Source organism: Nocardia sp. NPDC004278 (genome assembly GCF_053602975.1).
Genome location: NZ_JBSGEQ010000028.1, coordinates 55,780 through 105,775 on the forward strand (window position 1 = coordinate 55,780; position 49,996 = coordinate 105,775).

Here is a 49,996-nt window from a genome sequence, read left to right on the forward strand (position 1 = left end):
CGCCCGGCGTCGGCCCCAGCGTGGACGGTTTCGTCAACCCGTTCCGCCTGGACACCACCCGTGGCGCGACCCTTGACGGCGAATGCATCAACGATCCCGACCACACCTGGGCTGGTATGCACCGGGCCTGGAACGGCGGCGCTAATGACCAGTGGATGCCGATGTCCATCGCCAGCGTCGGCCCGGCCAATGCCCCCGCGGCCATGGGCTACTACCTGCCCGAGGATATTCCGATCCACCACGAGCTCGCGGATGCGTTCACCATCTGCGATAACTACCACTGTTCGGTCCTGGGCCCCACCGACCCGAACCGTCTGTACTGGATCAGCGCCACCATCGACCCGGACGGGGTGGCGGGCGGACCGCTGCTGGAAACGCCCACCCTGATCCCGCAGCACGTGTACAGCTGGCGGACCTACCCGGAGAATCTGTCCGAGGCGGGTGTCAGCTGGAAGATCTACAACAACCGCGATGTCGGCCCGCTGTCCTCGGTGATCCTGGACGGCATGCTCGGCTGCTTCACGCAATCGGCGGATCCGAATTCCGAACTGGCGCGGCGTGGTCTGGCACCGGTGTACCCCAACGACTTTCAGGCCGACGTCGCCAACGACACCCTGCCCGCCGTCTCCTGGGTGATCCCGTCGCTGATCAACTGCGAACATCCCGCCCTGCCCGCGGCCTTCGGCGCGTACGGCATCGTGCAGCTGCTCGATATCCTCACCTCCAATCCGAAGGTGTGGGAGAAGACCGCGCTGATCATCAGCTACGACGAGAACGGCGGCTTCTTCGACCATGTCACCCCGCCGACCGCACCGGCGGGTACGCCGGGTGAATTCGTCACCGTGCCGTTGGATCGGGTGAAGTCGTCGAATGGCATCTCGGGTCCGATCGGTCTGGGCTATCGCGTTCCCGGCCTGGTGATTTCGCCCTACAGCCGGGGTGGGCTCGTCGCCTCGGAGACCTTCGACCACACCTCCCAGCTGCGACTGCTGGAAACCCGGTTCGGCGTCGAAGTGCCGAATCTGACGCCATGGCGGCGCAGTGTCACCGGCGATATGACCTCGACCTTCGACTTCGGCACGACACCCAATGCGGCCAAGCCGGTGCTGAGCGATCCGAAGCCGAAGATGGATGCCGCGGTCGCCCAATGCGGGCCGAATGTGGCGCTGGGCACCGCGACCACCGGTGTTCCGTATCCGGTGCCGCCCAACCAGATGCCGACCCAGCAGCCCGGCACGCGACGCAGGCCGAGCGGCATCGTGCGGGGGTAAGCCGCGGGTATTCTTGCCCTGATGTCGGAGTCCGCCGTGGAGTATCCCTCGACCGCCTGGGAGCGCAGGAAGATCGAGGCGATGAGCCGCATCCAGCAGGTGGCGCTGGATCTGTTCGACGAGCACGGGTACCGCAATGTGACGGTGGAGCGTGTCGCGGCGGCGGCCGGTGTATCGCCCAGTTCGGTCTACCGGTATTTCGGCACCAAGGAAATGCTGGTTCTCTACGACGAGGCCGATCCCCGGGTGCTGGATGTGATGCGGACCGCGGGCGGTGGCGAAATCGTCGAGCCCGCCGAGTTGGTGCGGGTCGCGCGGCTGATCGTGCCGGTGCTGATCGAGTCATTGCTGACCCCGGAATCCGAACTCCGGATCCGCAGGCGCCTGCAGTATGTGGTCTCGATTCCGGAGATCCGAGATGGCCAAACCCGCCAGATGCGGGATATGGCAGACCAATTCCGACTGCTGTTCGCCGCGCGGACCGGCCGCAGCTCCGACGATCTGGCCATCGGCATCGCGGCGGCGGCCGGGGTGTGGGGTTGTGTTGCGGCCCTGGACCATTGGGCCGCAACGGGTTTCACCGAGCGTCTCAAGGATGTCTATACCACGGCCATCGGATCGATCGTCGATTCGATCGAGGTCATGTTCCGCTAGTCGCGCTGGCTGCCAGCGCGCGCGGGACCGGACGCTTGCCGAACCACGGCAGCCACCAGTTCCACCGGCCGAACAACTGCATGAACGCGGGCACCAACACCAGCCGGACCAGCACCGCATCGATCGTAATGGCCACGGCCAGTGCGAACCCGATCTGCTTCAGCTCCAGCACATTCGCGGTCAGGAAGCTGGCGAAGACCGCGACCATGATGGCGGCCGCCGCGGTGATCGGCCGCGCGGTGCGCTGCAGCCCATCGGCGACCGCGGCGGTATTGTCGCCGGATTCGTTCCAGTGCTCCTTCATCCGCCGGATCAGGAATACCTCGTAATCCATGGACAGGCCGAACAGCACCGCGAAGACCAGCATCGGCAGATACACCTGCAGGAATCCGGTGCTGTGGAATCCGAGCGCGGATTCGCCGATGCCATGCTGGAATACCGCGACGGTGAGGCCGAGCGCGGCGCCGGTGGCGAGCAGATTCAGCAGAATCGCCTTGAGCGCCAATACGATACTGCGGAACGCGACGATCAGGAATGCCAGCGATACCGTCAGCACGAGTGCGATCACCCATGGGAAGCGGGCGGTGATCCGGTGCGACACATCGGCGAACGATGCGGAAGTTCCGCCGACCCGAACCTCGACACCATCGAGAGCCGCTGCACGAGAACGAATATCGGCGACCACATCGGTGGCCGCAGTCGAATCGAATGCGGCCTTGGGGACCACGACGGCGAGCGCTCTGCCATCCGCCTGCTGCGGCAGCACCGTGGCAATGCGCGGATCACGGGCCAGCTCGGCGACGAATCGGTTGGTGTCGGAACGGGTTTCGTCGCTGAGCGGTCCGCCATCCGGGCCGGTGAGGACCACCTCGATCGGTGCGAGCAGACCGGGCCCGAAGTTCTGCTGGACGAGTTCGGTCGCCTGCCCGGTCGGTCGATCCGCCAGCGAGCTGAGCCCCATATCGACGCCGTAGCGGATGCCGGTGATCGGTGCCGCCGCGGCAAGCAGCAGGCCGACACCGATCGCGCCGAAGAGCACGGGGCGTCCCATTACGGTATGCGCCCACCGGGCCCACGCATTCGATGCCGCCGCGGATCGGACCTCGGCCGGTCGCAGCCGGACCGGCAGCGCACCGCGATTCACCGCCGGACCCAATGTCGCCAGCAATGCGGGCAGCAGGGTGAATGCCGCGATCAGGGTGGCGATGACCGCGACCACCACGCCGGTCGCGACGCCGTTCAGCATCGGCAGTCCGACCACCGACAGCGCGCACAGCGAGATCATCACGATGAATCCCGACGCGAGGATGGTGCGGCCGGTCGTATCGATGGCGGTGCCGACCGCCGCCGCGATGGCCTCGGTGGATTTTCGGTCGCGCACGCCGCGACGGGTCAGCTCCTCGTTGAATCGGCTGACAATGAACATCGCGTAGTCGATCGCGGTGCCGGTCGCGATCATGGTGGCCACCGAGAGCACCAGCGAATCGAAGGTGAGGAAGGTGGTCAGGCCGAATAGCGCCCCGACGGCGACCGCGATGCCCGCCGCGGTGACCGTAATGGGCAGGGTGGCCGCGACCACCGCGCCGAGGGCGAGCACCAGCACCGCGGTCGCCACCGGCAGGCCGATGGCTTCGGCGCGCTGCATATCGGCGGTCTCGATCTCGATGAGGTCGGCCTGTGCTGGCGCGAATCCGGTCATCATGACCTCGACACCGGAACCCGAGGCGGCCGCCAGCTCGGTTTGCAGCTCTCTGGCGATCTCGACGCGTTCGGGTGTCTCGCCGTTCACGCCGACAATGCCGAAGGCGGTATGCCGGTCGGCCGAGATCTGGGCCGCCGCATTGCCTTCGAACGGTCCGATTGCCCCCGCTACCCCCGCGGTAGCGCGGGTTGTGCCGAGTGCCCGATCCAGCACCGCACGGAATTCCGGTGTGTCGACCGTGTGCTGGGCGGAATGGAAGACGATGAGGTCCTGCTCGGTGCCGAAGCGCGCGAAGTGTTCGGCCACAAGGTGATCGACGGCAACCGATTCGGAGCCGGGGACCGAATAGTCGGGGGTACTGAGGCGGTCGTGCAGGGCCGGATAGGCCGATCCGCAGGCAATGACGAACAGCAGCCATGCGCCGAGCACGATGCGCCGATGGCGGGCCATCAGGACTCCCCACCGACCGACGGCGCCCGGTTTCCCTGAGCTGACGGACTCCGCTGAGCCAGGTCCGGTTGCGGTCAGCTGAGCCATCGCCCCTCCAGAACATAGCAACCTGAGAGTCACTCTCAGATATTTTCAGCCATCGTAAGGAGGGGTGCGGAGAAAGTGCAAGTGACTGTCAGGATGATGCGGCTGGTGGCGGCAGCACAAAGTGACCCAGCTCCGATTGGGCTGGGTCACTGGAAGTCTTTGGCCGGATGGGCGGCTGGGCTCAGTTGGCGGTCGCAGGTGCCCAGTACGCCGTCGCCGCAGCGGAGCGTTTTCGCATGGCGGCGAAGCTGTGCCGCGCGGGGCTGATCAGCGCGGTGAACCATGAACGGCGGTGCTCAGCGAGCGCAGCCGCGACGGCGGGGTGCTTGATGCAGTGCATGCCCCCCGCTCTTCCCAGACGGTGGCGACCCGCCTGGTTGATTTTGGTGCCCAATGGTGGTCCTTTGCTTTGCTGGTACTGGCCTGGATCGCCTCGGCGAAGATTAGCCGAACGAAAGTGCTCGGCAGAGTATTTTGCGCAAGTAATTGCCTTGGCGTGTCGGAAAGTTGTCGCTCGCGTCCGCTATTCGATCGGAAATGTTGCGAGATGGTCTCGACGGAGTCACGGATCGGGCAAATGGCGTTTCAGATGGTGGAATGCGCGGCGCGAGTGGGTATTCACCGCGATTGGGTGCGGTTCGCGGGCCAGGGCGTTCGTTCGGTGGGTGCTCGCGGATGCGAGACTGGTCGAATGTTGCGGATCGGCCTCACCGGAGGCATGGGAGCGGGCAAGTCGACGGTGGCGCGGATTCTCGCCGAGCTCGGCGCGGTGATCGTCGACTCCGACGTGATCGCCAGAGAGGTCGTCGAACCGGGTACCGAGGGCCTTGCGGCGTTGGTCGAGGCGTTCGGGCCCGATATCCTCGCCGCCGACGGCACCCTGGACCGCCCCGCGCTGGCGGCCAAGGCATTCGGGAACGACGAGGCGCGCGCGACGCTGAATTCCATTGTCCATCCGTTGGTCGGTAAACGCACCGCGGAATTAATTGCCGCTGCACCGGCGAATGCGATTCTTGTTCAAGATATTCCGCTGTTGGTCGAGAACGGCCTCGTACCGCTGATGAATCTCGTATTGATTGTCGACGTGCCCGCGGAAATTCGTATACGGCGCTTGGTGGAATTCCGGGGCGTTTCCGAATCGGATGCGCGGGCACGTATTTCGGCGCAGGCCACCGATGAACAGCGGCGTGCCGCCGCGGATGTGTTGTTGGACAATAGCGGCGCGCCGGGGGAGATCGAACCGGTGATCCGGCAATTGTGGGCGGAACGGCTGGTGCCGTTCGAGGCCGGTCTGCGCACCGGGACACCGGCGCCGCGGAAAGAGGTGCGCTTGGTACCCGCCGATCCGGAGTGGGCGGCACAGGCGCAGCGGCTCATCGCCCGGCTGTGGGTGGCCTGCGGTCCGGTGGCGTCGCGGATCGATCACATCGGTTCGACCTCGGTGCCCGAATTGCCCGCCAAGGATGTGATCGATCTGCAGATTACCGTCGCGGATATGGCCGCCGCCGACGGACTGCGGGATGCGTTGGGTGCGGCTGGTTTTCCGGTTCGTCCGGATACCACCGGCGATAATCCGAAACCGACGGCGACAGATCCGGCGGGTACCGATACAGCATTGTGGGCCAAGCGATTTCACCAGAGCGCCGATCCGGGGCGGCTGGCCAATGTGCATATTCGAGTCGCGGGCTCACCCGGTCAGGAGTTCGCATTGCTTTTTCGGGACTGGCTGCGCGCCGACGCGGCGGTGCGCGCGGAGTATCTGGAGATCAAGCGCGAGGGTGCGGCCAAGGCCGCCGGGTTGACCGGGGACGCGGCCACGCTGGCCTACCTGGATGTCAAGGAGCCATGGTTCGACGCTGCCTACACTCGGGCCGCGGCCTGGCGGGACAGCGTCGAACACTGATCTGCGCGAAGGCTTTTCGGACGATCAGAACAGTGTGGCCAGTCGGTCCAGGCTCTGCCCCCAGCCCCGCTTGGCGTCGTCCTCGGGACTCAGCGGTCCGGGGGCGAGTAGGTGGAAGGTCATGGTGGTCTTGGCGTCAGCGGTTTCGTCGAAGGTCACCGTGATCACCGATTCGCGCTCGGCGCTGCCGTCGCCGGTCGGATCGCCCCAGGTGAAGACCAGGCGTTCGGGTTCGGTGATCTCCCGGAACACCCCCGCGCTCGGGAAGCTGGTGCCGTCGGCGTCGGCGACCATGGCCGACGCATAGCGGCCGCCGACTCTCGGCTCCACCACGATGCTGTCGCGTGGTGTCGAAAAGCCTTCTGGCCCAGCCCATTCTGCCAGCTGGTCGGGATCGAGCCAGGCCTGGAAGACCAGCTCGCGCGGGGCGTCGAAGACTCGGACGATGGTGAATTCGCGCTCGGCTGTGTTGATGGATCGCTCGCTCATGACAGTGTCGTCTCCTCGTGTTCGGGGTGGGGTGCGCGGCTGTCGGCACCGGTCATCCAATCGGGGGCGCCCTCGGGGAATCTGGTGCGGAAGTCCATCAGGCCGACCCAGTTGGGCCGCACCACGATTCGCTCCATCCGCGGCGCCAGTTCGGTCAGGAAGGTGAGGTAGTCGGCGACCGTATCCGCGCCACCCTTGCGCATGGCGGCCGCGTATTCCGGTGCGAGCCCGTCCATTTCGGATACCTCGGCGCGTCCCCTGATCAGTAATGTCTCGGGCGGTGCGGAATTGGTGTCGATGGTAATGGCGACATCGGGTCTGACCCGCAGCATCTTCGCCTTCTTCGACGGTGCGAAACCGGCCATGACTACCTCGGTGCCGTTCCACCAGAAATTGATCGGCAGCACTCGCGGTGTGCCGTCGGCCGCGGTGCAGGCCAGCCGCGCCGGGATATTCGCCGCCAGTAGCCGCTGGGCCAATTCGGTGTCGAGCAGGCGCACATCGCCCTGGGGCAGCGTTGTGAGATCGGGTGGCTTCGAGGTCATGGGGTGTCCTTTTGCTGTATTCGTCGCAGATGTTCGTCGAGCCGATCGAAACGGGCGTCCCAGAATTTCCGGTACCGGTCCAGCCAATCGGTGGCCGCGCCGAGCGGCGCCGCCTCCAGTCGGCACGGGCGCCATTGCGCGTGCTGGCCACGGGTGATGAGCCCGGCGCGCTCGAGCACCTTCAGGTGTTTCGAGATCGCGGGCAGGCTCATGGCGAACGGTTCCGCGAGTTCGGTGACGCTCGCTTCGCCCTCGGCGAGCCGGGCGAGGATGGCTCGCCTGGTCGGGTCCGCGAGTGCGGCGAAGGTTCGGCTGAGGTCGTCGGCCTTGGAGTTGTCCGTCATGGTCCGGTCGTCCGTCATGGATATATTAAACCAGTTGGCTAATTAACTGATTGGTTAAATAGTGCGCCGACAGGCACCGGCCTGTCAAGGGCTGGCGAGGAATCCGGTCAGTGCCGGGAGGGCTGTGCGGTTACAGCCAGGTCAGGGTGATGTCGAGCGTGTCGAGCCAGCGCTCGAGCGAGTAGCCATTGGCGGCGATGCCGTCGATGGCGATCGATGCGTTGTCGATCGCGGCCGTTGCCTCGGCGAGGGTGATCAGGCCAGCGGCGTGCGCGGCCAGCAATTCGTCGATATCGAGCAGTTCGGTCTCGCGCTCGGAGCGCACCACGATATCGAGGTAGTGGTCCACCGCCTTCCACTTCTTCGGCTCGACCTGGGTGAATTGGCCGATATCGAGGTAGTAGTCCTGATCGCGGCGGTGTGCCGGGTGATAGTGGAAGACCGTCACCCGGATGGAAAGTCCGGGCAGCAGCCACGATTCCATGTAGTGGAACTGTGGATGGTCCGAGGTGCGCGCCATGTACAGGCCCCATGGTTCGGCGCGGTAGCGCTCGACCGGCCGGATGAAGCCCTTCGGGTCCGTGTTGGTCAGTTCCGCGAGGTTGAAGTACTCGACCTTGGGCCTGTGCACGTCCACTGATGGTGCCTGTGTCATGCAAACAGAATCTACCGCCGTTGCGGCCACGTCGAGTGGTATGGCGGCGGCCTGCTCGGCTGCTGGGCTACATCCAGGTCAGTGTGATCTCCTGCGTGGCGAGCCAGGGCTCCACCTCATGGCCGTGCGCCGCCACACCCGCCATCGTCTTGGCCGCTCGGTCGAGGGCGTAGTGCGCATGGGTGGTATCGATCAGACCGGCCGCATGTGCGGTCAGCAACTCGTCGACGCCACGCAGTTGGGCCGCTCGGCCGTGCCGCACCGCGATCTCGAGGTACTGGTCCATGGACTTCCAGCGCTTCGGCTCGATCCGGGTGTACTCGCCGATATGCAGGCAGTAGTCCAGGTCGCGGTGATGCCCCGGCTGGTAGTGCGCGATCGTCACGCGCAACCAGAGTTCGGGCAGCAGCCAGGTCTCCAGGTACTGGATCCGCGGACCGTTGACGGTGCGTGCCACATACAGACCCCACGGTTCGATGTGCACCCGATCTATCGGCCGCACATAACCCTTGGGGTCGGTCATGGTCAGTTCGGCGATATTGAAGTGTTCTATCTGCGGTCTCAGTTGGGTTGTCATCGGGGATCCCGGTGCGGCGGTGGAAGTTGTGGGGTTCGCGGGAGCCAGCCCGCGTAAGTCTCGCGCGACATAACCGGCGATTCCGGTCACAGCGGGCGCGGCGGCAAGCAATGGAATCAGAGCGCTCATGGCCTCATCCTCAGTTCCGACAACCAAACTAGGCTACACCCGGAACCCGCGGTGCGCGCTTGACGAATTTCGTTGCGGCAACGGACATTTAGGACAGGTAACGGCCTGCGCATCGGCGCTGGTCCGTGGCGGTGCGATAGATCGCGCAACGGCTATTCGATCGTGATCCGGAGGTGGTTCGGCTGGTGGATCCGCCGGGCCGCGAATCTGTCGGTGCCTGGGCCTAGGCTGGGGACCATGGCATTCGCAACCGAAATCCCGGCGGAAGGCTACGAGGACCGGGGCACTCCGCTGGCGCATTCGGAATTCCGGCCGGTCGGGGAGATCGAGCGGGCCGATGGGCAGTTCCAGGTTGTCAGCGAACATCGCCCCGCGGGCGATCAGCCCACGGCCATCAATGAACTCGAGCGCCGGATCAAGGCGGGCGAGCGCGATGTGGTGCTGCTCGGTGCTACCGGTACCGGTAAGTCGGCGACCACCGCGTGGCTCATCGAGCGGTTGCAGCGGCCGACGCTGGTAATGGCGCCGAACAAGACCCTCGCCGCGCAGCTGGCCAATGAGTTGCGAGAGATGTTGCCCAACAATGCCGTCGAGTACTTCGTCTCGTACTACGACTATTACCAACCCGAGGCATATATCGCGCAGACCGATACCTATATCGAAAAGGACAGCTCGATCAACGACGATGTCGAGCGGCTGCGGCATTCGGCCACCTCGAGCCTGCTCTCGCGCCGCGATGTCGTTGTGGTGGCCTCGGTGTCGTGCATCTACGGTCTCGGTACGCCGCAGTCGTACCTGGATCGGTCGGTGCAGTTGGAGGTCGGCACCGAGATCGATCGGGACGCGTTCCTGCGGCTGCTCGTCGACGTGCAGTACACCCGCAACGACATGTCCTTCACCCGCGGTTCGTTCCGGGTGCGCGGCGATACCGTCGAGATCATCCCGTCCTATGAGGAACTCGCGGTCCGCATCGAATTCTTCGGCGACGAGATCGAGGCGCTGTACTACCTGCATCCGCTTACCGGCGATGTGGTGCGGCAGGTCGATACCGTGCGGATCTTCCCGGCGACGCACTATGTGGCAGGTCCGGAGCGGATGGAACGCGCCGTCCGCGATATCGAGACCGAACTCGAGCAGCGGCTGGCAGAGCTGGAGCGCCAGGGCAAGCTGTTGGAGGCGCAGCGATTGCGGATGCGCACGCAGTACGACCTGGAGATGATCCGGCAGGTCGGGTTCTGTTCGGGCATCGAGAACTACTCGCGTCATATCGATGGGCGTCCGGCGGGTTCCGCGCCCGCGACATTGCTGGACTATTTTCCGGAGGACTTCCTGCTCGTCATCGACGAGTCGCATGTCACCGTCCCACAGATCGGCGGCATGTACGAGGGTGATATGTCGCGTAAGCGCAATCTGGTCGAGTTCGGGTTCCGGCTGCCCTCGGCCATCGACAATCGACCGCTGACCTGGGAGGAGTTCGCGGAGCGGATCGGGCAGGCGGTCTATCTGTCGGCCACTCCGGGGCCGTACGAACTCGGCCAGGCCGGTGGTGAGGTCGTCGAGCAGGTGATCCGGCCGACGGGGCTGGTCGATCCACAGGTGGTGGTCAAGCCGACCAAGGGGCAGATCGATGATCTGGTCCACGAGATCCGGCTGCGGACCGAACGCGACGAGCGGGTGCTCGTCACCACGCTGACCAAGAAGATGGCCGAGGACCTCACCGACTACCTGCTCGGCCTCGGTGTGCGGGTGCGGTATCTGCACTCGGAAATCGATACGCTGCGCCGGGTCGAGCTGCTGCGGCAGTTGCGACTCGGTGAGTACGACGTGCTCGTCGGCATCAACCTGCTCCGCGAGGGCCTCGACCTGCCCGAGGTGTCATTGGTCGCGATTCTGGACGCGGATAAGGAGGGTTTCCTGCGCAGCAGTACCAGCCTCATCCAGACCATCGGCCGCGCGGCGCGCAATGTCTCCGGTGAAGTGCACATGTACGCGGACAAGGTCACCGACTCGATGCGTCATGCCATCGATGAGACCGAACGCCGCCGGGCCAAGCAGGTCGCCTACAACGAGTCGATGGGCATCGATCCGCAGCCGCTGCGCAAGAAGATCGCCGACATCCTGGATCAGGTGTATCAGGAGGCCGACGACAGCGAGGTGGCCGTCGGCGGATCGGGCCGCAATGTCAGCCGCGGCCGCCGTGCCCAGGGCGAGCCGGGGCGGGCGGTGAGCGCGGGGGTGTACGAGGGGCGCGATATCAAGTCGATGCCGCGTGCCGAATTGGCCGATCTGGTCAAGGAACTCACCGCACAGATGATGAATGCGGCGCGCGAGCTGCAGTTCGAGTTGGCCGGGCGGCTGCGCGATGAGATCGCGGATCTGAAGAAGGAACTGCGCGGAATGGATGCCGCGGGGTTGAGTTGAGCGGCGGCGTCTTTCGACGCCGCCTGACTCGGCGTTGCTCAGCTCTGGGTGGCCATCCATTCGTTGACGCGGCGCTCGGCCTCGTCACGGGAGACGTTCTCGACCTTGGTCAGCACCGCCCAGCGGTGGCCGAAGGGGTCGATCACCACGCCGAAGCGGTCGCCGGTGACAAAGGTCTGCGGCTCCTCCGCACTGCGCGCGCCGTTGTCGATGGCGCGCTTGATGACCGCGTCGACATCGGGGCAGTAGTGCACGATCGAGGTGTGCACCCATTCGCCATTGGGGGCCAGGACATTGTTGTCCGGAATGGGCATGCCCAGTTGCAGGGTCGAGTCGCCGATCTTCAGTTCGGCATGCGCGGGTTGACCGTCGGGAAGATCGTTGCGGCTGATCACCTCGGCCTCGAAGACATTGGTGTAGAACTCGATTGCCTTGTTTCCGTCGGGAACCGCCAGGAAGCAGGTGATGGAGTGATAGCCATCGGCAATGGGGTTCACGGTCTCGGTGTTCGCGGTTTCGCTCATGCCGATAAGCCTGGTCGTTCGCGACGGCGTGGTCTTGTAAGAAAGCGACAGCGGTGATCGGGACCCACGGCGAGCCGGTTTCGGTGCCCGCGCCCGACAATGTGAAGGGCATCTTGCATCCGGACGAGCAGGCCAGGCATCGGTCGCTGGTGCGTCTGTCCGCCGGACCCGAGGTCGGCCGATTCGTCGAGTGGTATTGGTCGGTGCGCTGGGATCTGACCGGCAGACCACCGTATTACGCCGAGGTGCTGCCGTTCCCGTGCGTGAACGTCACCTTCGAACGCACCGAATCCCGAACCGGCGGTTTCGTCAACGGTGTCTGCACGACGAAGTACGTCCGCGAGCTCAGCGGTGTGGGGGAGACCTTCGGCGTACGGTTCCGCGCGGGTGGCTTCGGCGCGTTCACCGGTCTGGATGTCGGTGCCTTCCGGGACGCCGCGGTGCCGCTCACCGAGGTGCTGCCCGAGGCCGAGGACTTGACCGACCGCGTGCTCGCCGAACCTTCGGATACTCAGCGCCGCAGCATCATCGAGGACTTTCTGATCGGCCGACAGGCCGCGGCGGATCCCAACTATCGGCTGGTGCTGCGCATCGTCGCGGCGATGGAACAGGATCTGGATCTGACCCGGGTCGATCAGGTCACTGACCGGTTCGATATCCCGATCCGCACACTGCAACGGACGTTCCGGCGGTATATCGGGGCCGGGCCGAAATGGGTATTGCGCCGATATCGGCTCCAGGACGGCGCCGATCTACTGGCGCGCGGTCGCACGGGAGATCTGGCTGCGCTGGCCACCGAGTTGGGCTATTTTGATCAGGCACATTTCTCGCGTGAGTTCACGGCCGAAGTCGGAATGGCTCCGCTGGAATATGCCAAGAATTCGCTACGCTCCCGCAATGAGGTGACTTCGAAGGTCATTCCGACCAGGATGTAGTTGCAGGACCGATCGCGTTCGACCACCCGAACACGAGGTCGAGAATCGGCCTCCGCATCAGCGAATGAGGAGTTGGCCATGGATGTCTTGGTGTTGATCGGGCGGGTGCTCTTCTCGGTGTTGTTCTTGAGTTCGGCGGCAGGACATTTCACACAGACCGAGGTGATGGCGGACTACGCCAAGAACCGGGGCCTGCCGCTGCCGAGGATCGCCGTACTGGCCTCCGGCGTGATGTTCGCGCTCGGTGGCCTCAGCGTGCTGCTCGGCGTATGGGCGGACCTGGGGTCGCTGCTGCTGGCGATCACGCTGCTTTCGACGACGGTGCTGATGCACCAGTTCTGGAAGGAGTCCGATCCGCAGGCCAAACAGGGCGAGATGATCCATTTCAATAAGGATCTCGCCCTCACCGGTGCTTCGCTGATGCTGTTCGCATTCTTCGCACATGTCGACGAACTCGGATTGACCATTACCGGTCCACTATTCACCGGTCTGTAGATTCGGCGCGGCCGGATTTGTGCCGAGCGTGCCGATACTGTGCGCTTTTTGGCTCGATTGCATTTATCGTGCTGACCGAGCCACAGCATGATAGCTGCGGAATCGGATGGAAGGAGTGCGGCGAGATGAGTGCGCTCCGCGCTGTCCTCGGTCGGGACGGTGTTCCCGCCGGATAGCGGCCATAACTGCGATATGTGATGAATATCCCAGGGGCACAAGAACGTTCGCCGCGGGTTGTGATGGATCACAGCTCGCGGACCCGGAAATTAGATCCGCCCAGGTCGCAAAGGCCGTTCCCGGCATTCGCCGGATGAACCCATGTCGGTAAAGCCGGAACATCCCGAGTGTGATGTGTTGCGATTTCTGCTATTTCCGGCCGGTTTGCCGCTATGGTCGACCCCAGTCGCCGCACGGGTGCCACGACTCCAGAGTGGCACCGAGGCAGGCACCCGACACCACAGTTGGAGGAAAGATGACCGCCTACCGGACCATTGTCGTCGGTACCGATGGCTCGGACTCGTCGTATGTCGCCGTCGATAAGGCCGCGGCGCTGGCCGGGGCCGCGGGTGCGACCCTGGTCGTGGCCTGCGCGTACTACCCGACCGACGATCGTGACGTCGCCGCGGCCGCCGATGTGCTCAAGGATGAGGCCTACCAGGTGCGCGGCTCCGCGCCCACCAATGAGATCTTGCGCACCGCCCGAGACCGCGCGGTCGCGGCGGGGGCCGAGGAGATCGTCGAGCGGGCAATCGTCGGTGAGCCCGTCGAGTCGCTGCTCGGGCTCGTCAAGGAGGTCGAGGCCGATCTGCTGGTCGTCGGTAACCGGGGGCTGAACACCCTGGCCGGACGGCTGCTGGGATCGGTGCCCTCGGATGTGGCGCGCAAGTCGCGTTCGGATGTGCTGATCGTGCACACCGTCAGGTAGGTGAAACCCGCTGCGGCAGCCGCACATCCCCGAGTGGTCGGGGATGTGCGGCTGTTGTTTTCGTGGTCGGAACTCAGTCCAGTGCGCCGAGCACCGGCGGCAGCTCCGCGGTGTGCACCACCGCGAGTCGCTGGGTCGCTCGGGTCAGTGCCACGTAGAGGTCGTTGAGCCCGCGGGGTGATTCGTCGAGAATGCCCTGGGGTTCGACCAGATAGACCGCGTCGAATTCCAGACCCTTGACCTCGTGCACCGTCAGCACCCGGACGGATTCGCCAGCCAGCCCGGTGAAATCCGCGACCAGCGCGTGCGGTGTGATGACCGCGGTGGTGCCGGGTCCGGTCTCGGCCGCGACCAAATCCGCTACCGAGCTGCGCAATTCGCTCGGTTCGACGCCGTGTGCGCGTGGTTTCACGCCCGTCTCGCGCACCGACCGCGGCACGGCCGCACTCGGATCGATCGCGGCGAGCACATCGGCGGCGACCGCCATGATCTCCGCAGGGGTCCGGTAGTTCACGGTCAACTCGGTGCGCTTCCACCGTTGCGCCACATAGGGTTCCAGCATCGCCTGCCAGGACGACGCGCCCGCCGGATCGCCGGTCTGGGCGACATCGCCGACCACCGTGACCCACCGGTTCGGAATGCGGCGCATCACCATCCGCCAGGCCATCTCCGAAAGCTCTTGCGCCTCATCGACGATCACGTGGCCATAGGTCCAATTGCGGTCGCCCGCAGCGCGTTCCGCGGTGGTCTGCCGGTTGCGCACATCCTGACGTTCGGCCAGCTGGCTGGCATCGATCAGGTCGTAGGCCATCAAGATCTCCGGATCGAGTTCGTCCTCGAGATCCTGTGGGGCCGAACCGGTCAGGATGTCGAGCGCGTCCTGGGCCTCGGCCAGCTGGGCCCGCCAGCGGCGGCGGGCGCGTTCGCGTTCCTCGGTGTCGTCGATGCCGAGCAGTTCGGCGAGCTCGTCGAGCAGCGGTGCATCGGGTGCGCTGAACTCACCGTTATCCGAGCGCTCCAGCTCGGCCCGGTCTGTCGGGTCCAGACTGCTCGCGGCGCGGTCGAGTCGCTTCGGATCGGCCAGCAGATCGGCGAGCACGTCCTGTGGTGACAGGATCGGCCACAGTTTGCCGATGGCCGCCTGGATTTCCGGGTCGGCGCGCATTTCGTCCCGGATCTCGGCGAGATCGGTTCGGCTGAGCAGACTTTGGCCCCCGGACAGATCCGCGCCCATGGTCTGGGCCAGCTGTTCGGTGAGTGCGTCGATAACCGAGGAGGCGAAGATCGGGCGGGCCAGATTGTGCGGACGCCGCGATGAGCGCGCCCGGCCGCGGGCCTTGGTGGCGATCTTGCGGTCGAGGGTGACCGGGTAGCCGTCGAAGCTCAGCCGGATCGGTTCGGCGGGTACCTCCTGACGGTCGCGCACCGCCTGTTTGAGCACCTCCAGCATGGCCAGCGAGCCCTTGATCTCCCCGGCGCGCAGCGAATCCTCGCGGGTGGCCTTAACCCCCGGATACAGATCGCCGATGGTGGACAGCAGCACACCGGTCTCACCGAGCGAGGGCAGCACCTGGCCGATGTAGTCGAGGAAGGTCGCGTTGGGACCGATGATCAGCACGCCGCTCTTGGCCAGCTGCTGGCGGTAGGTGTAGAGCAGGTAGGCCGCGCGGTGCAGCGCGACGGCGGTTTTGCCGGTGCCGGGACCGCCCTGGACCACCAGCACACTCTTGTGCTCGGAGCGAATGATCGCGTCCTGCTCGCTCTGGATGGTCTCGACAATGTCGTTCATATGGCCGGTGCGGGCGGCATTGAGTGCCGAGAGCAGCGCGCTCTCGCTGCCGACCCCGCCCTCGCCAGCGGTCACACCTGCGGTGCGGGCGGCCTCGAGGTCCAGGTATTCGTCGTTGATGGCGGTGACCCGCCGATTGCGGGATCGGATATGCCGACGCCGGACCACCCCGTCCGGGGCGGCGGTCGTCGCGAGATAGAACGGACGGGCAAGGGGCGCACGCCAATCCAGCAGCAGCGTCTCGTAGTCGTCCTTCTCGTCGAGGATGCCGAGGCGGCCGATATAGCGGTACTCGGCATCCGAGTCGCCGTCGAGGTCGATGCGGCCGAAACACAGACCGTGTTCGGCGGCGTCGTATTTGGCCAGATCCTCGGAGTAGAGCTGGCTGAACGATTCGCGTTCGGTGCGGGCCTGCGGGGTGCCACCGGTTTCCAGCAAGACGGTGCGCAGTCTATTCGTGGCGTATTCGCGCATACCGTCGAGTCGTTCATAGAGCACCGACAGATATGTCTGCTCCTGGTCGATCTCGCGGTTCCGCTCGGGTGCGCCGTCGGGTACGGCACGGTCCTGAGTGAGACGGTCGGGCAAACTGAACTCCTTGTCACCGCGATGAGCCGGGTGCACACGCAGACTACGTTGCCCGCGAACGCTCGGAAAACAGAGTTGTCGAGTCTACTGCTGGTTCGGCGTGCTCGCTGTAACCGCAGGTAGAGGGTTCGTGAGTGGGTTGTCCGGGACCGGGGTGAAGTGTTGGACGACGGGGAACGGATCGTAGAAGTGGTGCAGCAACTGCTTCCAGCGCTGGTATCCCGCGGACTCGCGGAAACCATCAACATGATCGGCCAGTCGCTCCCATCCCACCAGCAGTAAGTAGGTGTCGGGCGCCTCGACGCAGCGCGACAGCGATAGCGACCGGAAGCCGGGCATACTCGCGATGATCGGCCTGGCCTCGGCGAACGCTGCCTCGAAGGCCGCCGACTGTTCGGGGTGCACGGGGAGCAGGGCGTGTTCGATGATCATGAAAACCTTCAGGAAGCGTGGGTGTTATTGGGTCTGCGGCCCAGTGGATCGGTGCCTTCCCGGCGTCCGGTCGGCTTGGCCCGGTACATCGCCAGATCGGCGTCGTGCAATACCGCCTCGGGTGTGCGGTTGTCGCCCTCCTCGAGTTCGGTGACGCCGATCGAGGCGTTCACCTCGATCCGGTGCCCGCGGGCGATGATCGGTTCTGCCATGGTCGAGCGCAGCCGCCGCACCAGGGAGTCGATATCGACGCGCCGGGTCCGTCCGGCGAGCAGCACCAGGAATTCGTCGCCGCCGAGCCGTCCGACCAGATCGGTGCCGCGCAACGCACGCTGCAGCCGCTGGGCCACGATCTGCAATACGGTGTCGCCGATCGCGTGGCCGAGGGTGTCGTTGATCGCCTTGAAGCCGTCCAGGTCGATGAACAGCACCGTCGAAACCGGCAGATCCGCGCTGCTGGCCAGCGCATTGGCGAGCTGGGACAGGATCAGCGAACGGTTGGCGAGTCCGGTCAGCGAGTCGTGGGTGGCCTGATACTCCAGTTGCCTTCGGCTGGCCCGGAATTCGGTGATGTCGGCGAATGACGACACTGCGGGCGAATCCGGATCGCCCGGATTGAGCAGGCGCGAGCTGCCCGAGAGCCAGCGGCGCTGTCCGTCCTGACGGTCGACGCCGAAGATATAGCCGGTGATCGTCTCGCCGGTCGCCAGGGTCCGCGCGACGGGATGCTTGCTCGGCGGCAGTGGCTGGGCATTGGCGTCGAGCAGCACCAGCGGCAGTTCGTCGATGGTGGCGCCGATGAGTTCGCGGCGGTCGTCGGTGCCGAAGATGCGCGCGGCCGCGGGATTGGCCGATTCGATGCGGCCGTCCCGATCGATCACCACCACGCCCTCCTCCAACTGCGAGACGACGGTGGTGAAATGCTGTTCGGCCCGGCGTTGTGCGGCCTCGGCGGCGCGCTGCGCGGTGAGATCGTGGATGACCACCTGATAGGCGAGATGGTCGTGCCATGCGGTGAGCACCGACACCGTCTCGACCGGGACGGTATCGCCGTCGACCCGGACCAGCTCCATTTCGGTGGGTTCGGAGGCGGCGCCCGCGAAGGTCAGGTCACTGGTGCCGGCCAGCATGCCGGGCACCGAATCGGGGTGGATGAAGCGGGTCAGCGGCTGGCCGATCACCTGGTCGGAGCTCTCGGCGGCCAGCATGCGCACGGTGGCCTGGTTGGCGTAGACGATGGTGCCGCGCTCGTGTACCACGATCCCGTCCGGGGTGTGCTCGACCAGGGATCGGTAGCGCTGCGCAAGCTGTTCGGCCTCGATACCGACGTCGGCCGCCTTGTCCTGATCCACTCGAACCCCCGATCGTCGACCCGGTTATGGCCATTGGAACATGGGATTATTCTGGTCTCGACGTCTACAAGATCACATCGTCCACGCTATTGCTTCGATCACAGTTCGGGCACTTCATCGGGCACTATCCGATGATCATTACAAAGCCCGGATCTGCGCACATTCCCGAGCCGAACGTCCGTCGGCCCGGGGAGGTCGGTGAAGGAACGATGCCATGCCGGGCACCAACTCGAAGCGCGAAGAGCACCGTCACGATCATATGACGATCGCCGGAATCGGTGCCGTGACCGGGTACGGCTGGGGTCTGGAGACCCTGTGGCACGGGTTGCCTATTCGATCAAACCGCTGACCGGCCACTGCCAGGGCGCGGCGGCCGGTGTCGAGGTGGCCGCCGCGGCACTGGGCTACGACCGGGGTATCGTGCCCGCCGCACCCATCGTCGCGACCGGGTACGAGCGGCTGCTGGACGGTCCGACGCCGTTCGCGGGCGGGATCACGGTGAAGCTGTCGCTCGGTATGGGCGGGAACAATTCGATGGTGGTGCTCGGTCCGGTCGACTGAGTCCGGCCGATGCTCACGGCAGCGGGACCGACCAGCACAGCTTCGTCCCGGGCATGGCGTCCGGTTCGTGCATACCCGCCACCGCCGGTTCGATGGTGAAGTGACCGTCCGACTTCTCGGCCCGCTGCTCCAGATTCCGCAATCCGCTGCGGATCACGTGATTCGGGATGCCCCAGCCGTCATCGGTGACCACGATGGTCAGGTCGTCGGCCACGCTGATCTCCACCGTGACGTTCGCCGCGCCGGAATGCCGCACCGCATTGCTCACCGCCTCGCGCACCACCGCCTCCGCGTGATCGGCCAGTTCGGCCTCCAGCACCGACAGCGGACCGGTCACCTGCACGGTGGCCCGCAGTGGCGCGTCGGCGCTCTGCTGGCGCACCGCGTCCTCGATCCGCTGCTGTAGCCGGATGCTGCTGCCATTGCCGCCGTGCAGATCGAAGATCGAGGTCCGGATCTCCTGGACCACCTCCTGCAGATCACTGATGACCGTCGAAAGATGCTGGCGCACTTCGGGAACCTCGGCCCGCGGCAGCACGCCCTGCAGTCTCAGTCCGATCGCGAACAGCCGCTGTATCACATGGTCGTGCAGGTCGCGGGCGATGCGGTCGCGGTCGGCGAGGATATCGAGTTCACGCATCCGGCGCTGGGTTTCGGCCAGCTGCATGGCGAGTGCGGCCTGGTCGGTGAAGGCGTTGGTCAGCTCGACCAGTTCATCGGTATAGGGCGGCGACCCGATCGGCCGCACGGTGACCAGCGTGCCGAGGGTGGCGTCGGGAGTGCACAGCGGCAGGATCAGCGCGGGCCCGATATCGTCGAGCGGCACGCCGAGATCGATCAGCGCGGCATCATCGAAGCGCAGCGGTGTGCGGCGGGTGAAGGCCTCGCTGAGTGCGGTGCCCTCGGCGTCCACGGTCAGCCCGTCGAATCCGCTGCCCGGACCGGACCATTGGGTAATGACCAGTTCGGATACCGCCGCGAGCTGCGGTTGCGGGGCCGCGGTGCTGGCGAGGAACGATTGGTGTGATCCGGTCAGCAGGCGCGCGTGATCGACCACATGCGCGAGCACCAGATCGGGTTCGCTGCCCGCGAGGAATTCGGTGGCGATATCGCGGGTGGCCTCGATCCAGGCCTGTCTGGTGCGCGCCGATTCATAGAGCCTGGCATTGTCGACCGCGATACCGGCGGCGGCCGCCAAAGCCTGCACGAGCACATCGTCGTCCTCGGTGAAGGGCTGGCCATTGGCCTTCTCGGTCAGGTAGAGGCTGCCGAAGACTTCGTCGCGGATGCGCACGGGCACACCGAGAAAGGTGTGCATCGGCGGGTGGTGTGCCGGAAAGCCCACTGATGCCGGATGTTTCGACAGTTCGTCGAGGCGCAGCGGCTTGGGCTGGGAGAACACCTCGCCGAGTACGCCGTGTCCGGCGGGGAGCCGCCCGATGGCTTCCCTGGTCTTATCGTCGATGCCCTCATCGAGGAACTGCGTGACCTGCTGTTCGTGGCCGCGCACGGCCAGCGCGCCATAGCGGGCGTCGACCAGGCTGGTCGCGGTATGCACGATGGCGCGCAGGGTTTCGTCGAGATCGAGGCCCGAGGTGACAGTCAGCATCGCCTCGACCAGGCCGTCCATCCGGTCGCGTGAATCGATGATCAGCTCGACGCGTTCCTTGACCTCCGACAGGAGCTCCCGGAGCCGCAGTTGCGAGAGCGTGTCGCGTACCGAATAGGGGCCGCTACCCAACTCTTCGGTCATGTCGGCATCCTGTTCTGGTGTGTGCGCAACAGCGCCTAGGCCAGTCTAGTTGGCCGATCGGGGACTTTCGGCCCTGTTCGCGACGTCGTAGCAGTGATGGCATGGTCGCACCGGGAATAGAAAGTAGGGTTGTCCTATGAATTCACCGTTGCGTTCGTCGGAGGTGTGGGCAACCGCCGCCGATCCTGAACTGGCCGTGACCACCCGGGGCGCGGTGCCGCCCGCGGATGTGACCAGGGCTGTGCGGGGGATCGGTCGCGTGCTGCGCCGACATCACCTCGACGCGGCGGCACGGGTGCGGGTGACCGCACCGGTGGATGCGGACGAACCGACGTTGGTACAGGCCAACATTCGCATACACGACACCCCGACCCGGGTGCAGGTCACCGGGCCGCGCGGCTTCGCGGTGACCTTCGCCGTCGAACGGCTGGACCGCCAGATCGCCCGGCTGGCGACCAAGCAGTCACGCGAGTGGCCCGATCCGGCGCGTCCGCCCCTGGCCCGGGTCACCGACCCGCGCCCGATCGTGCGGAGGAAGCACTGTGCGTTGCTGACCGGTACGCCCGCCGAGGCGACCGCGGTGTTGGATGCGATGGATTACGACGCATACCTTTTCATCGATGCCGAGACCGGCGAGGATGCCGTGGTGTCCTGGGCTGATTCACTGGGCATCCAGATGGCCAGGCAGCGCACCACTATCGCGCCGGAGGCTCCGACGAATAGGCCGCTGACGGTGAATTCGCTCCCGGTGATCATGGCTACCGAGCCAGCGCCGACGCTACTGGAAGAGGCGGCGGTGACCAGGCTGTGCCGCAATGGCCTACCGTTCCTGTTCTTCACCGACGCCGATACCGGTCGGGGCAGGCTGCTGTACCGCCGCTTCGACGGGGATCTCACGATCGTCGTTCCCGTCGGTTAACCCTCCCGCAGTTTGGAGGCCAGCACCGCGGCCTGGGTACGCCGTTCCATGCCGAGTTTGGCGAGCAAGCGGGATACGTAATTCTTGACGGTCTTCTCCGCCAAGAACATTCGCGCAGCGATCTGCCGATTGGTCAATCCCTCGCCGAGCAATGCGAGCAGTCGGCGTTCTTGTTCGGTGAGTCCGGCAAGTGGTCCGTCGTTTTCGGTGCTGCTGCGCAGCCGCGCTTTGAGCGCGATTGCCGCGCGGTTATCCAAGAGCGAACGACCGGCGCCGACCTCCTTGATGGCGGCCGCCAATTCCATGCCCTTGATGTTCTTCACGACATAGCCGCTCGCGCCCGCCAGGATCGCGTCCAGCATGGCGTGCTCGTCGGTGTAGGACGTCAAAATGAGACAATGCAAACCGTCGATTTCGGCGAGCAGATCGCGGCACAGTTCGATGCCGTTCCCATCGGGTAGTCGGACGTCCAGTACGGCCACATCGGGTTGCAGCGCGTGAATGCCCGTCATGGCGGTGGCGACGTCGCCCGCCTGGCCGATCACCGTGAGTTCCGGATCGCTCTCCAGCAGGTCGACGAGGCCGCGTCGGACGATCTCGTGGTCGTCGACGAGGAACACAGTGATCACGCGACCTCCCATGTGCTGCAGGGGATCTCGCGCCCCTGATCGTCTCACTCCGACAAGGTATCTCGTCGCGGCGCACACCGGTATGCCGGAGCCGACAATTTCGAGTAAATGCCGACTCGAATTTACCAGCGCGAGTTACGGAACTCCGGTAGAAACCGACCGCGCGAAAGGCTTTGTATGAATCAGGGTTCCAGGTATGCTATGGCCGAAAGTCATTCATAGAGGTCTTTGGCAGCGTGGCCTGGAGGGCCCCATGCACAGTTATCTCGAACAATGACATATTCAGCGCAGCTCGATTTCGGCAATATTTTCGGTCCGCCGGAGAGCTGTCCCGATTGTGGTTCGGACGCCATCGGCACCTTGGACGACCTTCGGGATACCCTGTTCGGCTGCCGAACGTGCGGCGTGCAATGGCGGCTGGCGCACGGTCGGACCATTCTGGAGATCCCGGCTTTCGATGCGCAGCCGATGCCCGAAGAATGGACTTGCCCATGAGAATCGGACTGATCGTGCCACCGTGAGTGCCGGTACCGCCGCTCGCGTACGGCGGCACCGAAGCGGTGGTCGGCAAACTCGTGTCGGGTCCGTCCATCGGATAAACGCGGAGCAGGGCGTGCACCGTGCGGTCCAGTTGCCGGGCTCGCGCGTCGAAAACTGGTGATGATCACCGAGATCCGCGAATCCGGGGAGTGCCGCTATTACACTGAGCGGGTGCGTCCACTGAGGGGCCCCGACGATCCGGAACCGCGCGGTGAGCGCTCGAGCCGGGCCATGCTGCCCACGCCGGTCGCTTGACGGGCCCGTGGGGTGAGGGTGTCGATCCGGGCGCGCCGCGGGCGGTCGCCGGGGTGACCCTGGTCGAGGGATCGACGTTCTGCATCAGTGAGGACGGCGGTGTCATCAGCCCGAATCGTCCCGAGGGACTGTTCGTTCGCGATACCAGGGTGCTGTCGCGATGGCGGCTGACCGTCGACGGGTTGCCGCCGCAGCCGCTCACGGTCCAGCATGCAGAGCCCTACAGTGCGACGCTGCTGGCCAGAACGCCGCCGCGGCCGGGGCGCGCCGACAGCACCGCGCTGGTGAGCGTCGCTCGGCATGTCGGCGACGGTATGCGCGAGGACCTGACAGTGCGCAATCTTTCCGGTGCGGCCATCAGCTGTGTGGTCGCGCTGGAGCTCGACGCCGATTTCGCGGATCTGTTCGAGGTGAAGGAGGGGCGGGTCGGCGACACCGTTGTGGTCACCAAGAGCAAGGCGATGGCGGGCTCGCTCGAGATCAGCCGGACCGATCTGGCCTTGGCGGTGACGGTGACCGCCGCGGGGGCGACCGCGACCGATCGCGAATTGCGGTGGGAGGTGGATCTGCCGGGCCGCGGTGATTGGTCGGCGTGCATTCAGTACCAGCCGACGCTGGGATCGCCCGTGACGCCGCGGCACGTGTGCGGGAAGCCGGTGTCGCACAGCGCGCCAGCGCGGCGGATGCGGGAATGGTACGAGAACTCGCCGCTGGTCCGGACCGGGGACGAGACGTTGGCCGCGGTATTGCGCCGCGCCGTGGTCGATCTCGGTGCGCTGCGCATCTTCGACCCGGGGCATCCGGAGCGGGCGGTGGTCGCCGCCGGTGCGCCGTGGTTCATGGCGCTGTTCGGGCGGGACTCGCTGCTCACTTCCTGGATGGTGTTGCCGCTGGATCGGAGGTTGGCCGTCGGCACCTTGCAGAGCCTGGCCGGCTTGCAGGGCAGTGAGATTCGCGAGGTGACCGAGGAACAGCCGGGCCGGATTCCGCACGAGGTGCGATTCGGGCGGGCGGCGACGCTGCTGCTCGGCGGTGACACCGTGTACTACGGAACCGCCGACGCCACACCATTGTTCGTGATGTTGCTGGGTGAGCTGCATCGATGGGGACTCGATGCCGAAACCCGGGACGAGCTGCTGCCGCATGCGGATCGGGCACTGGACTGGATCGAGCGCTTCGGTGATGTGGACGGTGACGGATTCGTCGAATACGAGCGCGCGGCCCAGCACGGGCTGGCGAATCAGGGCTGGAAGGACTCCTGGGACGGGGTGAATTTCGCCGACGGCCGATTGCCCGAGGCGCCGATCGCGCTGGCCGAAGTGCAGGGGTATGTGTACGCCGCGTATCTGGCGCGGGCGGCGCTGGCAGTCGATATGGGCGATCACGCGATCGCGGATCGGTTCCGTACCAAGGCGGCCGCGCTGAAGGCCGCCTTCAATACCGCGTTCTGGCTGCCCGAGCAGGGTTGGTTCGCCATCGGTCTGGATCGGGACAAGCGGCCGATCGACGCGCTGACCTCCAATATCGGGCACTGCCTGTGGACCGGGATCATCGATGAGGACAAGGCGGGCCGGGTCGCGGACCATCTGCTGTCGCCGCAGATGTTCAGCGGGTTCGGGATCCGCACACTGGCCACCGATATGGGCGCTTACAACCCGGTCAGCTATCACAACGGCTCGGTGTGGCCGCACGACAATGCGATCTGCGCCGCCGGGCTGATGCGCTACGGCTACACCGAACACGCCAACCGCGTGATCGACGGGGTGCTCGAGGCGTCGACCCGATTCGGCTATCGACTGCCCGAGCTGTTCAGCGGATTCGACCGCGCGGAATTCGACGCGCCGGTGCCGTATCCGACCTCCTGCTCACCGCAGGCGTGGGCGTCCGCGGCGCCGCTGCTGTTCATGCGGAGCATGTTGCGGCTCGAACCCGGCGGCGGGTCGGCCTCGGTCGCGCCCGCGGTGCCGGACCGGTATCTGCCGCTGCGGGTGAGCGGGGTGCGGGTGGGCGCGGATGTGCTCACGGTCACCGTGGACAATGAGGGGTGGCAGCTCAGCGGGTTGTCAGGAAAGTTGCGTCGATCGGATACTTGACCTGGGCGGATGCCCGGTGTGCGCGGCGCGCGGGGAAACTTGTCGGTGGGTCGGCCTAGCATGGCGCTGGGGGTATCACGTCTGTTGGACCGACACGATCGAGAAGGGACCACCTGGTGGCGGAACGCCTCACTGTGCGCGGAGCTCGGGAGCACAACCTCAAGGGGATCGACCTCGATCTGCCCCGCGACAGTCTCATCGTGTTCACCGGTCTATCCGGTTCGGGCAAGTCCAGCCTTGCCTTCGACACGATCTTCGCCGAGGGACAGCGCCGCTATGTCGAATCGCTATCGGCCTACGCCCGCCAGTTCCTCGGGCAGATGGACAAGCCGGATGTCGACTTCATCGAGGGCCTCTCGCCCGCGGTCTCGATCGATCAGAAGTCGACCAATCGCAACCCCCGCTCCACCGTCGGCACCATCACCGAGGTCTACGACTACCTCCGTCTGCTCTACGCCCGCGCCGGTACCCCGCACTGCCCGGTCTGCGGTGAGCTCATCGCCAAGCAGACCCCGCAGCAGATCGTGGACCAGGTGCTCGCCATGGAGGAGGGCATCAAATTCCAGGTGCTCGCGCCGGTGGTGCGCACGCGCAAGGGTGAATTCGTCGATCTGTTCGATCAGCTGAACTCCCAAGGGTATTCGCGAGTCCGGGTCGACGGCGTGGTGTATCCGCTGACCGATCCGCCGAAGCTGAAGAAGCAGGAGAAGCACGACGTCGAGGTCGTGGTGGACCGGCTCCAGGTGAAGCCGAGTTCCAAACAGCGCCTGACCGATTCGATCGAGACCGCGCTGCGGCTGGCCGATGGCATCGTGGTACTGGACTTCGTCGACCGCGACGAGCATGCGCACGATCGTGAACGCCGCTTCTCCGAACGGCTGGCCTGCCCCAATGGGCACCCCCTCGATATCGAGGATCTCGAACCGCGCTCGTTCTCGTTCAACTCGCCCTATGGTGCATGCCCCGACTGCACGGGTCTGGGTATCCGCAAAGAGGTCGACCCGGATCTGGTGGTGCCGGATCCCGAGCTGAGCCTGGCCGATGGCGCGATCGCACCGTGGTCGCGCGGGCAGACCGCCGAATATTTCACCAGGCTGCTGTCGGGTCTGGCCGAATCCATTGGCTTCTCCATGGATACGCCGTGGCAGGATCTGCCGCCGAAGGCGCGCAAGGCGGTGCTGGAGGGCAGCTCCGATCAGGTGCACGTCTCCTATACCAACCGGTACGGACGGAAGCGTTCGTATTATGCCGATTTCGAGGGTGTGATGCCGTTCCTGCAGCGGCGCATGGAGAACACCGAATCCGAGCAGATGAAAGAGCATTACGACGGGTATATGCGTGATGTGCCGTGCCCGGTCTGCAATGGGGCTCGGCTGCGGCCCGAGATTCTGGCCGTCACCATCGCGTCGGGCGGTGAGCACAAGTCCATTGCCGATGTGAGCGACCTGTCGATCGGTGATTGCTCGGCATTCCTGAACGCGCTGACCCTGGGGGAGCGGGAGACCGCCATCGCCGGGCAGGTGCTCAAGGAAGTGCAGGCGCGGCTCGGGTTCCTGTTGGATGTCGGGCTGGAGTATTTGAGCCTGTCGCGGGCGGCGGCGACGCTGTCCGGTGGTGAGGCGCAGCGCATCCGGTTGGCGACCCAGATCGGATCCGGACTGGTCGGGGTGCTGTATGTGCTGGACGAACCGTCGATCGGTCTGCATCAGCGCGATAACCGTCGGCTCATCGAAACCCTCACTCGGCTGCGGAATCTCGGCAATACGCTGATCGTGGTCGAACACGATGAGGACACCATCCGGGCCTCGGACTGGGTGGTCGATATCGGTCCGCTGGCCGGTGAGCACGGCGGTCAGGTGGTGCACAGCGGTCCATATCAGGAACTGCTGACCGATGCGAATTCGCTCACCGGCGCTTATCTTTCGGGCCGCGAGCGGATCGAGGTGCCGATGGTGCGGCGGCCGGTCAGCAAGAAGCGGCAGCTCACCGTCGTCGGGGCGAATGAGCACAACCTGCGCGGAATCGATGTGAGCTTCCCGCTCGGCGTGCTCACCGCGGTCACCGGTGTTTCGGGTTCGGGTAAGTCCACACTGGTCAACGACATCTTGGCGACCGTGCTGGCGAACAAGCTCAACGGTGCACGGCAGGTGCCGGGTCGGCATATGCGGATCAATGGACTCGATCATCTGGACAAGCTGGTGCAGGTGGATCAGTCCCCGATCGGTCGCACGCCGCGCTCGAATCCGGCCACCTACACCGGTGTTTTCGATAAGATCCGCACCCTGTTCGCCGCGACCACCGAGGCCAAGGTGCGCGGCTACCAGCCCGGCCGGTTCTCGTTCAATGTCAAGGGCGGCCGCTGCGAAGCATGTTCGGGCGACGGCACTTTGAAGATCGAGATGAACTTCCTGCCCGATGTGTATGTGCCGTGCGAGGTGTGCCACGGCGCCCGGTACAACCGGGAAACCCTGGAGGTGCACTACAAGGGCAAGACCATCGCCGAGGTGCTGGATATGTCGATCGAGGAGGCGGCGGAATTCTTCGAGCCGGTCACCTCGATCCACCGGTACCTCAAGACGCTGGTCGACGTCGGTTTGGGCTATGTCCGCCTGGGCCAGAGCGCACCGACGCTTTCCGGTGGTGAAGCGCAGCGCGTGAAATTGGCGGCCGAACTGCAGAAGCGCTCGACCGGCCGAACCGTCTACATCCTCGACGAGCCGACCACCGGCCTGCACTTCGAGGACATCCGAAAGCTGCTGCTGGTCATCAATGGACTGGTTGACAAGGGCAATACGGTCATCGTCATCGAGCACAACCTGGACGTCATCAAGACCTCGGACTGGGTGATCGATATGGGCCCCGAGGGCGGCTCCGGCGGTGGCACGGTCGTGGCCGAGGGTGCCCCGGAAGATGTTGCGGTGGTTGGCGGCAGCTACACCGGTCAGTTCCTGAAGGAGGTCTTGGCGCTACCCGCCGCGACCGCGCCGAAGGCGCCCGCCAAAAAGGCGGCGAAGAAGGCTCCGGCGAAGAAGGCCGTTGCCAAAGCGGCGGCGAACAACTCCTCGACCGCGAAGGCAGCAGCGACCAAGATCCCCGCACCCAACGCCGCCGCCGCAAAGCGCGCCTCCCGAAAGGCCGCTGCTCTGCGCTGATCTCGGGCCGCGCGCCCCTTGTCGCGCCTACACGCTCTACGGGGTGTGACGGTGCGGCAAGGGGTGTGTCGATACGCCGGTGCCGCGATCCTTGTGACAACTCAGATTCATGACGTGCGCCACAAGCAGGCCGCTCGCCGCGCAATCACCTGATCCTTGATCTGGTTGCAATCTGCCATCGGGTGACCTACCGTCGGTTCTACCGATTGCAAAATGCAAGCAGATTGCGAGGGGCTACGCATGGTCGACACTGAGCCGCAGGTAGCAGATGGAAAAGTGTTGTGGCACTTCACGATGTCGCTGGACGGTTTCGTGGCGGGGCCGAACCATTCGATGGATTGGATGACCGGATTCTCGATCCGTCCAGGGCTGATCGGGGAGTACGTCGATACCACTGGTGCCGTGCTCGCGGGTCGGGACGGTTGGGACGCCGGGGGCGAAAGCCGCCCGTATGGCGGCGCCTGGCACGGACCGGTCTTCGTGCTGACCCATCACCCCGAGGACGCGACACCCGCCGACGGAGTCACCTTCCTGACCTGTGACCCCGCCGAGGCGGTGCGGATCGGGCTGGCGGCGGCGGGCGGCAAGAACCTCGAAGTGTTCTCGCCAACCATTGGCCGTCAGCTCCTCGAACTGGGACTGATCGACGAGATCGACCTCCACATTGCACCGATCCTGCTCGGCGAGGGCATCCGGCTGTACGACAACCCGGTCGGTGCGCCGATCCGCCTCCGTCAAGTCGGTGCGGGCGATCCTGTCTCGGTCGTCAACGTCCGATACCGACCGAGCACAACCTGATGCCTCAGCGGTTCGCGACCGTATGGATCAGCTCGGCGAGCTCCTTGTATTTGGACCACATCGGCCAATGTCCGGTGGGTAGATCGAGGTATTCGGCATCCATCTTGGCCAACTCGGCGAACATCGGTTCCTGGCCCGCGTCGCGGAGCTTTTTGACCAGATCGGCGGTGATGCTGTTGCAGATCACCGTGGTCGGGATGACAAGGCGCGCAGGTGAATCGCTGAGCCGCAGGGGAGCGGCGGCGACCCCGGTGGGTTCGGAGACGGCGCGCTCGCGGAAGCGGGTCAGGGACGCCTCGTCCAGTCCGGTGAGGCTATTGCCCTCGGCCTCCAACCGGCCCCAATCCGGCAGTGCGAGTTCGCGAATCGATTCGTCCAGGGCCGAATTGAGAATGAAACCATTGGGGAGCGGAGCGGCGTCGACATAGATGCCGCGGCTGAAGCGTTCCGGGGCGATATCGGTCGCGAGATAGGCGGCCGCCGCGCCGCCGGAGTGCGCGACGACCACCACTGCTTCATCTGGGGCAATGGCGTCGAGAATGGCCTGCGCCTGTATTTCCAGGGTGGCGTCGAGCCGGTCGTGATCGTCCGGATCGAGTCCGGGCAGGGTCAGCGCCAGCACATCGTCACCCCGGCCGCGCAGATCATCCGCGACGTCGTCCCATGCCCACGCGCCGAGCCAGAATCCGGGAATCAGAAGTATCCGTGCCATCGCGTGAGCATCGCATGCCGAACCTCCGAAAACACAATTCCCCAGCAATTCGGCTGGTTGTCGAGATGTCCACGCGTACAACGCCTTTCATTGTTCATGAGGTGAACCGAATCGGCCGGGCGAGATCGTTCCGTGATAAGTGCGACCGTGAACCTCGGGGCTTGCCCCGCGCCGCAACCCCGCTTCGGTCGCAGCCCACCCAGGGACGATGCGGACATCGCTGCGTCCAGTCTGCGGCGCTGCGGAATCAGTCCGGTATCAAGAGGGCATGGGCGCGCCGAACCAGCGCGTCAGTGCACTCACGAGCCGATCGGCATCGGGTTGTCCGGCCGTGCTGGCAGCCCACGCGATGTACCCGTCCGGTCGAATGAGCAGCGCGTCGGCGGGGGCGTCGGGGCTGGTCGCGACTACCGTATCGACGCGATCGCGCCAGGGCTCGGCGAGTTCGGCGAAGCCGGTGTCGTCCGCGAGGACGAGCAGCGCCGGTCGTGCGCCGTGCAGGAGGTCGGCGACGCGCGCCGCTCGGCCTTCGATTTCGATGGACAGTTCGGGGACCAGATATCCGGCCAGCGGATGCGGGTCGCCGATGTCGTAGTGGACATCGGATCCGGCGAGCAGGTTTGCGATATGGGCGGTGGTGGCCGGGATTTCGAGTAGTTCGGTGAAGAGTTTGCGCATGGCGGTGACCTGCGGGCCGGGGGCCATCAGGGCGAGTTGTGACAGCGAGTGCATCATGACGCGCTCGCCGACCGGATAGCGCTCGGACTGGTAGGTATCGAGCAATCCCGTTGGCGCCCAGCCGTTCACGTGTGCGGCAAGCTTCCAGCCGAGATTGGCCGCGTCCTGCAATCCCAGATTGAGGCCGGGGCCGCCCATGGCGGAGTGCACATGCGCGGCATCGCCGACGAGGAAAACGGAGCCGTCGCGATAGCGTTCGGCCTGGCGGGTGTTCTGGCCGGTGATCCGGCGCAGCGCATGCGGGCCCGGACCGTGCGGCGGTCGGATCGGCACGTCGACACCGAGTACCCGCCGCACGCTCTCGCGCAGCTCAGCCACCGTCATCGGCACCTCCTCCGGTACGGGTTCGGTATCGAATTCGATGGTGGCCACGATCGGTCGGCCGGGTTCGAGCTCGGCGAAGACGAAGCCGCCGTGCTCGAAGCGATTGTGTCCGAACGGAAGCCGCCCGAAGCCGGGAATCTCGACGCCGCGGTCGGCGGTGCGCAGCTCTTCGGGCAGGCTGACATGCGCCATCCGAGTGGTCGAGCCCTCGAATGTGCTTCCGGGAAAATCGATTCCAGCGCGCTTGCGGACCACGCTCTTGCCGCCGTCCGCCCCGATCAAGAAGGTGGTGTCGATCTCGTAGTCGCCGTCGGGACCGGTCACCGACACCGTCACGCGATCATCGTGCCGTACCAGCTCGGTCAGCTCATGCCCCCACCGGATCTCCACGCCCAGTTCCAGTGCCCGTTTTTCCAACAGGCGCACCAACTTCGGCTGCGGGAGCATCAGCATATACATCGGATTTTCGCGCAGTTGCGCGAACGACATCGGAATGCCGCTGAACCCATAGCCCGGCAGCGCACGAGGCATGCCGGGCGCGCCGCCGAATTCGTGATAGAGACCGCGCATATCGAGCAGCCGAATCACCTGGCCGACAAGGCCGTTCGCTTTCGGCTCGGCGCTCGGTTCGTCGAGTTTTTCCAGTACGATCGGATGAACTCCGGCAAGTGCGAGTTCGCATGCGAGCATGAGACCGTTCGGTCCGGCGCCGGAAATGATGACGTTGACAGAGTTTTCGGGCATGGCGAATCGACCCCTTTATTTCATTGTGTGATTTGTGGAGATTCAGTCGGTCGTGGGCGCCGGAAGTCCGGCGGCCACATCATCGATGGCCTGCCGCAGGAGTGCGGTGATCAGCACCGGCGGATCCGCGTGGACATAGGTTTCGGTCGCGGCCTGATGGACGGCGCCGAGCGCCCCGGCGACCAGGCGTGGGTACAGGTCGCGCACCGGATCGGTGCCGGTGCGTTCGGCGATCGCCTCGACCCAGTCGTCGAATACGCCCTTGGACAACGCGACTCGCGTCTCCGGAGCGTCCAGCAGTTCGCGGATCACCGCGAGTTGTTCCGGCCGCGGCGGTGCGAGTTCGGCGCCATCGGCCTCCAGCGGTTCGACGATGGCCGTGCGGATCGAGATCCACAGCGGTTCATCGGCCGGCCGCCCGCGGAGTATGGCGAGGCTGCGCCTGACCCGCTCGACCTGCCGGTAGACCAGCGCCTCATGCTTGCCGGTGAAGTAGTTGTTGAAGGTCCGCACGGATACGCCCGCGCGGGCGGCGATGTCGTCCCTGGTGATATTCCCGAGGCCGCGGGCGAACGCCAGCTCCAGCGCGGCATCGCTCAGCGCCAGGCGCGTATCGCGTTTCTTGCGTTCACGAAGACCGAGCTGTTCGTCCGACATGACACAAGCTTAGCCAGAATCTTGCCCGCCGGGCAAGATTTCCCGGCGGGCAATTTTTTCGGGATCAGTAGACCGGACCGGTGTACTTCTCGCCCGGCCCCTTGCCGGGCTCGTCGGGATGCGCCGAGGCCTCGCGGAAGGCGAGTTGCAGCGACTTCAGACCGTCACGGTATGGACCGGCGTGCGGCCCGAAGTATTCGATCGACGAGGTGATCAGTCCGGCGAGTGCGGTGATCAGGCGACGCGCCTCGTCCAGATCGCGGCGCGGGCTGTTGTCCGGATCCTCGTCGGCGAGTCCGAGCTTCTCCGCTGCCGCGCTCATCAACATCATCGCGGCGCGGCTGATGATCTCGACCGCCGGGATATCGGCCAGCTCGCGGACCTCGGTCGCGTCGGATACTGCCTCGTCACTCATGTGCACGAGGATGGCATCGTGGTGAGCGGGCGCGCTCGGCGGGGCGGGGCGATTCGGCGATAGCGAGCGGGAATGTTAGACTTTCCGCTGACGACCGCCCCGGGCTTGCTCGGGGCTGATAAGTGGAGCCCGACTCCCACCGTTGCCGACGAGCAATCGTACTGGTTAAACGGTCCGGTCTCCGCCCTTCCGGGGGCGGTTTTCTTGTGCGGAGGATCCTCGTTGGGATCGTCACGGACAAGGTTGACGCGAGCATGCTCGTGGTCGAAGGCCGGTCGACTCGGGCCCCGAGGCGGAATACCGCACCGGGGCTTTTGTGTTGAAAAGGGGTTGCAGTTATTGCGTGCGGTCGTCGGACGACACCGCTTGACCTAGGAGGCCCCATCAGCACTGAGACCCGCATCAACGATCGCATCCGCGTTCCCGAGGTCCGACTCATCGGACCGGGTGGTGAACAGGTTGGGATCGTGCGTGTTGAAGATGCACTACGCGTCGCCCTCGAGGCGGACCTCGACCTGGTCGAGGTTGCGCCGGATGCCCGTCCACCGGTCTGCAAGATCATGGACTACGGCAAGTTCAAGTACGAGACGGCGCAGAAGGCGCGCGAGTCTCGCAAGAACCAGGTGCAGACCGTGATCAAGGAGCAGAAGCTCCGTCCCAAGATCGACGACCACGACTACGAGACCAAGAAGCGCAACGTTGTTCGCTTCCTCGAGGCGGGTTCCAAGGTCAAGGTGACGATCATGTTCCGCGGTCGTGAGCAGTCGCGCCCCGAGCTGGGCTTCCGGCTGCTGCAGCGTCTGGCCTCCGACGTCGCCGAGTTGGGTTTCGTCGAGACCTCCGCCAAGCAGGACGGTCGCAATATGACCATGGTCCTCGCGCCCCACAAGGGTGCGAAGACGCGGGTGAAGGCGCAGGAGGATTCGCGGGCACCGCGTCCTGCCGCCACCGAGGCTCCGGCCGCTCCCGCACCGGCTGCGGACGCGCCGGCAGCCGAGCAGGCCGCCTCGGCCGACCCGCAGTAATACCGATCAGAAACCGGTGGTCCGCGAGGACCACCGGTACGAGACAGATAGAGGAATCCATGCCGAAGATGAAGAGCCACAGCGGCGCCTCGAAGCGATTCAAGGTTTCGGGCCGTGGCAAGCTGCTGCGTCAGCAGGCGAACCGTCGCCACCTGCTCGAGCACAAGTCCACCCGCCGGACTCGTCGTCTGGACGGCACGGAGTCCGTCGCGTCTGTTGACGTCCCTCGCGTCAAGCGCCTGCTCGGTCTCTGAGATCGCAAGCGACCGTCGATAGGTCGCTCGAAGGCAAGCACCCGCGCGACCGGGACTCCGGACGCCGACCACCGACCAATTTTCGGGGCGCTACGCACGCGCCCCCTAGATCTAAAAAGGACTGACCCATGGCACGCGTCAAAAGGGCCGTCAACGCTCAGAAGAAGCGTCGTTCCGTTCTCGAGGCCTCCAAGGGCTACCGTGGCCAGCGCTCGCGGCTGTACCGCAAGGCCAAGGAACAGCAGCTGCACTCGCTCACCTACGCCTACCGGGACCGCCGGGCGCGCAAGGGTGACTTCCGCAAGCTGTGGATTGCCCGTATCAACGCTGCGGCGCGCATCAACGACATCACCTACAACCGCTTCATCCAGGGCCTGAAGGCCGCCGGTGTCGAGGTGGACCGCAAGATCCTCGCCGAGCTTGCCGTTTCCGACGCCGAGGCGTTCGCCGGTCTGGTCGCCGTCGCCAAGGCCGCGCTCCCGCAGGACGTCAACGCCCCGGCTGCCTGATTCGCCGCTGCGTGACGACACAGCATTCGGAACGACCCGTGGACGCGCTCTCGGAGCGCAATCCGCGGGTCGTTTCCGCTGTCAAGCTCCATCGTTCCGTTGCCCGCCGCAAGACCGGGCTGTTCCTCGCCGAGGGCGCGAATTCGGTTGCGGCGGCGTTGGATACGGGGCGGGTGCGGGAGCTGTTCTATTCGGCCGGTGCCGCGGTGCGCGAGCACGAACTGGTTGCCTCGGCCGTCGGTATGGGGGTGCGGACCACACTGGTGAGCGACCGGGCGGCGCAGCATCTCGGTGAAACCGTCACTGCGCCGGGGCTTGTCGCGGTGTGCGACCAGGTCGACGTTCCGCTGACGGACGTACTGGCCGAGCGGCCGACGCTACTCGCCATCCCGGTGGAGATCGCCGAACCCGGCAATGCGGGCACCCTTATTCGAGTCGCCGACGCGGTGGGCGCGAATGGCGTTGTGCTGGCGGGAGATACGGTCGATCCGCACAATGGCAAATGCGTGCGTGCCAGTGCGGGCAGCCTGTTCCATGTACCGATCGCGCGGCACCGCGATATCGGCGAAGTGCTCGATGCCGTTGCGGCAGTGGGCATTACGGTGCTCGCCACGGCCGCCAATGGTGAGGTCGGTCTGGACGAGGCCGATGAATTGCTGGCCGGTCCGGTGGCCTGGCTGTTCGGCAATGAGGCGCACGGCTTGGATCCGTCGGTCGCCACCCGGGCCGACCATCGGGTACGTATCCCGATCCACGGCCGCGCCGAGAGTCTCAACCTCGCCGCCGCAGCCGCTATCTGCCTGTACGCGAGTGCGCGGGTTCAGCATACGAAATAGGCGGGGCGCGAACTCCCCTGATTCTCGCCGGTTCGACTAGCGGTCCACACCAAGATACCCGACGAACCCGTCAGGACCCACCACAACGGACTACCCACCAACCACTACTGCCTACTCATACCCGACAGCGCGGCATGAATACGCTACGTGGGATTGAGGCAAAAGGGTCAGTCGCGGACCTGGCGAGGCTTACCTGTCCAGGGATCGCCATACCTCTCGTAAGGGTTCCCGAGTTCGGAGGCCCTTCGTTCGCCCTGTTCAATGAGATCGGCTCGGAACACCTCATTGGAGCCGATTTCGTCATCAGAGATGTCCAAATATCCGCGGACGCCATTGTAGCCGTGAGCAATTCGCCCAATCGACTCGTTGATAGAGGCATCCCATGGCTCCCACGACCGGCCCCCGCCCGGGAAGGCTCCGAATCGTATGTACCCCTTGGATGCAAGTTCCCGAATCGTCTCCAAGACCGTTTCCCGCGAATAGTTTTCGGGGGTTATGGCCGCCACCATTCCGTCGAAGGTGCCGATTGGTGCCCAATCGTCGGTCAGCTCATAAAGGAGGAAATGTTCGAGTTTCTCGTTCGTCATTTCGGAAGGTGCACCTTTACTGGCGTGGGGTTCCCAGGATACTTGATGTCGAGCGTAACTCCACCTGACTTGCTACCATCCCTCATCCTGATCTCGGTCCCGTCGGGGAGTCGACTGCCTTTACCCGGGTACGTACCGACATCCATTGACTCCCCATTTTTCGTCAGGTCATTGTAGAGCTGACGGATTTCGTCGTCTGTTGCCATTTGCCGATGTGGCTCAGTTTTCCCGGGTTGTGTACGCGAGTTGACGAGGGACTCGACGTCGGAGGCGCTTTTCGGCCCAGCCGCACTGGTTGCGCCACCATCATTCCCTGGGGCATCCGGCACATCATCGTCGATAAGGGCCTTCATGGCGATGATGGCGGCAAGCTTGGTGATGGTGGAAGTGAGGTCGGGGACTTTGCCGAAGGCATCGATGACGCCGACGGTGACACTGACGGCCAGGGTGACCTTAAGGATCTGGAACAGCCGTTTGCTTGTATAGAGGCCGCGGATAGTGGCGATGGTGTCACTGACCGCAACACCGACGCCGCCGCCAGCGACAACGAGACTGCCGCCGAAGCTGAATATGGCCCCCACAATCGCACCGGTGACCAGCAGCCCAACAGCCCATGCGAAGGTGCTCATCGCCGACTTGATGCCTTCGCCTACCTCGACCGTCGAGCTGTGGTAGTCCGCGACAGGGGTGGCGACGTTGAGTGACGCAGAGGCAAGCAGATCGGCGCTGGACTTGAGTGTGCCGAAGTGTTCCTGGATCATCGCGCGGTTCTCGGCGGCGTCCATGTTCTCGAACAAGGCTGAGATCGCGGTGATCTTGGCCGGTGCACCGGTAATAGTGGCGTGGTTGGCGAAGGTTTTCCAGGTGTCGGCTGCTTTGGAGAGCTTGTCTACGTCACCGTTGGGAAGTTTTTCGAAGGTGCCCACAATCTTCGAGGTGAGCTCGTTGAAGAACTCCTCGACGCCACCGTTGTGCTTTACCCCGTCACCATTGTCGTGGACGGAAGTCGGAATGGTGACTTTGTATTCGGAGACCTGTTGGATGGTCGGGCGCTGAGGGCTGGCGTTGTCAGCCTTCCCATATTTGTATCCATTGGCGTAGAGCACGTTGCCGAAGTTGGTGAGTGCGTCGGCCACGTGCGTACACGTCTGCATCGTGTCACGTGCGTAGCGGTCGTACGCTTCACCCCATTGTTTGCAGCCCGGGGCGTCGCCGGCCATGCCAGCGCATTCACCTTTGACTGCGTCGTGTACCGGCTTGTCCGCTCGGCGTAGCTCGGAGGCGAGGTCGTGGCACTGCTTGGCGGCGTCGTAGTAGGTCTGCCAATTGATGTGCACTGCTCATGCCCCTCGGAGCATCTTCAGGTTGTCTTGGACCGCGGTGGTGTAGCCCGTGTGCGCCTTGCGCGCCGCGTCGCTCATGTCACGAACACCTTCGGCGAATTCACGTGCGCCGGTGACCCATTCACGGTGGGCATCGTTGTAGGCCGCTGCGGCCACGCTTTCCCAGCCAGTTCCGGCGAGACCGGCGACCTTTTCATCGATCTCGTCGAGATTGTCGGAGATGAATCCGGCCAACCCAGACAGTCGGGCCACGATTTCGTCGAGGTGGTCGAGATCGACCGTGAATTCTGTGCTCATGGTAGATCCAAGCTGGAGGTGTTGGTCAAAGCGGATGCGTTGCTCGCGTCTTGGGCTTCATATGTCTCGGCGGTGACGCCAAGTTTCTCCGCCAACTCCGACAACGCGGAGATTATCTGACCGCCGCCGTCGTGGACCTCGGTCCAGCCCTCGGCGAATTTCGACGCCAGGTTGCCCGTCCAGGAGCCGTTGGCAACAGCATCGACGTCCTTGGCTGCGGAATCCAATGCGGTGCGCAGAGTCTCAGCCAGCTCGTAGACGTACTTGCCGACCTCGCGAACCTTCTCAGGTACGACCGACAGGCTCTGGTTTGCGGTTGGCGTCCCCCCATCGCTCATGCCGACGAATGCTACCTAGCCTGCGCTTGCATTGTCGAACCGTCCGAGTCCGACCCACCGGGTCGGTCGGCGCCCCCGGGCGGAGCGGGTCGGTTGGACGTACGGCGCGTTCACCTCGGGCGTACGGCGAGCGCGGTCATGAACCATTAAGGCGGGAGCAGTCGATGCCCCACTGCATCCCGCCAGGAGTAGGCGCGGGCTGATTTGCCCATTCGCGGACCGTGTCCGCGAACCGTTCGGCCACCTGTATCAGACCCTCAGTCTGACAACAGATCCCCAAACCGAAAGACCGTCTACAGCGGTGCACCAGCCATGCGACAAGAAGGGCCTCGAACCCGTCCTCGGCGGTTGTACGGCGGCCGAGGATGTTGGTCTGGTCCTCGATGTCGCACGGGGCGGGACTGCTGCGCGGATAGGTGACAACCGAGTTGGCTTGCCCTTCGGGTGAGCTGGAGGCTGTCGCTGTGCCCAAGCCGTACCCTCGTGAGTTCCGCGACACAATGAATCACCCACCACACCAGCATTATTCGACGATCGTGAACACCCCAGAAGGCTCCTGTTCCAGCCGGCCACGCGCCACCAGGCGTTTCACCTTCCCTGCAACGACTCGACCTTCGACCGATCGATACCCGGCTCGGCGGCGACCTGCCCGCAACCCGCCACCGGACTCGGCGAGCACCGCCAGGATCTCGGCGTAATCCTCATGCAGCGTCGACGCTTTCATCCCCGCTGCCTACTGCGGCACCAGCACCAATCCGATCGGCGATCCATCCGGAATCGGCTGCGACGCAATCATTCCCATTCTACCGGCCGAAACTTCGCCCACCGCAGGCGGTGTCGGTTCGGCGGTTCCGGCGCGGATCGCGCTCATCGTTTCCTGCGTGATCGCCAGTCGCGACAAGCGGTGCTATTCAGCTGTTCGGTCAGCTCCGCGATCTGGCGACGCAGCTGCTCGACCTGTTCAGCAGCGGCCGCCTCACGCCGGTCCAGCTCCTCACGCCACGACATCATCGCCCACCTCGCATTGACGATAAACTCTTGGCAACCACCACAACAGTGGCCCAAGCGTTTTCGCAGGTCAGCCGACCTAGGTCGCTAAACGATCAGTTTGGCTCACAGGCACCAAGACACGCACAGGGGGTGCCGCAGATCGTTCGCAGTCGGGACGGTTGCCACGCGCTGTCGCACGAGATATCGGCGAAGTTGCGCTGAGCAGGCATTTTGTGTGAAGGTGCTTCGGTGTAGAGCGGCCGGCGCACGGCCGAGAGGGGAGGTCCGATGTCGGAGACTTTCAAAGTCGACCCAGCCGCAGTGGACGCGTTCGCCGCGGCTTTGAAGACGCTGGCCGAGGCCAATGCGAATGTCGCGACCTATCTGGACAAGTGGCTCGTCTTGGACGACACCGTGTGGGGCGACGGCGGGCTCATCCGGATCGGGCTGAGCGCCGTTGCCGAGGCGCACAACAAGCTGAAGCCCAATTACGCCACCCTCGGCACCCTCTCCGAGGCTGCGGCGACCGAATTGACCAAAGTCGCACAGGTTTACCGGACCACCGACCACGCGCGCGCCGACGAGTTGGACCGCACGTACCCCACAGGCAGCAATTGATGACCAAGACGCCGTCAGAGCACTTGGCGGAACCTTCGCTCGAGGACCCGCTCAACGACAGTTTCGAGTTCCTCATCACCTCGAACGCCATTTCGCCAACGTACTGGGCTTGTAAGTGGTGCGAAAACGTCCTCGGGACAGACCCGCTGAAGTGGCTCACCACCAAGATCTCCGGTGATTGGGAGGCCCTGCAGAGGGCGGGCAAGGCGGTGGAAAACCTGGCTTCCTACAGCGCGAGCTTCTCCGAATCGGTCAAGTCCGCCGCGACGACTGTCGACGCGACGTGGGACGGTAACGCTGCGACCAGCGCCCAAGCGTATTTCACGGAGCTCTCGACAGCCATTTCCGCTCAGGTCGAGCCATTGAAGGAGATGGCGACCGAGATCAACCGCTTCGCGTCGACGGCGTACCACCTCTCCACCGCCATGAGTAATGCCTTGCAGACCTTGCTGGACTGGGGCGCCATGGCGGTGATCGAGTGGGCCGCGGCCGAGGCCTCCGCGCTTACCGGCGTCGGAATTTTCGCAACGGCGGCCCTGGTCGCCGCCGCCACTGCGACCACGGCGAAAGTGATTGCGGAATGGGGCCTGCTGGTCGAGAAGTTCAACGCCGCGTATGTCGCACTCGAGGCTATCGCCGGGGTCGGTTTCGGCGTGGTCGCGGTGGTCGAGTCCGCCGATATGCCGAGCCTGCCCACAGCCACCTACGACCACCCTGGAGCCTGAATGAACGCGCCCGAGCCGATTCATGATCTGGCCCACGGCGATCTCGGGGCATCGCGCCAACTGTCCCGGGCGATTCGGGTGCTGATGGATACCGCCACCGATCCGCAATTGAAGGAGCAGCTGCGCGGTGTCCTCGAAGGCAAGGGCAGCGCACGCGAATTGATGCACAGCGAGGCATTCAATCGGGTGCTCGATCGCACGTTGCCCGCCGCCATGCAGCAGTTCGCGGACATGCCGGAGGAGGAACGGCAGCGGCTGGCCGCCCAGGGCGAAGCCGAGTTGGTGCGACTCCGGTCTGAACCATCGGAGGACCAGCGGCCGCCGGACCGGCCGATGCCCCCTCCCGCGGATCGGCCGGCGCCCGCCGGGAACGCCGTCATCCCGGGCACCCGCAAGCCCAACCGCGATCGCATCGTAACCCCGACTGATGACGACGACGAGGACGACGAATACTTCCGGGACCGCCAGCAGCGCGGATGGCTGCAGTGACCAGGGCGCGGGTGGTCTTCGACACTGAGATCAACCCGGAGTGGACGCCGACTCTCGCGACGGCACCGACGGAACTCGTTCTCACCGAGCCGATGCCGGGGTTGTGCAGCGAGCACGGTTGCACCGCCAGTGAGATCCGTTCCTTCGCAGTCAATTCCAGTGGCCCACTATCGGAGTTGCCGACACTGCGAGCCATGTTGCGCTCCATGAAACCCGGGCGGCGGGACCCCGTCCTAGCGCGCGTCCGCTTCGACTGCCCGGCCTGCGAGTTCTGTCTCCTCGAGGTCCGGCGCTTTCGTCGAATCGCGCTGGTGGCACTGCTGGCGATACCGCTGACAATCGCGGCTGTCCTCATCGCACGGGCGCTCGAACTCGAACCGCTCTATTTGCCGTTGGCTTTCGTGAGCGTGCCCGGATGCATGCCGATCGCGTTGCTGGTGGCGATGCTGTCCTGGAGTCGTTCCCGCTATTTCGCCGATGTTTGGATGAACGAAACAGCCGACCAGCTGATCGTTTCCGCGCACCCGGATTTCGTGGCCGCGGTCGAGCACGATCGGGCGGGGAATCGCTGAACCCCCCCACTGGAGCCCACCACAATAGGGCCCAAGCCTTTTCGTAGCTCCGCCCACCGGAGCCACTAACGATCAGTTTGTTCACAGCACTTAGTGAGGACGGATCGAGAATTCTGCTAGCGTTCGGTACGCGATCTCGAGAGAATAATCGCAGTGTTGGATCGATAATCTGGCAAGTTCTGTGCGGTGCCGGAGATGTCGGAGCGGAGGTATCCGATGGCGGTGGGTTTCATCGGGTGAGTGCCGATCGGGGGACGTCGAGCATGGCCTGGCTGGTCGGTGTCGTCGTGTAGGCGTGGCCACAGGTCGACTGTTCCCAGACCTCGCCTTTGCTATTCAATTGCATGCCGCTTGCGCTTGGGCTTACGCCGCGGCTCCCGCACCGGCCAGCACGCCGCCCACACCAACACCGCCAACGGCACACCAGCCGCCAGCACCAGCCCGGCCGTGCTCCACCCTGCCTCCCACACGGGAACGCGGTCCACCGAGCGAAAGACATTCGCGGAGAAACAGTTTCGACGTCCGCGACACACGTCACCGCATGCAACATCAGCACATCCAAATGCAGCGGCGACGGCATGATCACCGCATCCACATCCGCACCCCGAACCTGGTCGACCAGCGGCACCAGTGTGATGTCCGGCGGCCATACGAGCGCGTAGCCGAGCCGGTGCGCCAGCCGCCGCACCTGCGCCGCATCCCATTCCGGATTTCCGGTGACCACCAGGTCTATCCAACCCAGCGCGGTCGGACGCGGCCTCATCGCTGCCTTGCATCGCGGAATGCGGCTGTCGATGTGAGCCGCGCGGCGAGTGCCGCGGCATCCGCACCGGGGTCGGTCAGTCCATCCAGGACATCCAGCAAGGTTTGCATGTCGGGGCCGGGCGCTGCCGGTGGGTTGGGATCAACGAAATAGCGACAGCCCAGTCGCTCGGCGTGACAACGAGTCTCGGACACGTGCTCCGGCACATTGGTCCGTTCGAGGCGGACGGCTTTCGGCCTTCTCTCGTCAGCATCGGCGGATGTGGGTCGCCACGGCGTGTGCTGCTGGCAGATGTCCATGTCCGGGCTCATTCCGTGTTGTTCCTCCTGATCGCGTATTGGTAAGCACCCGCCGCCGAGGAGCTGTCGCCACCGACAGGGCGGTTTGGCTTTGGTTGTCCGGTTTCGAAGATCTGTTGTCAGGCAGAGGGTCTGGTGCAGGTCGGGCAGTCGGCGGGCGAATCGGTGGGGTGCGGATGTCCCGTCTCGATCAGGCGTGTCCAACAGCCGCGCAACATCTCACACGTCGCTACCGTGCAGTCGGCGTGTAGCTCGCGGGAGATCTCCCGATGTATCTGCGCCGGTGTCATCGCCTGACTCGGATACCGGTGCTCGATGGGATGTCTATCTGCGATTCACGGAACTTATTCCCGCACTTCCAGAATGCCTTTCATGACCATTCCAAAATGCACGCCAACGACTAGTGAGGCTACGTAATGACCGGTTCGGCTGTACCGCGTCGAATGTTGGGCCGTCAGTTGAAGAGGCTCCGAGAGGAGTCTGGTGTCTCGCCTACAGCAGCGGCCAGGGCCATCGAGGTGTCGCCCCAGACGCTGTGGCGGATGGAGTCGGGCCAGCGCGGGCCGAAACTAAAGGAGCTGTACATCGGTGTCTTGTGCAAGATGTACGGCGCCACTGAAGAAGAGAGTACGGCGCTGGCCGGTCTCGTCGCGGAGACGAAGAAGCCGGGCTGGTGGCACAGCTACGGCGATGCGGTTCCGGCTCACTTCGACCTGTTCATCGGGTTGGAGGAGGCTGCGAAGCGGTTGACGACGTTCCAACTGACCCTTGTCCCCGGTCTGCTGCAGACACCGGACTATCGGCGGGCGCTCGCCTGGATCGAGTTCCCTGGCCAGGCTGCGGCGGCCCTGGAGACACTAATCGAAGTGCACAGTCGACGGCAGTCGAGGTTGCGGAACAGTGCGCGAGACTTCGAGTTCCGGGTGCTCCTCAGTGAATCGGTGCTACACCATCAGGTGGGCGGTCCAGCCGTGATGGCGGAACAACTCCGGCATCTTGCCGACGCCGGCCGGCGGCCGAACGTGTCGATCCGAGTGCTCCCTCAGCAGGTCGGAAGCCACCGGGGGCTGATCACGGGATCATTTGTGTTCATGGAATTTCCCGTGCATCCCACATCTCGGCTGACCGAGCCTCCCGTGGTGTATGTGCAGGGCTACACAGGGGCTCTTTACTTGGACCAAGAAGCGGAAATCGCGCAGTACCGAACTGCAGTCGCGCAGATCCGGCAGGTAGCGTTGGATGAAGACATGAGCAGGGAACTGCTACTGAAAGTTGCAAGGGAGAACCAAGCGTGAGCATCGACCTGTCCGGCGCAGCATGGTTCAAGAGCAGCAGGTCAGCCAGCCAGGACACATGCGTGGAAATCGCACACCTCAACGGTGGCATGGTCGGGGTGCGGGACTCGAAGAACCCCACGGGCCCAGCTCTTGTATTCAGTCCCGCTGAGTGGGATGTATTCACGGCGGGTTTGCAGAGCAGGAGGCTCGAGCTGTCCTGAGTGGCGTGCATGTGAAATCATAGGAACCCCAGGTGTGCTGGGGTTCTCCCGTTCCCAGAGCTCCACGCCCGCACGTCGACGACGGTAGGTGGACGTGCATCGGTTCGGCTGCCGCTGGCGCCATTCGCAACAACCTCGGCGTCGCACTCTGCGCCCCAAGCTCTCCTACCTCGCTCTCCTACCTCGCTCTATGCGCTGCGCCCAAGGCGTATCGGATAGGATTCGCGTCATGAGTGATGGGGGGACACCAGCCTCTGGCCAGAACCTCGCGGTGGTGCCCGAGAAGGTGCGCGAGGTGGGCAAGTACGTCTACGAGGTGGCCGAGGCACTGCGATCGGCACTGGACTCTGCGGCCAAGGACGTCGCTTCGCTGACCGATGGCAGCTGGACCGGCGACGCGGCCAACGAATTCTCCGAGGGTTGGACCGAGGTCCGCGATGGCGGCGCCACGATCATGACCGCTCTGACCGGCATGGCGGAGAAGCTGGGTGTCACCGCCGACACATACCAGGCCCAAGATGGAAGCAACGCCTCGGTATTGAACACTTCGAGTTTGGATCTGCCGTGAGCTCTCGGTTTTCGGTCGATCTGGACCATCTCGATGAGATCGTGGTCCGTCTGTCAGGACTCGCCGGGTTCATCGGAGAGCATCTCGATGGGATCGACGACCGGGTCGCCGCCTTGACCGGCAGTGGGTGGGAAGGCGTTGCCGCCCAGGCGTATGCCGATGCCCACGCTCAATGGGTTACTGGGGCAAGGGAATTCGTCGAGGGTGTGAAGGATGTCAGCGACGCGGCCAAGGCGGCCCACGCGCGCTACAGCACCGCCCACGACACGAATTACACAATGTTCTCCCAGGGATAACGACGCATGGGTGTACTGGTTATCGACTGGCAGACCTACTACGACGCCGGCAAGAAATGCCACGCCCTGGCCACCGACCTGCGTGCCGCCGACAAGCCGGTCCACGATGCGGTCAAAGGTGAATGCGCGGGCATGGCCGGTAACACCGCGGGCTGCGAACAATGGGGCAAGACCTACGACCGCGTCGCCCAGGAAACGATGCAGACCTGCACGAACCTGGCCGACGCCCTCACCAACTTCGGCAACATGCTCTACGCCGCCGGGCACAACTGGGCACTGTCCAATAACTCCAACCCGATGCCCGACCGGCCCACCGTGACGGCGATGTCGGAGTACAAGGTGACCATCCCGACTTCGGCCGGCGACAACGGCGACGGTGTCACCGAGGGAAAGGGCAGCATCCCCGGCTTCTACGACGCCCTGGTCGGAAAGATCCAGGACGAATTCGGAAGCAAGCTGCCCAACGGCAACAAAGACAAGCTCGCCAAGGCCGCATCGACATGGAAAACGTTCGCCGAACACAAAACCATCACCGATGCCGCGTCCAGGATCACCGAGATCACCAACCTATTCAGCGACATCCAGGACAAGAAGGGCCTCGAACCCCTCCTCGGCCACCTCACCACCCTCAATAGCGGCGCCACCCAACTCGCCGCCGCCTCCCTCAACCTCGCCACACCCGTCGCGGAATACAGCACCGCCACCTCCGAAACCCGCGACAAATTCCGGGACGCGGTCACCAACGCCCTGATAGCAGCCGGAACCACCGTCTTCATCGGCGTCGCCGCCTCCTGGATCACCGCCGCCCTCAGCGACGTCGCCGCCGGCGTCGGCGTCGTAGCGATCGCCGGCAACACCGCCAGAGTGCTCAAAAGCACCTACGACACCAGCAAACTCATCAAAATAATCGGCACTGCGGCGGCAGTCGCCGGAACCGCGGCGTTCACGGTCACCGCGTTCGACAAGGTCCCCAGCCTCACCGATATCGCCATCAAACTCGGCGCCATCATCGCCATGAAGGTTTATATCGATGATGAAGACAAATTCGAGAACTTGCCGCCGGCTCCGGGCAACCCGGCTCCGGGTATGACTGATGAAGTTGAAAAGTACATCCTTGGGAAACATGTCAAAGGCGCGCCCAACTATAATCCTACAAAGGGCACCTGGCCTGACACGATTACCGGCGAGGCGCTCGACGAGCTGGCCGAGGCAGCCGAAAACTCACCGGCACGGGGACCGAACCACGACGGCAATTTTGAACGCGAGGTTGACGCCGGTAAAGTCATCGGCAGCGTGTCAGAGCAGTTGGGTGGTCACGCCACCAGTCGATACAAGATCATTACCGACCGATTCGGCGGAATTATTACCATGTATCCGATCCCGTAGATACTAGGAGTTGAATTGGGAATCGACATAATTATTCAAAATCAAGTCCACGAACGGATTGGCTTGGTATATGGGGACGCGGAAGATACGCTTGTCAAGTATCGCGGGAATGCTCCGGCAGGCTCAATACTTCGGGGTCTTCACGCGCACGCGGACACAATGTTCAACACAACGCAGCTGGCTATCCTCTTGGACGAATTAGCAAATCTGTCGCCGAGCAATGACAAAGAAGCAGAGATGCTCGTCGTATTGCGCGATGCCGCCGAAACCGCTATCCGTAGGAATGGGTATCTTTGGTTCAGTGGGGACTGAAGTCGTGAACGTTTTCCGCCATTGCTGAAGCCGGTCCTGCGCGCAGCGCGCGGCGGCGAATTTGCGCATCCGGGTGCCCGGCATCGTGGCCCTTGCGAACGGTACCTTCGCGGCCACCGCGGGTTCCCCACAGCGATCATCTGCCGCGATTTGGTAGCGAACAGACGAAATGCGATCTTGCGTAGGTGGCCTGTACAGCTCGGCGCGGAGTTCCTTGCCGGTAACGGTCCGGCTGTGCAGATCGAAATCGCAGTCGCGCCTTTCGACCTGCTCGACGGAGCCGACCAACCAACTTGCCCGAGCCGACTGTGGACACGCTGAGGTGATGGTCAACCGAGCGCAGACCGTCGGCTGGGACAATCGCGCCGACCTGTTCCGGGTGGTGCTCAACGCATTCGGCCAGACCCGCCTCACCGAGAACGCGACGGTGGCTCTCGAACGAGTCGAGCCATTGGCCCGATCATGACTGCACGGACAACTGTATAAGCAGACTGATCGAAACGCCCGGCGTTGATCTCCGCAGAGAAGTGCCACGGTCTCGATGCGGTCGGGAGTGAATTGCGCTGGAATGCAACAACACTCGCCACCGCTCGGGCTTGGGAGCAGGCTGCTCGGCGACTCACCCATCGGCCCGGGCCGATCTGCGGCAATATGCGCAATTGGTAAGCGCTGCGGCAAGGGAACCGGAAACGAGAACGCGATGCGGTTCTCGCAGCGACGGCTCGAGACCGTGTGCGCAACTTATGAGCGGGTACTCGACACCGAACCGTGGGCGTGGCGGGTGCAGCAGGAGGTCCTCGCGGCGGAGCGTCCCGAAGTGCGGAATGGGTTGCGCGGCAGTGTTAGTCGCCGTTGACGCGGAGGTCTTCGAGGAGGTCTTCGGCCCATTGGACTTGGACGCAGTCGGGGCCGGTGACGCCCATGGCGGTCATAACGCTCAGCAGCATGCCGGTGCCGAGGAAGTGGCGTATCTCTTCGACTGATGCGTCGGTGAGCTCTTGGATCACGCGGTAGATGCCGCCGAAGCGCTCGCGGACGGCGGGGCCGATGGCGGGGTCGCAGGAGGCGGCGAAGGACTGCAGGAGCACCAGGAGTGGTTCGCGTTCGTTGAGGAACGTTTTGTAGCCGGTGCCCAGTGCGCGCATCTTCTCCTCCGCCGTCGAGTCGGGTGTGATGCCCTCGGCGGCGGCCGCGCGGAAGACGTCCTCGATGTGGTCGCAGACTCGGTTCGATGCGGCCAGGAACAGTTGCTGTTTGGTGCCGAACAGGCGGATGACATACGGCTGCGAGACGCCAGCGCGCCGCGCGATCTCATCGGTTTTGGTTGCGGCGTAACCGGATTCGGCAAAGGCAGCGATGGCCGCGCGCAGTACGTCCTCGCTGCGTTCGGTGGCGGTCATTCGGGTTCGGGCTGCGCTCGCCATCGGGCTCCACTTCGTCGGTCGGCCGCTTGCCTTGACATGTTATCAGTCGATGCATACTCTTCGAATTCGTTAGTTATCAGTCGATTACAACAAAGGCTGGAACATGTCTCTCGAAACCTCCGCCCCGCCGGTCCTGGTCGAACAGCGCATGGGCGGACGCCGATTCGCCGCCGTACTCGCCGCCGTCGGCCTGCCGATGTTCATGGTCACGCTGGACAACCTGGTGGTGACCAATGCACTACCGGTGATCCGCAGCGAACTCGGCGCATCGCTGGCCGACCTGCAGTGGTTCGTCAACGCCTACACGCTCTCGTTCGCATCGCTGCTGCTCACCGCCACCTCCATCGGCGACCGGCTCGGCCGCCGCCGGGTCTTCCTGTCCGGTATCGCGCTGTTCACCCTGGCCTCGGCCGCCTGCGCGGTGGCCACCGAACCGTGGATGCTGATCGCCGCCAGGGCGGTGCAGGGATTCGGTGCCGCCGCGGTGATGCCGCTATCGCTGACGCTGTTGTCATCGGCGGTGCCCGAGCGGATGCGCAGCGCCGCCATCGGCATCTGGGGCGGTATCTCCGGACTCGGCGTCGCGCTCGGCCCGCTGATCGGCGGCGCGGTGGTCGAGGGGCTGAGCTGGCAGTGGATCTTCTGGATCAATGTGCCGATCGGCCTGCTGGTGCTGCCGTTCGCGGCGCGGGTGCTCACCGAATCGCACGGCCGGGCCAAGCGGCTGGATCCGCTGGGGCTGGTGTTGTCCGCGGGCGGAGTGCTGGCGGTGGTGTGGGGCGTGATCCACGGTGCCGATGACGGCTGGACCTCGACCGGTGTGCTGTCCACGCTGATCGGCGGAATGGTGTTGCTCGGCCTGCTGATCGTGTGGGAGCTGCGTACGACCGATCCGATGCTGCCGCTGCGGCTGTTCCGCTCCCGCGCCTTCCGGGTGAGCAATACGACCGGCTTCACCTTCTCGGTCGGTGTCTTCGGCTCGATCTTCCTGCTGGCGCAGTACTTCCAGGTCGTCCAGGGCTATGGGCCACTGCAGTCCGGCATCCGCACCATGCCGTGGACGATGGCGCCGATGCTGGTCGCTCCGCTCGCCGGTCTGGTCGTGGACCGCGTCGGCGCACGGACGCTGCTGACGGCCGGTCAGGCGCTGCTGGCGGTGGCGCTGGGCTGGATGGCGGCCATCACCTCGGTCGATGCGAGCTACGGCGCTTTCGTCGGGCCGTTCCTACTCGGCGGCATCGGCATGGGCCTGACATTCGCGCCCGGCTCCACGGTCGTGATGGCCAGCGCGAGTCCGGAGGATCGAGCCATGGCCTCGGGCACCAACAGCACCATCCGCGAGGTTGGAGTCGCCATGGGTGTCGCGATACTGGCATCGGTCTTCGCCTCCCATGGCTCCTACACCAACCCACAGAGCTTCGTCGACGGCCTGATCCCGGCCGTATGGGTCGGCGCCGCAATCGTCGCGGCAGGCGCAGTGCTCTCCCGTCTGCTGCCCAGCCGCATCGAATCCCCGCACTGATCCGCTGATCGAGACCGTGCGCCCGCCCCGGGCTGAACGCCTGGGGCGGGCGGACTTGTGTCTGTGGTTACCCCCCGTGGTGTGGACGTTGCCTTGCGCTGATCGGTGACGCGGGCTGACTGCGGGCGCATTTACGTGTGGCCCTCATTGCGGTGCGGGTGTGCCGCTGCTTGCGTGATCGGCGCCGCGTGCTCATCGGCGCCGCGGGCTCGCCTCGGGCTGCTGGTGGCGGGCAGGTGGACATCGGTGATGGTGTGTGTGGCAGGTTGACCCGCCAAGCGATGTTCGACGCCGTGTGTTGATCAACTGCTGACCGAGCCTCTGGACCCGGCGTGGACCGATCCCCTGTGGCGGGCGCATTTGCGTGTGGCCGTCATCGCGGTACGGCCGCACCTCGGCGACCCTGCGCGGCAATTCGCGCGCACGGGTCGGTGTTGCGGGTCGCCTCAGGCCGCTGGCGGCGGTGCACTTCCATATCGGCGCGCGGGTAGTTCAGCCGCCCGCGCTGATTGACGCCGCGAGTTGATCATTCGCTGATCGAGTCCGTGCGTCCGCCCCGGGCCGATCGCCGGGGGGCGGGCGCATTTGCCTGAGGTCGTCCCTCGCGGTGCAGGCGTACCGCTGCCGGCGCGATCGTCGCCGCGTGCTGATCGTCGCCGCGTGCTGATCGTCGCGGCGTGCTGATCGTCGCGGCGTGCTGATCGTCGCGGCGTGCTGATCGTCGCGGCGTGCTGATCGTCGCGGCGTGCTGATCGTCGCGGCGTGCTGATCGTCGCGGCGTGCTGATC

52 protein-coding genes (1 of these 52 cut by a window edge) are annotated in these 49,996 nt (G+C 64.8%); 27 read left to right on the forward strand and 25 right to left on the reverse strand.

Annotated elements, in window-relative coordinates:
- Together ACWEO2_RS32860 and ACWEO2_RS32865 are read left to right on the forward strand one after the other, a co-directional pair.
- Positions 1 to 1,271: the 3' portion of a phospholipase C gene (locus ACWEO2_RS32860; RefSeq protein WP_452408887.1), read on the forward strand. 274 nt of this gene lie to the left of the window's left edge; the window shows 1,271 of its 1,545 coding nt (coding positions 275–1,545); the start codon falls outside the window, past its left edge; the stop codon is at positions 1,269 to 1,271.
- Positions 1,272 to 1,292: 21 nt separating this feature from the next.
- Positions 1,293 to 1,925, forward strand: a complete 633-nt coding sequence (locus ACWEO2_RS32865; protein WP_452408888.1) for a TetR/AcrR family transcriptional regulator — start codon at positions 1,293 to 1,295, stop codon at positions 1,923 to 1,925.
- On the opposite strand, the gene ACWEO2_RS32870 is transcribed toward ACWEO2_RS32865, so the two are convergent.
- Both ACWEO2_RS32870 and ACWEO2_RS32875 read right to left on the reverse strand, forming a co-directional pair.
- Positions 1,912 to 4,077 carry an MMPL family transporter gene (locus ACWEO2_RS32870; protein WP_452408889.1) on the reverse strand — a complete coding sequence of 722 codons (2,166 nt, stop codon included), beginning with the start codon at positions 4,075 to 4,077 and terminating at the stop codon, positions 1,912 to 1,914. The genes ACWEO2_RS32865 and ACWEO2_RS32870 overlap by 14 nt on opposite strands.
- 268 nt (positions 4,078 to 4,345) lie before the next feature.
- Positions 4,346 to 4,504: a hypothetical protein gene (locus tag ACWEO2_RS32875; RefSeq protein ID WP_452408890.1), complete on the reverse strand. Its 159-nt coding sequence runs from the start codon at positions 4,502 to 4,504 to the stop codon at positions 4,346 to 4,348.
- Positions 4,505 to 4,855: 351 nt separating this feature from the next.
- Between ACWEO2_RS32875 and coaE the strand changes: the two genes are divergently transcribed.
- On the forward strand, positions 4,856 to 6,067 hold the full coding sequence (gene coaE / locus ACWEO2_RS32880) for a dephospho-CoA kinase (RefSeq protein ID WP_452408891.1): 1,212 nt from the start codon (positions 4,856 to 4,858) through the stop codon (positions 6,065 to 6,067).
- A 24-nt stretch (positions 6,068 to 6,091) separates the two neighbouring features.
- Here coaE and ACWEO2_RS32885 read toward each other — a convergent pair whose 3' ends face one another.
- The 5 genes from ACWEO2_RS32885 to ACWEO2_RS32905 all read right to left on the reverse strand — a co-directional run bounded on the left by ACWEO2_RS32885 (position 6,092) and on the right by ACWEO2_RS32905 (position 8,806).
- On the reverse strand, positions 6,092 to 6,556 hold the full coding sequence (locus ACWEO2_RS32885) for an SRPBCC family protein (protein ID WP_452408892.1): 465 nt from the start codon (positions 6,554 to 6,556) through the stop codon (positions 6,092 to 6,094).
- Positions 6,553 to 7,101 (reverse strand): pyridoxamine 5'-phosphate oxidase family protein, encoded by a 549-nt coding sequence (locus ACWEO2_RS32890; RefSeq protein ID WP_452408893.1) that lies wholly within the window; start codon positions 7,099 to 7,101, stop codon positions 6,553 to 6,555. Before ACWEO2_RS32890 ends, ACWEO2_RS32885 begins: the two co-directional genes overlap by 4 nt.
- Complete coding sequence (locus tag ACWEO2_RS32895) at positions 7,098 to 7,463, reverse strand: ArsR/SmtB family transcription factor (RefSeq protein WP_452408894.1); 366 nt, start codon at positions 7,461 to 7,463, stop codon at positions 7,098 to 7,100. The genes ACWEO2_RS32890 and ACWEO2_RS32895 overlap by 4 nt, the downstream gene beginning before the upstream one ends.
- Before the next feature lie 112 nt (positions 7,464 to 7,575).
- Positions 7,576 to 8,100 carry a DUF402 domain-containing protein gene (locus ACWEO2_RS32900; protein WP_355188076.1) on the reverse strand — a complete coding sequence of 175 codons (525 nt, stop codon included), beginning with the start codon at positions 8,098 to 8,100 and terminating at the stop codon, positions 7,576 to 7,578.
- A gap of 67 nt (positions 8,101 to 8,167) precedes the next feature.
- A complete protein-coding gene (locus ACWEO2_RS32905) occupies positions 8,168 to 8,806 on the reverse strand; it encodes a DUF402 domain-containing protein (protein ID WP_452408895.1) in 639 nt (212 codons plus the stop codon).
- A gap of 237 nt (positions 8,807 to 9,043) precedes the next feature.
- On the opposite strand from ACWEO2_RS32905, the gene uvrB reads away from it, so the two are divergent.
- Positions 9,044 to 11,227 (forward strand): excinuclease ABC subunit UvrB, encoded by a 2,184-nt coding sequence (gene uvrB / locus ACWEO2_RS32910; RefSeq protein ID WP_452408896.1) that lies wholly within the window; start codon positions 9,044 to 9,046, stop codon positions 11,225 to 11,227.
- A 38-nt stretch (positions 11,228 to 11,265) separates the two neighbouring features.
- Here uvrB and ACWEO2_RS32915 read toward each other — a convergent pair whose 3' ends face one another.
- Positions 11,266 to 11,751, reverse strand: coding sequence for a VOC family protein (locus ACWEO2_RS32915; RefSeq protein ID WP_452408897.1), 486 nt, complete (start codon positions 11,749 to 11,751; stop codon positions 11,266 to 11,268).
- Between the two features lie 53 nt (positions 11,752 to 11,804).
- Between ACWEO2_RS32915 and ACWEO2_RS32920 the strand changes: the two genes are divergently transcribed.
- The 3 genes from ACWEO2_RS32920 to ACWEO2_RS32930 all read left to right on the forward strand — a co-directional run bounded on the left by ACWEO2_RS32920 (position 11,805) and on the right by ACWEO2_RS32930 (position 14,106).
- Positions 11,805 to 12,686, forward strand: coding sequence for an AraC family transcriptional regulator (locus ACWEO2_RS32920; protein WP_452408898.1), 882 nt, complete (start codon positions 11,805 to 11,807; stop codon positions 12,684 to 12,686).
- Between the two features lie 78 nt (positions 12,687 to 12,764).
- Positions 12,765 to 13,181: a DoxX family protein gene (locus ACWEO2_RS32925; RefSeq protein ID WP_354957705.1), complete on the forward strand. Its 417-nt coding sequence runs from the start codon at positions 12,765 to 12,767 to the stop codon at positions 13,179 to 13,181.
- Positions 13,182 to 13,653: 472 nt separating this feature from the next.
- Positions 13,654 to 14,106 (forward strand): universal stress protein, encoded by a 453-nt coding sequence (locus tag ACWEO2_RS32930; protein ID WP_354957706.1) that lies wholly within the window; start codon positions 13,654 to 13,656, stop codon positions 14,104 to 14,106.
- A 73-nt stretch (positions 14,107 to 14,179) separates the two neighbouring features.
- On the opposite strand, the gene ACWEO2_RS32935 is transcribed toward ACWEO2_RS32930, so the two are convergent.
- The 3 genes from ACWEO2_RS32935 to ACWEO2_RS32945 all read right to left on the reverse strand — a co-directional run bounded on the left by ACWEO2_RS32935 (position 14,180) and on the right by ACWEO2_RS32945 (position 18,267).
- Positions 14,180 to 16,483, reverse strand: coding sequence for a HelD family protein (locus ACWEO2_RS32935; RefSeq protein WP_452408899.1), 2,304 nt, complete (start codon positions 16,481 to 16,483; stop codon positions 14,180 to 14,182).
- Positions 16,484 to 16,567: 84 nt separating this feature from the next.
- Positions 16,568 to 16,915, reverse strand: a complete 348-nt coding sequence (locus ACWEO2_RS32940) for an antibiotic biosynthesis monooxygenase family protein (RefSeq protein WP_452408900.1) — start codon at positions 16,913 to 16,915, stop codon at positions 16,568 to 16,570.
- 8 nt (positions 16,916 to 16,923) lie between these two features.
- Complete coding sequence (locus ACWEO2_RS32945) at positions 16,924 to 18,267, reverse strand: diguanylate cyclase domain-containing protein (protein ID WP_452408901.1); 1,344 nt, start codon at positions 18,265 to 18,267, stop codon at positions 16,924 to 16,926.
- A 315-nt stretch (positions 18,268 to 18,582) separates the two neighbouring features.
- Here ACWEO2_RS32945 and ACWEO2_RS32950 point away from each other — a divergent pair, with 315 nt between their 5' ends.
- Entirely contained in the window at positions 18,583 to 18,828 is a 246-nt protein-coding gene (locus ACWEO2_RS32950; protein ID WP_452408902.1) for a hypothetical protein, read from the forward strand.
- A gap of 13 nt (positions 18,829 to 18,841) precedes the next feature.
- On the opposite strand, the gene ACWEO2_RS32955 is transcribed toward ACWEO2_RS32950, so the two are convergent.
- Positions 18,842 to 20,581 carry a sensor histidine kinase gene (locus ACWEO2_RS32955; RefSeq protein ID WP_452408903.1) on the reverse strand — a complete coding sequence of 580 codons (1,740 nt, stop codon included), beginning with the start codon at positions 20,579 to 20,581 and terminating at the stop codon, positions 18,842 to 18,844.
- 136 nt (positions 20,582 to 20,717) lie between these two features.
- Here ACWEO2_RS32955 and ACWEO2_RS32960 point away from each other — a divergent pair, with 136 nt between their 5' ends.
- Positions 20,718 to 21,500, forward strand: coding sequence for a sigma 54 modulation/S30EA ribosomal C-terminal domain-containing protein (locus tag ACWEO2_RS32960; protein WP_452408904.1), 783 nt, complete (start codon positions 20,718 to 20,720; stop codon positions 21,498 to 21,500).
- Here the strand turns inward: ACWEO2_RS32960 and ACWEO2_RS32965 are convergent.
- Positions 21,497 to 22,129 carry a response regulator transcription factor gene (locus ACWEO2_RS32965; protein WP_354960387.1) on the reverse strand — a complete coding sequence of 211 codons (633 nt, stop codon included), beginning with the start codon at positions 22,127 to 22,129 and terminating at the stop codon, positions 21,497 to 21,499. The two genes, ACWEO2_RS32960 and ACWEO2_RS32965, sit on opposite strands and share 4 nt — an antisense overlap.
- A 791-nt stretch (positions 22,130 to 22,920) precedes the next feature.
- On the opposite strand from ACWEO2_RS32965, the gene ACWEO2_RS32970 reads away from it, so the two are divergent.
- The 3 genes from ACWEO2_RS32970 to ACWEO2_RS32980 all read left to right on the forward strand — a co-directional run bounded on the left by ACWEO2_RS32970 (position 22,921) and on the right by ACWEO2_RS32980 (position 28,967).
- Positions 22,921 to 25,017: an amylo-alpha-1,6-glucosidase gene (locus tag ACWEO2_RS32970; RefSeq protein ID WP_452408905.1), complete on the forward strand. Its 2,097-nt coding sequence runs from the start codon at positions 22,921 to 22,923 to the stop codon at positions 25,015 to 25,017.
- 116 nt (positions 25,018 to 25,133) lie between these two features.
- Complete coding sequence (uvrA, locus tag ACWEO2_RS32975) at positions 25,134 to 28,169, forward strand: excinuclease ABC subunit UvrA (RefSeq protein WP_452408906.1); 3,036 nt, start codon at positions 25,134 to 25,136, stop codon at positions 28,167 to 28,169.
- A gap of 240 nt (positions 28,170 to 28,409) precedes the next feature.
- Positions 28,410 to 28,967, forward strand: coding sequence for a dihydrofolate reductase family protein (locus ACWEO2_RS32980; RefSeq protein ID WP_452408907.1), 558 nt, complete (start codon positions 28,410 to 28,412; stop codon positions 28,965 to 28,967).
- A gap of 4 nt (positions 28,968 to 28,971) precedes the next feature.
- Here the strand turns inward: ACWEO2_RS32980 and ACWEO2_RS32985 are convergent, their stop codons facing one another.
- The 4 genes from ACWEO2_RS32985 to ACWEO2_RS33000 form a co-directional block, all read right to left on the reverse strand.
- A complete protein-coding gene (locus ACWEO2_RS32985) occupies positions 28,972 to 29,679 on the reverse strand; it encodes an alpha/beta fold hydrolase (RefSeq protein WP_452408908.1) in 708 nt (235 codons plus the stop codon).
- A gap of 258 nt (positions 29,680 to 29,937) precedes the next feature.
- Entirely contained in the window at positions 29,938 to 31,485 is a 1,548-nt protein-coding gene (locus ACWEO2_RS32990; RefSeq protein ID WP_452408909.1) for an FAD-dependent monooxygenase, read from the reverse strand.
- Between the two features lie 42 nt (positions 31,486 to 31,527).
- Complete coding sequence (locus ACWEO2_RS32995; RefSeq protein WP_354960379.1) at positions 31,528 to 32,142, reverse strand: TetR/AcrR family transcriptional regulator; 615 nt, start codon at positions 32,140 to 32,142, stop codon at positions 31,528 to 31,530.
- Between the two features lie 64 nt (positions 32,143 to 32,206).
- Positions 32,207 to 32,557 (reverse strand): DUF1844 domain-containing protein, encoded by a 351-nt coding sequence (locus ACWEO2_RS33000; RefSeq protein WP_355188037.1) that lies wholly within the window; start codon positions 32,555 to 32,557, stop codon positions 32,207 to 32,209.
- 338 nt (positions 32,558 to 32,895) lie between these two features.
- Here ACWEO2_RS33000 and infC point away from each other — a divergent pair, with 338 nt between their 5' ends.
- The 4 genes from infC to ACWEO2_RS33020 all read left to right on the forward strand — a co-directional run bounded on the left by infC (position 32,896) and on the right by ACWEO2_RS33020 (position 35,181).
- Entirely contained in the window at positions 32,896 to 33,582 is a 687-nt protein-coding gene (gene infC / locus ACWEO2_RS33005) for a translation initiation factor IF-3 (protein WP_354960394.1), read from the forward strand.
- A 59-nt stretch (positions 33,583 to 33,641) separates the two neighbouring features.
- Positions 33,642 to 33,836: a 50S ribosomal protein L35 gene (gene rpmI, locus ACWEO2_RS33010; RefSeq protein ID WP_328411703.1), complete on the forward strand. Its 195-nt coding sequence runs from the start codon at positions 33,642 to 33,644 to the stop codon at positions 33,834 to 33,836.
- Positions 33,837 to 33,964: 128 nt separating this feature from the next.
- Positions 33,965 to 34,345: a 50S ribosomal protein L20 gene (gene rplT / locus ACWEO2_RS33015; protein WP_354960377.1), complete on the forward strand. Its 381-nt coding sequence runs from the start codon at positions 33,965 to 33,967 to the stop codon at positions 34,343 to 34,345.
- A gap of 38 nt (positions 34,346 to 34,383) precedes the next feature.
- Positions 34,384 to 35,181, forward strand: a complete 798-nt coding sequence (locus tag ACWEO2_RS33020; RefSeq protein ID WP_452408910.1) for a TrmH family RNA methyltransferase — start codon at positions 34,384 to 34,386, stop codon at positions 35,179 to 35,181.
- A 167-nt stretch (positions 35,182 to 35,348) separates the two neighbouring features.
- Here the strand turns inward: ACWEO2_RS33020 and ACWEO2_RS33025 are convergent, their stop codons facing one another.
- The 5 genes from ACWEO2_RS33025 to ACWEO2_RS33045 form a co-directional block, all read right to left on the reverse strand.
- Entirely contained in the window at positions 35,349 to 35,768 is a 420-nt protein-coding gene (locus ACWEO2_RS33025) for a hypothetical protein (RefSeq protein ID WP_452408911.1), read from the reverse strand.
- Positions 35,765 to 37,105: a hypothetical protein gene (locus tag ACWEO2_RS33030; RefSeq protein WP_452408912.1), complete on the reverse strand. Its 1,341-nt coding sequence runs from the start codon at positions 37,103 to 37,105 to the stop codon at positions 35,765 to 35,767. Before ACWEO2_RS33030 ends, ACWEO2_RS33025 begins: the two co-directional genes overlap by 4 nt.
- Before the next feature lie 3 nt (positions 37,106 to 37,108).
- Positions 37,109 to 37,408: a WXG100 family type VII secretion target gene (locus ACWEO2_RS33035; RefSeq protein ID WP_452408913.1), complete on the reverse strand. Its 300-nt coding sequence runs from the start codon at positions 37,406 to 37,408 to the stop codon at positions 37,109 to 37,111.
- A complete protein-coding gene (locus ACWEO2_RS33040; protein WP_452408914.1) occupies positions 37,405 to 37,746 on the reverse strand; it encodes an ESX-1 secretion-associated protein in 342 nt (113 codons plus the stop codon). The genes ACWEO2_RS33035 and ACWEO2_RS33040 overlap by 4 nt, the downstream gene beginning before the upstream one ends.
- A gap of 523 nt (positions 37,747 to 38,269) precedes the next feature.
- A complete protein-coding gene (locus ACWEO2_RS33045; protein WP_452408915.1) occupies positions 38,270 to 38,470 on the reverse strand; it encodes a hypothetical protein in 201 nt (66 codons plus the stop codon).
- A gap of 554 nt (positions 38,471 to 39,024) precedes the next feature.
- Between ACWEO2_RS33045 and ACWEO2_RS33050 the strand changes: the two genes are divergently transcribed.
- From ACWEO2_RS33050 to ACWEO2_RS33065, 4 genes are read left to right on the forward strand one after another with little or no spacing between them, the layout of a single operon-like run.
- Entirely contained in the window at positions 39,025 to 39,354 is a 330-nt protein-coding gene (locus tag ACWEO2_RS33050; protein ID WP_452408916.1) for a type VII secretion target, read from the forward strand.
- On the forward strand, positions 39,354 to 40,079 hold the full coding sequence (locus ACWEO2_RS33055) for a WXG100 family type VII secretion target (RefSeq protein WP_452408917.1): 726 nt from the start codon (positions 39,354 to 39,356) through the stop codon (positions 40,077 to 40,079). Before ACWEO2_RS33050 ends, ACWEO2_RS33055 begins: the two co-directional genes overlap by 1 nt.
- Entirely contained in the window at positions 40,080 to 40,568 is a 489-nt protein-coding gene (locus ACWEO2_RS33060; RefSeq protein WP_452408918.1) for a hypothetical protein, read from the forward strand. It begins immediately after the preceding gene.
- Positions 40,556 to 41,140, forward strand: a complete 585-nt coding sequence (locus tag ACWEO2_RS33065) for a hypothetical protein (protein ID WP_452408919.1) — start codon at positions 40,556 to 40,558, stop codon at positions 41,138 to 41,140. The genes ACWEO2_RS33060 and ACWEO2_RS33065 overlap by 13 nt, the downstream gene beginning before the upstream one ends.
- A gap of 229 nt (positions 41,141 to 41,369) precedes the next feature.
- Here the strand turns inward: ACWEO2_RS33065 and ACWEO2_RS33070 are convergent, their stop codons facing one another.
- A complete protein-coding gene (locus ACWEO2_RS33070) occupies positions 41,370 to 41,903 on the reverse strand; it encodes a hypothetical protein (RefSeq protein ID WP_452408920.1) in 534 nt (177 codons plus the stop codon).
- Between the two features lie 742 nt (positions 41,904 to 42,645).
- Between ACWEO2_RS33070 and ACWEO2_RS33075 the strand changes: the two genes are divergently transcribed.
- The 5 genes from ACWEO2_RS33075 to ACWEO2_RS33095 all read left to right on the forward strand — a co-directional run bounded on the left by ACWEO2_RS33075 (position 42,646) and on the right by ACWEO2_RS33095 (position 45,950).
- The gene (locus tag ACWEO2_RS33075; RefSeq protein ID WP_452408944.1) at positions 42,646 to 43,497 is read left to right on the forward strand and encodes a helix-turn-helix domain-containing protein; all 852 of its coding nucleotides are present in this window, start codon (positions 42,646 to 42,648) and stop codon (positions 43,495 to 43,497) included.
- On the forward strand, positions 43,494 to 43,700 hold the full coding sequence (locus ACWEO2_RS33080) for a DUF397 domain-containing protein (protein WP_452408921.1): 207 nt from the start codon (positions 43,494 to 43,496) through the stop codon (positions 43,698 to 43,700). The genes ACWEO2_RS33075 and ACWEO2_RS33080 overlap by 4 nt, the downstream gene beginning before the upstream one ends.
- Before the next feature lie 229 nt (positions 43,701 to 43,929).
- A complete protein-coding gene (locus ACWEO2_RS33085) occupies positions 43,930 to 44,268 on the forward strand; it encodes a WXG100 family type VII secretion target (protein WP_452408922.1) in 339 nt (112 codons plus the stop codon).
- A complete protein-coding gene (locus tag ACWEO2_RS33090) occupies positions 44,265 to 44,564 on the forward strand; it encodes a WXG100 family type VII secretion target (RefSeq protein ID WP_452408923.1) in 300 nt (99 codons plus the stop codon). Before ACWEO2_RS33085 ends, ACWEO2_RS33090 begins: the two co-directional genes overlap by 4 nt.
- A 6-nt stretch (positions 44,565 to 44,570) precedes the next feature.
- Positions 44,571 to 45,950, forward strand: a complete 1,380-nt coding sequence (locus tag ACWEO2_RS33095) for a hypothetical protein (RefSeq protein WP_452408924.1) — start codon at positions 44,571 to 44,573, stop codon at positions 45,948 to 45,950.
- 198 nt (positions 45,951 to 46,148) lie between these two features.
- Here ACWEO2_RS33095 and ACWEO2_RS33100 read toward each other — a convergent pair whose 3' ends face one another.
- Complete coding sequence (locus tag ACWEO2_RS33100; protein ID WP_452408925.1) at positions 46,149 to 46,550, reverse strand: hypothetical protein; 402 nt, start codon at positions 46,548 to 46,550, stop codon at positions 46,149 to 46,151.
- 37 nt (positions 46,551 to 46,587) lie between these two features.
- On the opposite strand from ACWEO2_RS33100, the gene ACWEO2_RS33105 reads away from it, so the two are divergent.
- Entirely contained in the window at positions 46,588 to 46,728 is a 141-nt protein-coding gene (locus ACWEO2_RS33105) for a hypothetical protein (RefSeq protein ID WP_452408926.1), read from the forward strand.
- A gap of 376 nt (positions 46,729 to 47,104) precedes the next feature.
- On the opposite strand, the gene ACWEO2_RS33110 is transcribed toward ACWEO2_RS33105, so the two are convergent.
- Positions 47,105 to 47,686, reverse strand: coding sequence for a TetR/AcrR family transcriptional regulator (locus ACWEO2_RS33110; protein WP_452408927.1), 582 nt, complete (start codon positions 47,684 to 47,686; stop codon positions 47,105 to 47,107).
- Between the two features lie 103 nt (positions 47,687 to 47,789).
- On the opposite strand from ACWEO2_RS33110, the gene ACWEO2_RS33115 reads away from it, so the two are divergent.
- Positions 47,790 to 49,208, forward strand: coding sequence for an MFS transporter (locus ACWEO2_RS33115; protein ID WP_452408928.1), 1,419 nt, complete (start codon positions 47,790 to 47,792; stop codon positions 49,206 to 49,208).
- The last annotated feature ends 788 nt before the right edge of the window (positions 49,209 to 49,996 follow it).

What these genes read in the sequence shown, in the direction of transcription:
- uvrB (WP_452408896.1), top strand. Translation starts at nt 9,044, where the DNA reads ATGGCATTCGCAACCGAAATCCCGGCGGAAGGCTACGAGGACCGGGGC.
- ACWEO2_RS32990 (WP_452408909.1), bottom strand. Translation starts at nt 31,485, where the DNA reads ATGCCCGAAAACTCTGTCAACGTCATCATTTCCGGCGCCGGACCGAAC.
- ACWEO2_RS32875 (WP_452408890.1), bottom strand. Translation starts at nt 4,504, where the DNA reads ATGCACTGCATCAAGCACCCCGCCGTCGCGGCTGCGCTCGCTGAGCAC.
- ACWEO2_RS33105 (WP_452408926.1), top strand. Translation starts at nt 46,588, where the DNA reads ATGGTCAACCGAGCGCAGACCGTCGGCTGGGACAATCGCGCCGACCTG.
- ACWEO2_RS33085 (WP_452408922.1), top strand. Translation starts at nt 43,930, where the DNA reads ATGAGTGATGGGGGGACACCAGCCTCTGGCCAGAACCTCGCGGTGGTG.
- ACWEO2_RS32885 (WP_452408892.1), bottom strand. Translation starts at nt 6,556, where the DNA reads ATGAGCGAGCGATCCATCAACACAGCCGAGCGCGAATTCACCATCGTC.
- ACWEO2_RS32930 (WP_354957706.1), top strand. Translation starts at nt 13,654, where the DNA reads ATGACCGCCTACCGGACCATTGTCGTCGGTACCGATGGCTCGGACTCG.
- ACWEO2_RS32960 (WP_452408904.1), top strand. Translation starts at nt 20,718, where the DNA reads ATGAATTCACCGTTGCGTTCGTCGGAGGTGTGGGCAACCGCCGCCGAT.
- ACWEO2_RS33070 (WP_452408920.1), bottom strand. Translation starts at nt 41,903, where the DNA reads ATGAGGCCGCGTCCGACCGCGCTGGGTTGGATAGACCTGGTGGTCACC.
- ACWEO2_RS32955 (WP_452408903.1), bottom strand. Translation starts at nt 20,581, where the DNA reads ATGACCGAAGAGTTGGGTAGCGGCCCCTATTCGGTACGCGACACGCTC.
- ACWEO2_RS33025 (WP_452408911.1), bottom strand. Translation starts at nt 35,768, where the DNA reads ATGACGAACGAGAAACTCGAACATTTCCTCCTTTATGAGCTGACCGAC.
- ACWEO2_RS33045 (WP_452408915.1), bottom strand. Translation starts at nt 38,470, where the DNA reads ATGAAAGCGTCGACGCTGCATGAGGATTACGCCGAGATCCTGGCGGTG.
- ACWEO2_RS33035 (WP_452408913.1), bottom strand. Translation starts at nt 37,408, where the DNA reads ATGAGCACAGAATTCACGGTCGATCTCGACCACCTCGACGAAATCGTG.
- ACWEO2_RS33065 (WP_452408919.1), top strand. Translation starts at nt 40,556, where the DNA reads ATGGCTGCAGTGACCAGGGCGCGGGTGGTCTTCGACACTGAGATCAAC.
- ACWEO2_RS33095 (WP_452408924.1), top strand. Translation starts at nt 44,571, where the DNA reads ATGGGTGTACTGGTTATCGACTGGCAGACCTACTACGACGCCGGCAAG.
- rplT (WP_354960377.1), top strand. Translation starts at nt 33,965, where the DNA reads ATGGCACGCGTCAAAAGGGCCGTCAACGCTCAGAAGAAGCGTCGTTCC.
- ACWEO2_RS33000 (WP_355188037.1), bottom strand. Translation starts at nt 32,557, where the DNA reads ATGAGTGACGAGGCAGTATCCGACGCGACCGAGGTCCGCGAGCTGGCC.
- ACWEO2_RS33115 (WP_452408928.1), top strand. Translation starts at nt 47,790, where the DNA reads ATGTCTCTCGAAACCTCCGCCCCGCCGGTCCTGGTCGAACAGCGCATG.
- ACWEO2_RS33055 (WP_452408917.1), top strand. Translation starts at nt 39,354, where the DNA reads ATGACCAAGACGCCGTCAGAGCACTTGGCGGAACCTTCGCTCGAGGAC.
- ACWEO2_RS33110 (WP_452408927.1), bottom strand. Translation starts at nt 47,686, where the DNA reads ATGGCGAGCGCAGCCCGAACCCGAATGACCGCCACCGAACGCAGCGAG.
- ACWEO2_RS32980 (WP_452408907.1), top strand. Translation starts at nt 28,410, where the DNA reads ATGGTCGACACTGAGCCGCAGGTAGCAGATGGAAAAGTGTTGTGGCAC.
- ACWEO2_RS33075 (WP_452408944.1), top strand. Translation starts at nt 42,646, where the DNA reads ATGTTGGGCCGTCAGTTGAAGAGGCTCCGAGAGGAGTCTGGTGTCTCG.
- ACWEO2_RS33060 (WP_452408918.1), top strand. Translation starts at nt 40,080, where the DNA reads ATGAACGCGCCCGAGCCGATTCATGATCTGGCCCACGGCGATCTCGGG.
- ACWEO2_RS32985 (WP_452408908.1), bottom strand. Translation starts at nt 29,679, where the DNA reads ATGGCACGGATACTTCTGATTCCCGGATTCTGGCTCGGCGCGTGGGCA.
- ACWEO2_RS32865 (WP_452408888.1), top strand. Translation starts at nt 1,293, where the DNA reads ATGTCGGAGTCCGCCGTGGAGTATCCCTCGACCGCCTGGGAGCGCAGG.
- ACWEO2_RS32890 (WP_452408893.1), bottom strand. Translation starts at nt 7,101, where the DNA reads ATGACCTCGAAGCCACCCGATCTCACAACGCTGCCCCAGGGCGATGTG.
- coaE (WP_452408891.1), top strand. Translation starts at nt 4,856, where the DNA reads ATGTTGCGGATCGGCCTCACCGGAGGCATGGGAGCGGGCAAGTCGACG.
- ACWEO2_RS32900 (WP_355188076.1), bottom strand. Translation starts at nt 8,100, where the DNA reads ATGACACAGGCACCATCAGTGGACGTGCACAGGCCCAAGGTCGAGTAC.
- ACWEO2_RS33050 (WP_452408916.1), top strand. Translation starts at nt 39,025, where the DNA reads ATGTCGGAGACTTTCAAAGTCGACCCAGCCGCAGTGGACGCGTTCGCC.
- ACWEO2_RS32995 (WP_354960379.1), bottom strand. Translation starts at nt 32,142, where the DNA reads ATGTCGGACGAACAGCTCGGTCTTCGTGAACGCAAGAAACGCGATACG.
- ACWEO2_RS32870 (WP_452408889.1), bottom strand. Translation starts at nt 4,077, where the DNA reads ATGGCCCGCCATCGGCGCATCGTGCTCGGCGCATGGCTGCTGTTCGTC.
- ACWEO2_RS32905 (WP_452408895.1), bottom strand. Translation starts at nt 8,806, where the DNA reads ATGAGCGCTCTGATTCCATTGCTTGCCGCCGCGCCCGCTGTGACCGGA.
- ACWEO2_RS32925 (WP_354957705.1), top strand. Translation starts at nt 12,765, where the DNA reads ATGGATGTCTTGGTGTTGATCGGGCGGGTGCTCTTCTCGGTGTTGTTC.
- ACWEO2_RS33040 (WP_452408914.1), bottom strand. Translation starts at nt 37,746, where the DNA reads ATGAGCGATGGGGGGACGCCAACCGCAAACCAGAGCCTGTCGGTCGTA.
- ACWEO2_RS32940 (WP_452408900.1), bottom strand. Translation starts at nt 16,915, where the DNA reads ATGATCATCGAACACGCCCTGCTCCCCGTGCACCCCGAACAGTCGGCG.
- ACWEO2_RS32895 (WP_452408894.1), bottom strand. Translation starts at nt 7,463, where the DNA reads ATGACGGACGACCGGACCATGACGGACAACTCCAAGGCCGACGACCTC.
- rpmI (WP_328411703.1), top strand. Translation starts at nt 33,642, where the DNA reads ATGCCGAAGATGAAGAGCCACAGCGGCGCCTCGAAGCGATTCAAGGTT.
- ACWEO2_RS32915 (WP_452408897.1), bottom strand. Translation starts at nt 11,751, where the DNA reads ATGAGCGAAACCGCGAACACCGAGACCGTGAACCCCATTGCCGATGGC.